Below are 57,405 nucleotides of genomic sequence, written 5' to 3' on the forward strand. Positions count from 1 at the left end.
CCTCGTACTTGGGCGTACTCGGGCTTTCGGCCGGTGCGGCGAGAGGGCGTGCCGGGCGTCGCGACGGGGCGAACGTTGCCTGCCGCGGCACTGGCACCGCGGCGGAGCGCACGGTGCCTGCCGGCACCCCCTAGGACCGTCGCGCGTCCAGCAGTTCGACCACGCCCGTCCCGTCCTCGTCCCCGTGCCCCTGCGCGAGCCTGCGCTCCATGAGCCGCATGTACGGCGTCAGCAGCTCCGGGCTGACCCCCTGTTCCTCGGCCGTGCGCAGCAGGGTGGCGTTGCCCGCGACCTGCATCGCGAGGTTGGAGACGACGTCGCGGGTGTAGTCGCCGCTGTGGAGCCCTTCGGCGCTCTGGTGCGCGGCCGGGGCCATCGCGGTGAGCCAGTCCACGAGCAGCGGTGCGAAGTCCTTCGGCGCGATGTCCTCCGGGCGGATCAGCGCGAAGGCGTGGGCGACGCCCGCGAACATGCCGCTCATCGCGCTCAGCAGCGCCACGTCGTGCAGCGCGGCGAAGCCCGGGTCGGCCCCGACGTAACGGGTGCCGGCCGGGACGGCGAGCGTGTCGCGGTGCTCCTCGAACAACTCGGCCGAGCCGCTGTAGAGGACGTAGCCGCCGGAGCCCGGGGCGCCGATCATCGGGGGGACGGCCATGATCCCGGCGCCCAGGAAGCGGGCGCCGCGCTCCCCGGCCCAGGCGGCGCGCGCCCGGTCCTGGGCCGGGGAGCCGGTGGTGAGGTTCACCAGGTCCCGCCCGGCGAGTGAGGTCCCGTCCAGGGCCTCGCCCACGGAGGCGTCGTCCAGCAGACAGGCGATCACGAGCCGGTTCGCGGCCACGGCCTCGGCGGCGCTCGCGGCGAGGGTGGCGCCCTCGGCGGCGAGTGGCTCGGCACGGGCGGCGGTGCGGTTCCAGACGGTCACCTCGTGCCCGGCGGCCAGCCAGACACGGGCGAGGGCGGTGCCCATGGCACCGGTGCCGAGAAGGGTCAGAGGAGTGCGGGGAGCAACTGCGGTGTCGGTCATGCCGTTTAGGCTCGTCGCAGGGGAAGCACCCGCTCAAGTACGCACTTCATAGTGGGTGGTTACTCCGGGGGAAGGGTGCAGGCAGCGCAAGGGGAGGGGCGGCATGGGGACGACCGGGCGGCGGCCGGGGGCGTACGTGTGCGGGATCGACGCCGCGATGGACGTGATCGGCGGCAAGTGGAAGGTGCTGATTCTCTGGGCGCTGAACGAGCGGCCGTGCCGCTTCGGGGAGCTGCGCCGCGAACTGCCCGGCGTCACCGAGAAGGTGCTCGCCTCGCACCTGCGGGAGATGGAGGCCGACGGTCTGGTGCACCGGGAGGCGTACGACGAGGTGCCGCCGCGGGTGGAGTACTCGCTGACGCCCCGGGGCGTGTCCCTGAACGAGGCGCTGGAACCGCTGGGGGCCTGGGGGCGGGCCCATGTCCTGGGTGTGTCACCGGCTGCCGGTCAGGTGCGCGAAGACGACGACGTTCCCCTGGTACCCGGTGCCGCGTGAGTACCCGCCGCCGCAGGTGATGACCCGCAGTTCGGGGCGGCGGGCGGCGCCGTAGACCTTCTCGTCGGGGAAGTCCTTCGCGGCGTACACCTCGACGGCGTCCACGGTGAACACCGCGACGCCGCCGTCCCGCCGGTCCACCTCGACGGTGCTGCCCCGGGCCAGGGCGCCGAGGTCGTAGAAGACGGCGGGGCCGTCGGCGTTGTCGACGTGCCCGGCGACGATCGCCGTGCCCGGTTCACCGGGGGTGGTGCCGGCCTCGTACCAGCCGGCGAGGTTCTCGTCCGCCGCGGGCGGTACGTCGAGGCTGCCCGTCCTCGTCAGGCCGAGCCCGGTCAGCGGGGCGTCCACCCGGATCGCCGGGATGCGGATCCGGTCGGGCGGCGAGGGCGGCAGCGCGGGTACGGCGGGCCGCTCACCGGCCCGGCCGTCCAGCCCTGCGCCGTCCACCCCGGCCCGGGCCTGCGCGGCGGAGGGCTGCGGCGGCGCGTGTGTCCCGGCGGCGTCGCGCAGCAGCCACACCCCCGAGCACAGGGCGAACACCGTGACGGCCGCCATGGCCGCGTTGGCGGGGCTGCGGACCCCACTGCCGAACCCGGGGAACCTGCGCACACCCACCCCTTTCTGAGCTGCGGCCCCGTACCCCCCTCCGGGCCGCGAGGGGCGTCGGACCCGGAGGGGGAGGGGACATGCGGTACCGGCGACGGACAGCGGAGGGTGTCCGTCAGATCCCGTCGCCTCTCGCCCGGCGATGCAGGAGCCAGGTACCGCCCGCGGCGGCGACGGCGAGGGCCGCCACACCGGCCGCGGTCTGCACGGGATCGGGGCCCAGGGCGCCGCCGACCCCCGTCTTCACACTTCCTCGGGGATGGATCTGCCCGCGCACCGGCGTCAGCGTGACCACCAATTCCCCGGTGATCCGCCGGCCGCTGCCGCCGCAGGTCGCGGTGATCTCGTACGTGCCCGGCTGCGCGCTCGGCGGCACCCTGAACCGCCCGGTCGCGTCCTGCCCGTGCGGGTCCGGGACCAGGCTGAGGGAGCCCGCCCCGACCGCGCTGGCGTCACCCGTCACCGAGCCGCCGTCGCAGGCCGCCGTGCGCACCGTGACCCCGCCCCCGGGCACGGCCGACGCCGGGGACACCTCCAGACCGCCGCCCGACGTGCCGTACGCGGGAGCGGCGGCGAGGGCCGCGGCGGCGACGGTGAGCGCGGTGGCGGTCAGCTGCCGGGCGGTACGTCGCATCGGTGCTCCTTCGAGCGGGTGGGTCGTGCGCCTGCCCTTTTGAGGTAACGGGCAGCGGGTCGACCGCGCCCCCTGAGGGAGCGTCAGAATTGGGGTGAACGGGTGTCAGGGACAGGCGAACCGGGCTGCTCCTCACGGTCGTTTCGCCAGGTCACAGACGTGCGATGGGGTGGGCCGGGGAAATGCGCCGGGGGCGCGTGTGAACGGGTGACCCCGGCGTACGTATCGCCACTTGACCTCAACGATGGTTGAGGTACGAGGCTGTACCGCATGAACCCGACCGCCACCGCATCAGCCGCCGCCGCGACCGACCCGCTCCGTCTGACCCTCGTCGTGGGCAGCAACCGGCACGGCCGCTTCGGCCCCGTCGTCGCCGACTGGCTCCTCACCCGCATCCGGGACCGGGACGACCTGGTCGCCGAGGTCGTGGACGTCGCCGAGGCCGCGCTGCCCATGTCCCTGGAACCCACCCCGGAGGCGACCGCCGCACTGGGCGGCATCACCCCGAAGCTGGCCCGCGCGGACGCCTTCGTGGTCCTCACCCCCGAGTACAACCACTCCTTCCCGGCGGGCCTGAAGAACCTCGTCGACTGGCACTTCACCGAGTGGCAGGCCAAGCCCGTCGGCCTCGTCTCCTACGGCGGCCTGTCCGGCGGTCTGCGCGCCGTGGAACACCTGCGTCAGGTCTTCGCGGAGCTGCACGCCGTGACGGTCCGCGACACCGTCTCCTTCCACAACGCCGGCGCCGCCTTCGACGACCGGGGCGCCCTGCGCGACCCGTCCGGCGCGGACGCGGCGGCGAAGACCATGCTGGACCAACTGGTCTGGTGGGGGAGGGCGTTGCGGGAGGCCCGGGAGAGGCGGCCGTACGGGGGCTGAGCCCGCCGGGGTGCACACCCTTCCTGCGGCGCACCCCCATCCTGCGTCCCGCAGCGCTCCTGCGCCGAAGTCCTCACACCCGCGCCCGCCAGTCCCCGCCCGCGATCGCCCGCCCCCGGGCCCGCAGCCGCGCGGCGACGGCGGGCGCGGCCACGTACACCCACGCGCGCACGGCACCCCCGTCCGCCGCCCGGACGACCTTCCGTTCCACGCGCAGGTACAGACTGCGCGGATCCCCCGGCGCGTACTCCTCCAGCCGGTCCAGCTCCGCGAGCAGCCCCGCGTACGCCCCGGGCAGCGCGGTCACCAGCTCCCCGCTCACCGTGCCGCCGCCCGGCTCCTCGACCGCGTAGGGGTAGCCCGGCCCGTCGTAGAGCACCGCGTCCGCGAGCCCGGCCGGCTCCTCGGAGTGGGTGCGGCCGCGCAGGAAGAGGTCGTGGTTGACCTCCCCCGGACGGAGGGTGCCGTAGACGAAGAAAGGGAGGGTCACAGGAACGATTCTGCACCCTCACACACCTCCACAGCGGGGCTATGGACATGCCAGGTCCGGGCCGAATTTACTCGCGGTCAACATCAACGCCGCCCCCGGTCGACCCCACACGACCGGGTGCGCCCGTATGAGGAGACCGATGAGTCGGATACGTCATGTCCGCGGTTCCCGTCTCGCCCTCGCCGGTGTGGCCGTCACCGGCACCACCGCCCTGCTGGCCGCCGTTCTCTCCCCGTCCGCCGGCGCGGCGGACCTGCCGGCCAGGTCGGGCGCGATCGAGGACGCGGAGGCGGTGCTCGCGGACCGGGCCGCAGCCCTGGGCCTCACCCCGGCCCAGGAGGCCAAGGTCCGGGACGTCGTCGTCGACGAGGACGGCACCCGGCACGTGCGCTACGACCGCACCTACCACCGGCTCCCGGTCCTCGGCGGCGACTTCGTGCTCCACCTGAACCCGGACGGCACCTACCGCGGCACGAGCCGCGCGACGAAGTCCGCGCTCTCCCTGGCGAGCGTCACCCCGAAGGTGTCCGCCCCCAAGGCCGCCGGCCTCGCGGCGAACCTGCTGCGCGCCGCCCACCTCGGCGAGACCCTGAAGAAGCTCACGGCCAAGCCCCGGCTGGTCGTCGACGCCCTGCACGGCGCCCCGAAGCTGGCCTGGCAGACCGACGCGGTGGCCCACGACGAACTCGGCAACCCGGTCGGGCGCACGGTGCTGACCGACGCGACGACCGGTGCCCGCATCGACGCCTGGGACTCCATGGAGTCGGCGTCGGGCGAGGGCAAGTCCCTCTACGGCGGCACGGTCCCGCTGGAGACGACCGCGTCCGGCTCGTCGTACCAGCTGAAGGACGCGACGCGCGGCGGCACCTACACCGGCGACGCCGAGAACAAGACGGACAGGTGCCTGCTCACCGTCTGCCTGACCCGCGCCCCCGCGACGCTCTTCACGGACGCCGACAACCAGTGGGGGACGGGCGCGGCCGCCGACCGGTCCACGGTCGCGGTGGACGCCCAGTACGGCACCGACGTCACCTGGGACTACTACGAGAAGGTGCACGGCCGCGACGGCATCGGCGGCGACGGCAAGGGCTCCTTCAACCGCGTCCACTACGGCAAGGACTACAACAACGCCTTCTGGGACGACAACTGCTTCTGCATGACCTACGGCGACGGCGACGGCAAGCTCATGGGCCCGCTGGTGTCGCTGGACGTCGCCGGGCACGAGATGTCCCACGGCGTGACGTCGAAGACGGCGGCGCTGACCTACTCCGGCGAGTCCGGCGGTCTGAACGAGGCCACCTCGGACATCTTCGGCACGCTGGTGGAGTTCCACGCCGAGAACGCCGAGGACCGGGGCGACTGGCTGATCGGCGAGAAGGTCGTCCGCTCCGGCCTCGGCCGCGAGGCCCTGCGCTTCATGGACAAGCCGTCCAAGGACGGCAAGTCGGCGGACTGCTGGAACGCGAAGCTCGGCGACCTCGACGTGCACTACTCCTCGGGCGTCGGCAACCACTTCGCGTACCTGCTCGCGGAGGGCAGCGGCGCCAAGACCCTCAATGGCGTCGCCTACAACTCCCCGACCTGCGACGGCTCCACGGTGACCGGCGTCGGCCGCGCCAAGCTGGGCAAGATCTGGTACCGCGCGCTGACGGTCTACATGACGTCCTCGACGGACTACGCGGACGCCCGCACGGCGACCCTGAGCGCGGCGAAGGACCTCTACGGCGCCGACAGCATCGAGCAGAAGGCGGTGGCGGCGGCCTGGAAGGCCGTCGCCGTGAGCTGACCGCTACCGCTCGACGGCCTCCAGCCGCACCGCGCACGTCTTGAACTCCGGCATCCGGGAGGTCGGGTCGAGCGCGGGGTTGGTGAGGGTGTTGGCGCGGCCCTCGCCCGGCCAGTGGAAGGGCATGAAGACGGTGTCGGGCCGGATGGCGTGCGTGATTCGCGCGGGCGCCACGGCCCGGCCGCGCCGCGACATGACGGCCACCGGATCGCCCTCGGCCGCACCGATCCGGGCCGCCAGCCTCGGGTGCAGTTCCACGAACGGCCCGGGCGCGGCGGCGTTCAGCTCCGCCACGCGCCGGGTCTGCGCCCCGGACTGGTACTGCGCCACGACCCGCCCCGTGGTCAGCAGCACGGGGTACTCGTCGTCGGGTTCCTCGGCGCTCGCCCGGTGCGAGACGGGGACGAACCGGGCCCTGCCGTCGGGGGTCGCGAAGCGGTCGAGGAAGAGGCGGGGCGTGCCCGGGTGCACGGCCGGTGCCTCCCCGGCCGGTGCCTCCCCACCGGGCAGGGCGTCCCCGCCCTCGCCCGCCTGCTCCACCGGCGCGGGACACGGCCAGAACACCCCGTTCTCCTCGGCCAGCCTCCGGTACGTGATCCCCGAGTAGTCCGCCGCCCCGCCCGCCGACGCCCGGCGCAGTTCCTCGAAGACCTCCTCCGGGTCGGTCGGGAAGCCCTTCTCCACGCCCAGGCGGGCGGCGAGTTCGTGCAGCACCTCCAGATCGCTGCGCACGCCGTCGGGCGGGGTGACCGCCCGGCGCCGCAGCAGCACCCTGCCCTCCAGGTTCGTCGTCGTGCCCGTCTCCTCGGCCCACTGCGTGACCGGCAGGACCACGTCCGCGAGCTCCGCCGTCTCCGACAGCACCACGTCACAGACCGCCAGGAAGTCCAGCGACCGGATGCGCTCCTCGATGTGCGCGGCACGCGGCGCGGACACCACCGGATTGGACGCCATCAGCAGCAGCGACCTGATGTCGGTGCCCAGCGCGTCCAGCAGCTCGTACGCACTGCGCCCCGGGCCGGGCAGACTGTCCGGGTCGACGCCCCACACCCCGGCGACGTGCGCCCGGGCGGCCGGGTCGTCGAGCTTGCGGTAGCCCGGCAACTGGTCGGCCTTCTGCCCGTGTTCGCGCCCGCCCTGCCCGTTGCCCTGGCCGGTCAGGCAGCCGTACCCGGAGTGCGGGCGGCCCGCCCGGCCGGTGGCCAGGCACAGGTTGATCCACGCGCCCACCGTGTCCGTGCCCTTGGACTGCTGCTCGGGCCCCCGGGCGGTGAGCACCATCGCCGACTCCGGCTCGCAGAACAGCCGCACGGTCTCGCGCAGTTGGGGAACGGACACCCCCGTGATCCGCTCCACGTACTCCGGCCAGTGCGCCATCGCGGCGGCCCGGGCGTCCTCCCAGCCGGCCGTGCGTTCCCCGACGTACTCCTCGTCCACCCGGCCCTCGGCGATCACCAGGTGCAGCAGGCCGAGGGCGAGGGCCAGGTCCGTGCCGGGCCGGGGCGCCAGGTGCAGGTCCGCCTGCTCGGCGGTCTTCGTGCGGCGCGGATCGATGACGATCAGCGTGCCGCCGTTCTCCTTCAGCTCGGTGAAGAACCGCAGCGACGGCGGCATGGTCTCCGCGAGGTTCGACCCGACGAGGATCACGCAGCCGGACTTCGGGATGTCCTCCAGCGGGAAGGGCAGCCCCCGGTCCAGCCCGAACGCCTTGATGCCGGCGGCCGCCGCCGAGGACATGCAGAAACGCCCGTTGTAGTCGATCTGCGAGGTGCCGAGCACGACCCGCGCGAACTTCCCGAGCGTGTACGCCTTCTCGTTCGTCAGCCCGCCCCCGCCGAACACCCCGACCGCGTCCGGGCCGTGCTCCGCGCGGGTGCGGCCCAGCCCCGCGGCGATCCTCTCCAGCGCCTCGTCCCAGGAGGCGGGCACCAGCGTGCCGCCCTCGCCGCGCACCAACGGGGAGGTCAGACGCACGTTCCGGGCGAGCACCGACGCGGCCGTGCGCCCCTTGCCGCACAGCGCGCCCCGGTTCACCGGGAAGTCCGCGCGCTCGCTCACCTCGACGGTCCCGTCCGGGGCGGGCGTCAGGTTCATCCCGCACTGCAGGGCGCAGTACGGGCAGTGCGTGGGCGTCGCGGTGTTCTGCATGCCGTCCAGCGTGCGTCGGCCGTGTTACGCCGGGGACGGCTCCCTGTTACGCGGCCGGGACGGCAACCTCCCCGCCGCCGCCCCGCGGGCGTGAGGCAGGAGCCCGCTGCCCGGCGAGACACAGGCCCGCCGCCGGGTGAGGCACACGCCTGCCCACCTTCACGTCGCCGCCGACCGGCCCGGACGTTGCCCATGGGACGGGAAACGCCACATGTGGCTCATTGCGTTCCTTTCTTGGCCGATCCAACCTCGTTGAGAGTTGAAGCAGCCGCACTACGCTCTCGCTACGCGCAGCGCTCGCACGACTCCGCACGGCGTTCGACACCCGGGCATGCCCGCCGCTCACGGCAGCATCCATCCGCGGCCGGACCGCGGGTGGCAATCCGACCTCGAAACAGCCAGGAGGCCACCCGACCATGCCTCTGCGCCACTTGACCCCCTACGACCAGCGGCTCTTCCGCCAGTACGGCTACGGCCCCACCGTCCCCGTCCCCGACCCGCTCCTGCACCACGCCGTCACCCGGCACGCCACGGCCACCCCGCACGCCGTCGCCGCCGAGCACCGGGACGCCCGCATGACCTACGGCGAACTCGACCGCTACGCCGGCGCCCTCGCCGCCCGCCTGGTCCGCGAAGGTGTCCGCCCCGGCGACCACGTCGGCCTGTTCGTCCGCCGCTCGATCCCGATGCTGGTCGGCCTGCTCGGCATCCTCAAGGCCGGCGCCGCCTACGTTCCGCAGGACGTCGGTCTCGCGCCCCCCGCCCAGCTCACCCACGTCATCCGCACCGCCCGCACCCGGATCGTCCTCACCGTCGCCGAACACGCCCACCGCGTGCCCCTGCCGGACGGCCACCTGCTGCTTCCCCTCGACGAGCCACTGCCCTGCGCCCCGGCCCCGCGCGTCCGCGTCACCGGCGGCCACGGCGCCTACGTCCTGTTCACCTCCGGCACCACCGGCCGCCCCAACGGCGTGAAGGTCACCCACCGCAACGTCGCCAACCTCCTGCTCACGAAACCGGGCGGCCTCGGCGTCCGGCCCGGCGACCGCGTCGCACAGCTCCTCAACATCGCCTTCGACATGGCCGCCTGGGAGATCCTCGGCTGCCTCACCCACGGCGGCCCCCTCGTCATCCGCGGCCATGACATCGCCGCCGCGGCCCGCACCGCCGACGTGCTGATCGCGACCCCGACCGTGCTGTCCGGGCTGGACCCGGCGGCCTGCCCCCGGGTGCGCAGGGTCGCCGTCGCGGGGGAGCCCTGTCCGCGCCCGCTGGCCGACCGCTGGGCCCGGCAGGCCGCCTTCTTCAACGGCTGCGGCCCGACCGAGACGACGATCGTCAACACGATGAGCCGCCACGACCCGTCCGCTCCGCTGCTCACCATCGGCCGCCCCACTCCCAACAACACCGTCTACGTCCTCGACGCCGACCGCCGCCCCCTGCCCGTCGGCGAACCCGGCGAGATGTGGGCCGGCGGCGACTGCGTCTCCGCCGGCTGCCTCGGCGACGACGCCCTCAACGCCGAGCGCTACGCCCCCGACCCCTTCCTCAGCGGTGGCCACCGGATGTTCCGCACCCGCGACCTCGGCCGCTGGACCCCCGACGGGGAGCTGGAGCACCTCGGCCGTACCGACGACCAGGTCAAGGTGCGCGGCTTCCGCGTCGAACTCCCGGGCCGGCGACTGGACGGGCTCCTTCATCGACGACCTGCCCGAGCAGGTGTGGGTCAAGGGCATCACCACCGCCGGAGTCGCCAACATAGAGGTCCTGTTCACCAAGGTGGTCTACGTCGCCACCGGCAGCGGCATCGGCCCCTGCCTGCCCCACCTGCTCGCCGCCCAGGTGCCCTCCCTGCTCGTATGGGCGACCCGCGACCCCCGCGCGACCTACGGAGACGCCCTGGTCGACGAGATCCTCGCCGTCCAGCCCGACGCCCGCATCTGGGACACCTCCCGGCACGGCAAGCCCGACATGGTGCGCCTCGCCCACGAGGCCCACCGGGACTTCGGCGCCGAGGCGGTCATCTGCATCTCCAACAAGAAGCTCACCTGGCAGGTGGTGCACGGCCTGGAGCGGCGGGGGATTCCGGCGTACGGCGCGATCTGGGACTCGTAGAAGGGGATGCCGATGAACCACCTCAAGTGGGAGCGGGACGGCCGGGTCGTGACCGTACGTCTGCACCGCCCGCACGTACGCAACGCGCTCAGCTCGGCGCTATTGTCCGAACTCCTCGACGTGCTGCGCCCGCTGGACGCGGACCCCGGGGCCGGATGCTTCGTCGTCACCGGCTCGGACACGGTCTTCGCGGCCGGCGCCGACATCAGGGAGATGGCGGGGAAGTCGGCCGTCGCCATGATGGCCGAGGACTACTTCGCCGCCTGGGAGGAGTTCGCCGACCTCCGCACCCCGAAGATCGCCGCCGTCAACGGGCATGCGCTGGGCGGCGGTTGCGAGCTGGCGATGATGTGCGACCTGGTCGTCGCGGGGGAGTCGGCGGTCTTCGGCCAGCCCGAGATCAAGCTCGGCGTGATACCCGGCATCGGCGGCACCCAGCGGCTGACCCGGCTCGTCGGCCGCGCCAAGGCCCTGGACCTGGTCCTCACCGGCCGCACCATGGACGCACAGGAGGCTGGACGCTGCGGTCTCGTCTCCCGCGTGGTCCCGGACGACCGGGTCCTGCCCGAGGCCCTCGAAGCCGCGACGGCGATCGCCTCCTACCCAAGCGCGGCCGTCCGGGCGGCCCGCGAGTGCGTCGACCACGCCCTCGAAACCGGTCTGCGTGACGGGATCCGCTTCGAACGCCGCGTCTTCCACGCCCTGTTCGCCACCGACGACCAGAAGGAGGGGATGACGGCGTTCCTGGAGAAGCGCCCCCCGCGCTTCCACGGACGCTGAGCCCGGCCCGGTCAACGGAGAGGGTCTCGGGCTGTCGCCAAGGCCCTCTCCACACCCGGCTCCCGCGGCCCGAGGAACCGCGGGTCCGGCCGGAAGGCCGCGTCCAGCGCGGCCTTGCCGGCGGCGAAGACCTCCCGGGTGCCCCCGTAGTACCAGGTCGCGTCGTGCACGGCGTCCACCCCGACCCCGTACGACGCGACCCCCGCCGCCTCGCACAGCGCCACCGCCCGCCGGATGTGGAAGCCCTGGCTGATCAGCACGGCCTCGTCCACCCCGAAGATCTTCTTCGCGCGCACGCAGGAGTCCCAGGTGTCGAACCCCGCGTAGTCGCTGACGATCCGCCCGTCGGGCACCCCGTGCCGCGTCAGATACCCACGCATCGCGTCCGGCTCGTCGTAGTCCGCACGGCTGTTGTCCCCGGTGACGAGCACCACCTCGACGCGCCCCTCCCGGTACAGCTTCGCGGCGGCGTCGAGCCGGTGCGCGAGATACGGCGAGGGCTCGCCGTCCCACAGCCCCGCACCGAACACCACGGCCACCTCGGTACGCGGCACATCCGCCGCCGTACGCAGCCGGTCACCCGCCACGGCGTACATCCATGTCGCCGGGAGCAACGCGAGCACGCACCCGGCCATCACGGCCTGCACCAGCCGCCGCTGTCCCCGCCGGGAACGCGGCAGCCGCGGTCTGCGCAACACCACACGACGCATCGGACGGTCCCTCCCCAGGTCGGTCCCTCGACAGGCAGGGACGTCCTCCCGGGCCGCCCGGTTCATCCGCCGCCGCGTGACCAGCTTCACTGGATTCGCGGAAACCGCAGGTCGCGCCCCCTCACACACCCCCTGCCCCGCATCGTGAACCGCTGGAAAACACCCGTGACGCCCATGCAACGGGAAGGCAACGTGGCGCCGCGACCATCGGTACATGCCCAGTCAGCTCAGCCTCGTCCCGCCGCCCGCCCCGCGCCGCCCGGCCCCGCCCGCCCTCGTGGTCGTGGCTCACGGCAGCCGCGACCCCCGCGCGCTGAGCACCGTCAGGGCGCTCCTCGACCAGGTCCGGGCCCTGCGCCCCGACGTGCCCGTGCACCTGGGCCACATCGAACTCAACGCCCCGCTGCTCCCCGACACGCTCGCCGCCCTCGGGGACTCGGAGGCGGTCCTCGTCCCCCTCCTCCTCAGCCGCGGCTACCACGTCAAGCAGGACATCCCCGAGATGGCGGCGGCCTCCCGGGCCCGCACCCACCTCGCCGCCCCTCTGGGCCCCCACCCCCTGCTGGTCGACGCCCTCCAGGCCCGCCTCAAGGAAGCGGGCTGGGGCGGGACACCCCACCACACCAGCGCGGTGGTCCTCGCCGCGGCGGGCTCCCGCGACCCGGACGCGAAGACGGACACCGCCCGCACGGCCCACCTCCTGGCGGCCCGCCTCGGCGTCCCGGTCGTCCCGGCCTACGCCTCGGCCGCGACCCCGACGGTCGAGACGGCCGTCCGCACCCTCCTGGCGAGGGGCCGCCGCCACATAGCGCTGGCCTCCTACTTCACGGCCCCCGGCCGCTTCGCCACGGAGTGCACCCAGAAGGCCCCCTGGATAGCAGCGGCCCCCCTGGGCACCCACCCGTCGATGGCCGACCTCGTCCTCCACCGCTACGAGGAAGCCCTGACGGCGGCTGCCGAACCGGCACTGGCCTCGGCCTGAAAGACGGGGCGCGAGGGCACGCCCTCAGGGGCGCGGGGAACTGCGCGACAGGCCACACCGAGCCCGCAGACGCCACACCGCCGGACTCGGCACACCCGACGGCGCACAACACACCCGTGCCCGTACTGTCGACACATGGCAGGCACCGCACAGAACCCCCCGGCCTACGACCCGACGTCAGTCGACCGCTGGGCCCCGGAACCCGACAAACGCCCCGGCCGCACCGCCTTCCAGCGCGACCGCGCCCGGATCCTCCACTCCGCCGCCCTGCGGCGCCTCGCCGGCAAGACCCAGGTGGTGACGCCCGGCACCATGGGCCCCGCCTGGGACGCCAGCCCCCGCACCCGCCTCACCCACTCCCTCGAATGCGCCCAGGTCGGCCGCGAACTGGGCGCGGCCCTCGGCTGCGACCCCGACCTCGTGGAAGCCGCCTGCCTCTCCCACGACCTCGGCCACCCGCCCTTCGGCCACAACGGCGAACAGGCCCTCAACGAGTTCGCGTCGGACTGCGGCGGCTTCGAGGGCAACGCGCAGTCCCTGAGGCTCCTCACCCGCATCGAGCCCAAACGGTTCACCCCCGAGGGCTCCGTCGGCCTCAACCTCACCCGCGCCGCCCTCGACGCCGCAACCAAGTACCCCTGGCCCCGCGGCGCCCACCCCACCGACCCGGCCTCGCGCAAGTTCGGCGTCTACGAGGACGACCGCCCCGTCTTCGACTGGCTCCGCAAGGACGCCCCCGGCGCCCGCACCTGCTTCGAGGCGCAGGTCATGGACTGGTCCGACGACGTGGCCTACTCGGTGCACGACGTGGAGGACGGCCTGCACGCCGGCCACATCGACCCGAACTGCCTGCACGCCGACCCCGAACGCCGGGACGTCTTCGAGGTGGCCCGCGGCCGTTACGTCCCCGCCGGCACCGACCCCGCCGAGCTCGCCGCCGCCCTGGACCGGCTCCTCGCCCAGGAGTGGTGGCCGCACGGTTACGACGGCACCGCCGTCGCCCAGGCCCGCCTGAAGGACGCCACCAGCCAGCTCATCGGCCGCTTCTGTCTGGCCGCCGAGACCGCGACCCGCACGGCGTACGGGGCCGGACGGCTCACCCGGTACGCGGCCGAGCTGGTCGTCCCGCGCGAGACGCGGATGGAGTGCGCCGTCCTCAAGGCCGTCGCCGACCTCTACGTCATGCAGCGTGCCGAACAGGAGCGGCTGCGCGCCGACCAGCGGATCGTCGTCGCCGAACTGGCCGAGGCGCTCACCGCCCGCGCCCCGGACGGCCTGGACCCGCAGTTCCGCGCCCTGTTCGACCGGGCGGCGGACGACCGCGCCCGCAAGCGGGTGATCGTCGACCAGATCGCCTCCCTCACCGACGCCTCCGCCCGTTCGCTTCACGCCCGTCTGACGGGGCAGGGATGAGACTGACGCGACGGACGGGACGGGAGCACCCCCGAATGTGACCCTCCGTGGCCTGATCGGGTCACTCCCTCTTCCCGCATCACGCTCCGTGCGGGACGCTCGCAAGTGGCGGCACCCTGACGAGGAGGCAACAAGTGGTCGACGCGGATCAGACATTCGTGATCGTCGGAGGCGGACTGGCCGGCGCCAAGGCGGCCGAGACGCTCCGCGCGGAGGGCTTCACCGGCCGCGTGATACTGATCTGCGACGAACGCGACCACCCCTACGAGCGCCCGCCCCTGTCCAAGGGCTACCTCCTCGGCAAGGAGGAACGCGACAGCGTCTTCGTCCACGAACCCGCCTGGTACGCGGCCAACGACATCGAGCTGCACCTGGGCCAGACCGTCGACGCGATCGACCGCACGGCCAAGACGGTCCGTTTCGGCGAGGATGGCACCGTCGCCCGCTACGACAAGCTGCTCCTGGCCACCGGAGCCGAGCCCCGCCGTCTCGACATCCCGGGCACGGACCTGGCCGGCGTGCACCACCTGCGCCGCCTCGCCCACGCCGAGCGCCTCAAACACGTCCTGACCAACCTCGGCCGGGACAACGGCCACCTCGTCATCGCCGGTGCCGGCTGGATCGGCCTGGAGGTCGCGGCGGCGGCCCGCGAGTACGGCGCGGAGGTCACGGTCGTCGAGCACGGCCCGACCCCGCTGCACGGCGTGCTGGGCCCGGAGCTCGGCGGGCTCTTCGCCGAGCTGCACCGCGAGCACGGGGTGCGGTTCCACTTCGGCAGGCGGCTGACGGAGATCGTCGGCCAGGACGGCATGGTGCTCGCGGTCCGCACCGACGACGGTGAGGAGCACCCGGCGCACGACGTGCTGGCGGCGATCGGCGCGGCCCCGCGCACCCACCTCGCGGAGGCGGCGGGACTGGAGATCGCCGACCGGGCCGACGGCGGCGGCATCGTCGTCGACGAGCGGCTGCGCACCTCCGACCCGGACATCTACGCGGCCGGTGACGTCGTCTCCTTCCCGCACCCCCTGTTCGGCACGCGGGTGCGCGTCGAGCACTGGGCCAACGCCCTGAACGGCGGCCCGGCGGCGGCGCGCTCCATGCTGGGCCACGACGTGACGTACGACCGGGTGCCCTACTTCTTCTCCGACCAGTACGACCTGGGCATGGAGTACTCCGGCTGGGCCCCCGCCGGCAGCTACGACGAGGTGGTGATCCGGGGCGACGCCGGGAAGCGCGAGTTCATCGCGTTCTGGGTGAAGGACGGCCGGGTGCTGGCCGGGATGAACGTGAACGTGTGGGACGTCACGGACAAGATCCAGCGCCTGATCCGCTCCCAGGCCGGGGTGAACACGGAGTCCCTGGCGGACCCGCACGTGCCGCTGGAAAGCCTCGCCTCATAGCCGCCGGGGCTGTCAGGGGTGTCGGTCCGCCACCGTAGACTTCACGCGTGGCAGGACGGATCAACGACGAGGACGTGAAGGCGGTACGGGACGCGGTCCCGATCGACGCCGTGGTGTCCGAGTACCTCCAGCTGCGCAACGCGGGCGGCGGGAACCTCAAGGGTCTCTGCCCGTTCCACGACGAGAAGTCACCGTCCTTCCAGGTCAGCCCGAGCAAGGGGTTCTTCCACTGCTTCGGCTGCCAGGAGGGCGGCGACACCATCACGTTCGTGATGAAGATCGACCACCTCACCTTCTCGGAGGCGGTCGAGCGCCTGGCCGGCCAGGCGGGCATCACCCTGCGCTACGAGGAGGGCGGTTACAACCCCTCCCACCAGCGCGGCGAGCGGATCCGCCTGGTCGAGGCCCACAAGATCGCCGCCGATTGGTACGAGGAACAGCTCGCGACCAGTCCGGAGGCCGACACCGGACGCCAGTTCCTCGCCGAGCGCGGCTTCGACCAGGCCGCCGCCCAGCACTTCTCCGTCGGTTACAGCCCCCAGGGCTGGGACCACCTCACGCGCTACCTGCGCGGCAAGGGCTTCACCGACAAGGAGCTGATCCTCTCCGGCCTCTCCCAAGAGGGCCGCCGCGGCCCCATCGACCGCTTCCGCGGCCGTCTGATGTGGCCCATCCGCGACATCGGCGGCGACGTCGTCGGCTTCGGCGCCCGCAAGCTCTACGAGGCGGACAACGGCCCGAAGTACCTGAACACACCCGAGACGGCGATCTACAAGAAGTCCCAGGTCCTCTACGGCATCGACCTGGCGAAGAAGGACATCGCCAAGGCGTCCCGCGCGGTCGTCGTCGAGGGCTACACGGACGTCATGGCCTGCCACCTCGCCGGTGTGACGACCGCCATCGCCACCTGCGGCACGGCCTTCGGCGGCGAGCACATCAAGATCCTCCGCCGGCTGCTCATGGACAACGGCTCGGCCCGCGTCATCTTCACCTTCGACGGCGACGCCGCCGGCCAGAAGGCCGCTCTGCGGGCCTTCGAGGACGACCAGAAGTTCGCCGCCGAGACGTACATCGCCATCGCCCCCGACGGCATGGACCCCTGCGACCTGCGGCTCGCCAAGGGCGACGAGGCCGTCGCCGACCTGGTCGAACCCCGCACCCCGCTGTTCGAGTTCGCCCTGCGCCAGATCGTGAGCCGCTACGACCTCGACACCCCGGCCGGCCGCGCCGCCGCCCTGGACGAGGCCGCGCCGATCGTCGCCCGCATCAAGAACAGCGGCGCCCAGCACGAGGTCGCCGTCGAGCTCGCCGGCATGCTCGGCATCCTCGACACCCAGTTCGTGGTCAAGCGCGTCGCCCAGCTGGCCCGCTGGGCCCGCGACCGCGGCGGCAAGGGCCCGGCCCCCGAGCGGCACCATCAGGCACAGCAGTACGCCGGCCCGCCCCGGCCCGCCGCCTCCCGCGGCCCGGCCCTGAACCTCCGCAACCCGGTCTTCGCCACCGAACGCGAGCTGCTCAAACTGGCCCTGCAACGGCCCGAGTTGGTGTCCCCGGCCTTCGACGCATACGGGGTGGACGAGTTCACCGCCCCGCCCTACGCCGCCGTCCGCCAGGCCATCCAGGACGCCGGCGGCGCCGAACTGGGCGTCGCCGACCCCCAGGACTACCTGGTCAAGGTCCGCGAAGCCGCCCCGGACGACGCGGTCCGCGCGACGGTGACGGAGCTCGCCGTCGAGGCGATCCTGCTGCACAAGGGCGTGAAGGGCGCCGACGAGGTGTACGCGGGCGCCCAGCTCGTCACGGTCCGCCGCCGCGCCGTGGAGCGCCGCATCCGCGACATCACAAGCCAGCTCACCCGTCTCGGCACCCACGGCGACCCGGCCCAGCTGGCCGCCGTCCAGAACGAACTGTGGGTCCTCCAGCAGTACGACCAAAGCCTCAGGGAGCACGGCGCCGCCGCGCTCTGAGGTCACCACGCGGTCACGGACCGGAAGCAAAAAGTCATCGCACGCCCCTCGTGGCGACGATGTGTCTTACCCCACACTGGGTTCCGGTGCCTGAGTCCTCGGAGCGCGGCCGATCCGTCACCCACGGGTCCCAGACCCCCGCGGTTCCGCTCATCGCGTACGGGACGGAAAGCGGCGAGGCCGTCGACTCCGCCCCCGAAGTACCGCTGCCGTACCCCCTGGCAGCGATCATCCTGGAGGTCGCCCCCGTGCAGACCCAGACCCTCGCCCAGACCGACGCCGGTGCCCCCGCCGACGCCGACGGTGCCGCGCCGGACGCGGAGGCCGACGCCCTGTCAGGGGTCCCGGCGCAGAGCCGCGCCGCGCACCACCCCGAGTCGGGGCCGGAGCCGGAGGAGCCGCCCGCCGAGGCCGTCGAGGCGGCCGAGCCCCCCGAGGTCGTCGTACCGACCCCTACCCGTACCGAGTCCGGCAGCCCCTCCTCGGACCTGTTCCGCCAGTACCTGAGAGAGATCGGCCGCATCCCCCTGCTCACCGCCGCCGAGGAGGTCGAACTCGCCCGCCGCGTCGAGGCCGGCCTGTTCGCGGAGGAGAAGCTGCGGCTCACCCCCGACCTGGACAGCCAGCTCGCCCTCGACCTGGACCGCCTCGTCGTCATGGGCCGCATGGCCAAGCGCCGTCTGATCGAGGCCAATCTGCGCCTGGTCGTCTCGGTCGCCAAGCGCTACGTCGGCCGCGGCCTGACCATGCTCGACCTCGTCCAGGAGGGCAACCTCGGCCTGATCAGGGCGGTCGAGAAGTTCGACTACGCCCGCGGCTACAAGTTCTCCACGTACGCGACCTGGTGGATCCGCCAGGCCATGTCCCGCGCCCTGGCCGACCAGGCCCGCACGATAAGGGTCCCGGTCCACGTCGTGGAGCTCATCAACCGGGTCGTCCGCGTCCAGCGCCGCATGCTCCAGGAGCGGGGCTACGAGCCGACCCCCGAGGAGGTCGCGGCCCACCTGGACCTGCCGCCGGAGCGGGTCAGCGAGGTCCTGCGGCTGGCCCAGGAGCCGGTGTCGCTGCACGCGCCCGTCGGCGAGGAGGACGACGTCGCGCTCGGCGACCTCATCGAGGACGGCGACGCGGCCTCCCCGGTGGAGTCGGCGGCGTTCCTGCTGCTCAGGGAGCACCTGGAGGCGGTCCTGTCGACCCTGGGGGAGCGGGAGCGGAAGGTCGTCCAACTCCGCTACGGGCTGGCGGACGGCCGCCCCCGCACGCTGGAGGAGATAGGCCGCATCTTCGGCGTGACGCGGGAACGGATACGGCAGATCGAGTCCAAGACCCTGAACAAGCTGAGGGACCACGCCTTTGCGGACCAGCTGAGGGGCTATCTGGACTGAGGCCGTCGCGGGCCCGGTGGGGGCTGGCCGCGCAGTTCCCCGCGCCCCTTGGATACGTGCGGCTGACGCCCCTTCAGGGGCGCGGGGAACTGCGCGATCCGCCCCCACCGGACCCGCAGCCGCCCCACGACCCACCCGGCACCGGACGGGGCTCAGTCCACTTCCGCCACCGCCTGCGCGAACTGCGCCTTGTACAGCCGCGCGTAGGCACCGTCGGCCGCCAGCAGCTCCTCGTGGGCGCCCTGCTCCACGATCGACCCGTTCTCCATCACCAGGATCGTGTCCGCGTCCCGGATCGTCGACAACCGGTGGGCGATGACGAACGACGTACGCCCGTGCGCCAGTTTGGCCATCGCCTTCTGGATCAGCACCTCCGTCCGCGTGTCGACCGAGCTCGTCGCCTCGTCCAGCACCAGGATCACCGGGTCGGACAGGAACGCCCGGGCGATGGTGATGAGCTGCTTCTCGCCCGCGCTCACCCCCGTGCCCTCGTCGTCGATCACCGTGTCGTACCCGTCCGGCAGCGTCCGGACGAACCGGTCCGCGTGCGCCGCCCGGGCCGCCTCCTCGATCTCCCCGCGGGTGACCTCCCGGGACGCGCCGTACGCGATGTTCTCCGCGATCGTGCCGCCGAACAGCCACGTGTCCTGCAGCACCATGCCGATCCCGGCCCGCAGTTCGTCCCGGGACATCCGCGCGATGTCGACCCCGTCGAGCGTGATGCGCCCGCCGGTGACGTCGTAGAACCGCATCAGCAGATTCACCAGCGTCGTCTTGCCGGCGCCCGTCGGGCCGACGATGGCGACCGTGTGCCCCGGCTCGACCTTCAGCGACAGATCCTCGATGAGCGGCTTGTCGGGGTCGTAGCGGAACGACACGTGCTCCAGCGCCACCCGCCCGCGCAGCTCCTCGGGGCGCACGCCCGGCACCGGATCCGCCTCCTGCTCCTCCGCGTCGAGCAGTTCGAAGACCCGCTCCGCCGAGGCGACACCCGACTGCACCAGGTTCGCCATCGAGGCGACCTGCGTCAGCGGCATGGAGAACTGCCGCGAGTACTGGATGAAGGCCTGCACATCACCGATGGACAGCGAGCCCGAGGCGACCCGCAGTCCGCCCACGACCGCCACCAGCACGTAGTTCAGGTTCGACACGAACATCATCAGCGGCTGCATGACACCGCTGTTGAACTGCGCCTTGAACCCCGCCTCGTACAGCGCGTCGTTCTGCTCGGCGAACTGCCGTGCCGACTCCTCCTGGCGTCCGAACACCTTCACCAGGGCGTGCCCGGTGTACATCTCCTCGATGTGCGCGTTCAGCTTGCCCGTCGAGCGCCACTGCTGCACGAAGTGCGGCTGCGACCGCTTGCCCACCCGCGTGGCCACGACGAACGACAGCGGCACGGTCACCAGCGCGACCAGCGCCAGGATCCAGGAGACCCAGAACATCATCGCGAGCACGCCGATGATGGTCAGCACCGAGTTGATGAGCTGCCCCATCGACTGCTGGAGCGTCTGCCCGATGTTGTCGATGTCGTTCGTCGCCCGGGACAGCACTTCACCGCGCTGCCGTCGGTCGAAGTACGACAGCGGCAGCCGCGACAGCTTCGTCTGGACGTCCTCGCGCATCCGGAACATGGTCCGGTTCACGGCCCGGTTCACCAGCCGCGTCGCGACCGCCATCAGCAGCCCGGCCACCGTGAACACGCCCAGTGCGAGCAGCAGCACGTGCCCGACGGCCGTGAAGTCGATGCCCTCGCCCGGGGTGAAGTCGGTGCTGCGCAGCATGTCGGCGACGTCACCGTCCCCGCGCTGCCGCATCTGCTCCAGGACCTGCTCCTTGGACGCCCCCTCCGGCATGCCCCGCCCGACGATGCCCGCGAAGACCAGGTCGGTCGCCTTGCCGAGGATCTTCGGCCCGACGACGCTCAGGCCGACGCTGAGCACCACGCACAGCAGCAGCACGTAGATGGTGACCCGCTCCGGCCCGAACCGTGCGACGAGCCGTTTGCCCGACCCCTTGAAGTCGAGCGAGCGCTGGTCGGGGCCGCCCCCGGCCATCATCCGCCCCATGGGCCCCGCCATCAGGCAGCCTCCGCTTCCGTGAGCTGGGAGAGCACGATCTCCCGGTAGGTCTCGTTGTCCGCCATCAGCTCGTGGTGGCGGCCGGTCCCGACGACCCGGCCCTCGTCGAGGACCACGATCCGGTCGGCGTCCCGGATGGTCGCCACCCGCTGCGCGACGATCACCACGGTCGCCTCGGCGGTCTCCTCGGTGAGCGCGGCCCGCAGGGCGGCGTCCGTGGCGTAGTCGAGCGCGGAGAAGGAGTCGTCGAAGAGGTAGATCTCGGGCCGCTGCACCAGCGTCCGGGCGATCGCGAGCCGCTGGCGCTGACCACCGGAGACGTTCGTCCCGCCCTGCGAGATCGGCGAGTCGAGACCCCCTTCGAGCCGCTCCACGAAGTCCTTGGCCTGCGCCACCTCCAGCGCGTGCCACAGCTCCTCGTCCGTGGCGTCCGGATTGCCGTAGCGCAGGTTGGTCGCCACGGTCCCCGCGAACAGGTACGGCTTCTGCGGCACCATCCCGACGGTCTTCGCGAGCAGCTTCGGGTCGATGTCCGCCACTTCGACACCGTCGACGAGCACCTGCCCCTCGGTCGTGTCGAACAGCCGCGGCACCAGCCCGAGGAGCGTGGACTTGCCGCTGCCGGTCGAGCCGATGACGGCGGTCGTCTCACCCGGGCGGGCCACCAGGTCCACGGCCCGCAGCACCGGCTCCTCGGCACCCGGATAGCGGAATCCCGCCCCGCGGATCTCCAGATGCCCGTGCCGGCGCAGCTCCCGCACCGGCGCCGACGGCGGGACGACGCTGGAGGAGGTGTCCAGCACCTCCTGGATGCGTTCGGCGCACACCTCCGCGCGCGGCACCATCATGAACATGAAGGTGGCCATCATCACGGACATGACGATCTGCATCAGATAGGCCAGGAACGCCGTCAGGTCGCCGATCTGCATGCCGCCGCTGTCGATCCGGTGCGCGCCGAACCACACCACGGCGATCGACGACAGGTTCACCACCGTCATGACGATCGGGAACATCAGCGCGAGCAGGTTGCCGGTGCCCAGCGCGAAGTCGGTGAGGTCGGTGTTGGCCTTCCGGAAGCGCTGCTGCTCGTACTCGTCCCGGACGAAGGCCCGGATCACACGGTTGCCGGTGATCTGCTCGCGCAGCACCTGGTTCACCGAGTCCAGCCGCTCCTGCATCGCCCGGAACAGCGGCCGCAGCCGCCGCACGATCAGCGTCACGCAGATGCCCAGCACCGGTACGACCGCCACCAGCACCCCGGACAACGGCACGTCCAGCCCGAGCGCCAGCACGATGCCGCCCACGCACATGATCGGCGCCGACACCAGCAGCGTGAACGTCATCAGCGCCAGCATCTGCACCTGCTGGACGTCGTTCGTCGTCCGGGTGATGAGCGACGGCGCCCCGAAGTGACCGACCTCACGCGCGGAGAACGACTGCACCCGGTCGAACACGGACGCCCGCAGATCGCGTCCAACCGCCGACGCCGTGCGGGCGCCGTAGTACACGGCACCGATGTTGCACCCGACCTGGACCAGCGAGATGCCGATCATCAGGCCGCCGTAGCCCAGGATGTAGCCGGTGTCGCCGTTCACGACACCCTGGTCGATGATGTCCGCGTTCAGCGTGGGCAGGTAGAGCGTGGCGCAGGTCTGCAGGAACTGCAGCAGCACCAGCAGGGCGATGGGTCTCTTGTAGGGCCTGAGATAGGTCCGCAGGAGTCGTATGAGCACGCTGCTTCTCTCGGAGTGGACGACGGGGCCGAAGGTTGCCCCTGGCCCCTATCGTCGAACACTCCACCCGCGTTACCTCAACCGAATTAACCCAAGAGGCGGTCGAACCCGTCAGAGTGCCCCGGGGTGCGTCTGCTCCCGCACCGCCACGAACTGCTGCCGCACCGCCTGCCCCACGGCCAGCTCGTCCCCGGGCTCCAGCACCTGCGCCACCGCGCCCTGCCAGGCCGGCGGGTTCCGCACGTCGAGCGTGCCCTGCGAGGCCCCCAGCGCCCAGGCCGCCTGGCGGGCGGCGCCGATCGCCGCGTAGTCCGCGGGCTGCGGCACCACGACCTGGGTCCCGAACAGCATGGGCGCCGCGGCCTGCACGGCGGGCAGTTCGGCGGCCGGCCCGAGCAGGAACACCCGCCGCACCTCCACACCCCGGCCGCGCAGCACGTCCAGCGCGTCCGCGAGCCCGCACAGCATCCCCTCGAACGCGGCCCGTGCCAGGTGCTCCGCCTTCATCGACTCGCGCCGGAGCCCGGCCAGGGTCCCGGCGGTGTGCGGCAGGTTCGGCGTCCGCTCGCCCTCCAGATAGGGCAGCAGCACCAGCCCGTGCGACCCGGGCGTCGACTTCATCGCGAGGTCGGACAGGCTCTCCAGGTCGGGCAGCCCGAGCAGCTCGGCTGCCCCGCGCAGTGTCCGTACGGCGTTCAGCGTGGTGACGACGGGCAGGTGCATGCCGGTCGCGTCCGCGAGCGCGGTGATCATTCCGGACCCGTCGACCAGGGCCTCGGGGTGCACGGCCATCACCGACCCGGACGCGCCCAGCGACACCACCGCGTCACCGAGGCCGATGCCGAGACCGAACGCCGCCGCCATGGTCTCGCCGGTCCCCACGGAGATCAGCAGTCCCTCCGGCGTCGTACCGGCCGCGTCCGCCGGGCCGATCACCTCCGGCAGCATCACCTGGTGCCCGAGCGCCAGCTCCACGAGGTCGGTCCGGTAGCCGCCGGTCGCCGCCGACCAGTAGCCGGTGCCGGACGCCCCGCCCCGGTCGGTCGTCCGGCGCACCGGCCGGCCCAGCAACTGCCACACCAGCCAGTCGTGGGCCTGGAGCAGGATCGCCGTGCGCTGCGCGTTCTCGGGTTCGGTCCGGGCCAGCCAGCGCAGCTTCGTCACCGGCTGCGCGGCCTGCGGCACACAGCCCACCGCCTGCGCCCACGCCTCGCGCCCCCCGAGCGCGTCGATCAGATCGGCCGCGGCGACCTGCGTCCGCTTGTCACCGCCGACCATCGCGGGCCGCACGGTGTTGCCCTGCGCGTCCAGCGGCACGACGGCGTTCTGCTGCGCCGAGACGCCGATCGCCTGCACGCCCTCCAGCAGCCCGCCGCCCGCGGCCTCGCCCAGGGAGAGCAGCCAGGCCTGCGGGTCGACGTCGGACGGCCGGCCGCCGCTCTCGGGGCTCTCCACCGGATGCGGTGCATATCCCTGCCTGAGCACGGCTCCGGAGTCCGTGTCACAGACGACGATACGAGTGAAATCGGGTGAACTGTCCAACCCGGCGACTATCCCCATGGCCAAAATTCTGCCGTACCGCTGCGCCGGCCGGAGCCGTGGGCGCCGCGGGGGGTGTCGCCGGGTTTCCGGTGCGGGCTCGTCGCGGCTGGTCGCGCCCGCGCGGCGGAGCCGCACATCGATGCAGCCCCGCGCCCCTTTTCAGGGGCGCGGGGCTGCTCGGCACCAGAGGATCACGTGTTGGTCGTGCCCCAGTCGTCCTCGCCGCCGTTGTGGGTGGCGCGGTCGCGGAGGTGGCGGACGCGTTCCGTCACCGAGTCGGGGACACGGTCACCGACCTTGTCGCTCACCACGTGGTACGCCTTGCCCGCGAACTCGCGGCCCTGGTGGGCCGCCGTCTCCGCGGTGTTGCGCACGGCGGGGTTCTGCGCGAACTGCCGGGCTGACTTCTTCAACTGTTCGTAGCGCTCGCGTCCGGCCCTCGTGCCCAGCACGTAACCCAGGACGACTCCGGCGACGAACGTGAGCCGGTAACGCATGGCGGCCACCCTTCCCTTGCGTAGGTCTCCGGTGCGGCGTCGGTGCCGGGGAGTACCGATTGGCGGAGCACCCCCCTGCTTGCGCTAATGTATGTGTCGCAGCGAACGCGCGCCCCCTGGCGGATACCCAGGTAGGTACGTTCGATGCAAACGAGACCTTCCTCGGTAGCTCAATTGGCAGAGCAGCCGGCTGTTAACCGGCAGGTTACTGGTTCGAGTCCAGTCCGGGGAGCTCGGTCCTCCGTAGCTCAATTGGCAGAGCAGCCGGCTGTTAACCGGCAGGTTACTGGTTCGAGTCCAGTCGGGGGAGCAGGTGGGAAAAGGACCCCTCTGAGGGGTCCTTTTTCATGCCCCCTCCGCTGCTCCGGGAACCGCGTGACGCCCGGCGCAGTCCTCATGGTCACGTAGGTCGTGCGAAGCCGCCCAGCCGAAGCAGGAGATCGTATGAGCGGCTATGCTGCGGCAGACGGCGCGCACACATGTACGCGACACGCCGCTATGGGGCGGTAGCTCAGCCGGTTAGAGCAGCGGACTCATAATCCGTCGGCCGTGGGTTCGAGTCCCACCCGCCCCACTGCGCAGGTCTTCGGCCTGCGGAAACGTCTCCGCCTGGTGTGTGCGATGTCTCAACGCAGCAGGAGCTGGGCGATCGCGACGACGCCGACGGCGACGATGACGGCGCGCAGCGCCGCGGGCGGGAGCCGTCTGCCGACCTTGGCGCCGATCTGACCGCCGAGGGCGGAGCCTACGGCGATCAGCAGGACCGCCGTCCAGTCGAACTCCGCGACGAAGAGGAAGAAGCAGGCGGCGACGCCGTTGACGACGGCGCCGAGGATGTTCTTGACGGCGTTGACGCGTTGCAGATCCTCGTCGAGGAACAGGCCCATGAGGGAGAGGTACAGCACTCCCTGGGCGGCGCCGAAGTAGCCGCCGTACACACTCGCCAGGAGCAGTCCGGCCAGGAGCACGGGTCCGCCGTGCGGGCGGCCGGCGGTGCCGTTGTCCTCGCGGCGACGCCGTACGACGTCGGCGAGGCGGGGCTGGAGCAGGACGAGGACCAGCGCGAGGGCGATCAGCACCGGGACGAACGTGTCGAACGCCTCGGAGGGCAGCGCGATCAGCAGGACTGCGCCGCCGAGTCCGCCGACGAGGGCGGTGAGACCGAGGACGAGCGCGCGGCGGCCCTGCCCCCGCAGTTCGGCGCGATAGCCGATGGCTCCGCTGACGGAGCCGGGGACGAGGCCGAGGGCGTTGGAGACGTTCGCGGTGACCGGCGGCAGCCCGATGGCCAGCAGCACCGGGAAGGTGATCAGGGTGCCCGAGCCCACGATGGTGTTGATCGTGCCGGCTGCTGTGCCGGCCGCGAAGACCGCCAGTGCTTCCCAGATGGACAACGCCATCTCCTCACAACGCTCGGTGTATCGCCTCCCCGCTGCGCTGAACGCGGTCGAGGGGCTCGCACCGATCATGCACGAGCGGGCTGACGGGCCGGCCCGCGCGCTCAGTATGTGGGCTCCGTCGGGCGAGGGCACGGTGTCCCGCCGGGGCCGCACACCCCGTTCAGTCGCCCGGGCCCGCGTCAGGTGCCGTCACACAGTGGGCCGCTGACGGTCCGTCGGCCCCGGCGGGCTCGCCCGCCGGGGCCGGAGTCGCGCCGTGATGGCGCTGGCGGCGGGTGTAGGCGGTGACCGCCTGCCAGAGGTCGCGGCGGTCGGCGTCCGGCCAGAGACCGGGGGTGAAGTGCAGTTCTGCGTAGGCCGACTGCCAGGGCAGGAAGTTGGAGATCCGCTGTTCGCCGCCGGTGCGCCAGAGCAGGTCCACGTCGGGCATGTCCGGGTGGGGCAGGTGCCGGGCGAAGTCGTCCTCCTCGATCAGTCCGGGTTCCAGACGGCCGGCCCGGGCCCGGGCCGCCAGGGCGGCGGCGGTGCGGGTGAGCTCGTCCCGGCCGCCGTAGTCGATGCACATCGTCAGCGTCAGGCCGGTGCGGGCGCGGGTGGTGCGCTCGCGCAGGTGGAGCAGGTCGACGAGGTCGGGGGGCAGGCGGCCGGCGCGGCCGTGCCAGCGCAGCCGGACGTCGAGGTCGCGGAAGGGGTTCTCGGCGAGTTCGCCGCGCAGCAGGTCGAGGATCGCGTCGACCTCCTCCGGGTCGCGGCGCCAGTTCTCGGTGGAGAAGGTGTACAGCGTCAGATGGCGCAGGCCGATGTCCAGGGCGCCGTGGACCACCTCGCGCACGGCCGTGGCACCGGCGTGGTGGCCGGCGTGCCGGGGCAGGCCGCGCTGCTGGGCCCAGCGGCCGTTGCCGTCCATGATCACGGCGACGTGGGCGGGCAGCAGGCCGGGCGGGATCTCCGGGGGCCGCTCACCGCTCGGGTGGGGCTGCGGCCGACGGAAAGTACCGGTGGGGGCCCGCCCTGCGGGTGCCGGCGGCCTGGGGGCGGCGGGGCGTCGCGGCGGCGGCACCGTCAGCGGGCTCAGGCTCCAGGCCAGGGCCGCGCGGGCCCGGGCGGGGGCGAGGATGCGGGCCCGGGTGCGCAGCGCGGGCCGGGGAGGGGAGCGCAGCAGGGCCGGGCCGGCCGCGTCGACGGCGTCGAGCTGGGCGTGCAGCAGGGCGGCCATCGTCTGCAGCACGGTGGCGGGGCCGGGGTGCATGCCGCGGGTGAGGGCCGCTTGGGACACCCACTGGCGGGCCAGGCCGGTCAGGTGCGTGATCAGCGCGGCGACGGCGGGGCTCCAGCGGCACCGCGTGAGGTCGGTGGCCGACCCCGGGTACAGGTCGAGGGCCTCGGCGGGCAGGAGCAGGTCGCCCTGGGCGAGGTCGGCGGACAGGTCGGTGAGGATGTCGGTGAGCCGGACGCCGTCGAGGAACTCCTCGTAGGCCTCCCGGGTGTCCAGTCGCAGTGCCACGGGGACTCCGGCCCGGTCGAAGACCGTGCGGACCTGGCCGAACCAGGGCAGGAGGTTGTCCCGGCCCCAGGTGCGCCACTGCGCCCAGTCGGTGAAGTCCCTGCCCCGGGTGTCGTCCTGGACCTGGGCCATGGCGTCCCGCAGCTCGGACAAGTCGAGGCGCCAGCGATTCGCGGTGTCCACCAGGGCGTGCCGGACCGGGTCCGGGCTTGCTCCGGTGGGCAGTTCGCGATGCAGGGCGGTGATCCAGGCCTCGACGCGGGCGGCCCGCTCGGCGGCGGGCGCCGTGCGGTCGTCGCCGAGGTCGTCGAGGGCGTTGGCGGCCGCCCACAACGCGTGCAGGGGCGGCCGCAGGGCCGCGGGCACCAACCGGATCAGCGCGTACTCCGCCGGGTCCTGTTCCTTCGTCCGGCGCCGGCACAGGCGGTAGGCCGCCCGCAGGGCGACGTCGCCGGTCACCGGATGTTCGGCCGGCTTCGGGGAGGCGGCCGGCTCCGGGAGTTCGGCTTGTTCCGGGAGTTCGGCTTGTTCCGGCGATGCGGAGGCCGCCTCTCGGTCCGCCGGTGCTGTCATCGCGGGGGGCACATCGCTCACACCGAGGACGATACGTCCTGGTTCAGGGCGGTGATCACAGGGCGGCGCGCGCGTCAGCGGCGTACGTCACGGGCCCGGTCCCGGGTCCGGCCGCACGGCCTCGGTGATGCCGGCCCGGGCCGCCTCCAGCTGGGCGGCGAAGGCGATGCCGAGGAACAGGGCCACACCCGTCAGGTTGGCCCACAGCAGCAGGGCGACGAACGCCGTCAGCGGCCCGTAGACGGCGCCGAACGAGCCGCTCTCGGCGACGTAGAGTGCCAGCAGCCAGGTGGCCGTGATCCACAGCACCAGGTGGACCGCGGAGCCGAACGCGAGCCATGTGTAGCCCGGTTGGTCCCGGCGGGGCGCCCAGCGGAAGATCACCGCGGAGGCGACCCACGCGAGCAGCACACCCAGCGGCACGTCCAGGGCGCCCCACAAGTCGAGCCAGGTGCGGGACCAGCCGAGGGTCTGCACCACCGCGCCGCCGACGGCGTCACCCGCCACGAGCACGAGGAACCCCAGGACCATGGGCATGCCCGCCGCGAGGGCGAGCAGCAGGGAACGGCCGTACTTGGCCACGAACGGTCGGTCGCGCTCGATGCCGTAGATGCGATTGGCGCCACGCTCGACCTGGGCCATCGCCGAGGCGAGGTTGAGCACGGCGAACGCCAGGCCCAGCCACATGGCGACGGCGCCCCAGACGCCGGAACCGGCGCTGCGCTCGGTGCCGTGCAGGGCGTCCTCGACCAGGCGGGTGCTGGCGCCGGGCACGATCCGGCCGAGGGTGAGTTGGATGATCCGGCCCACACTCTCCGTGTGCACGGTGGTGGCCACGCCGACCAGGGCGATGGTGAACGGCACCATGCCCAGGACCACCTGGAAGGCGAGGGAGCGGGAGTTGCTGAAGCCGTCGGCGTAGCGGAAGCGGGTGAACGCGTCGACCAGCAGCCTACGGCTTCCGTAGCGCCGCAGCGCGGTGAACGCCTCGTCCCCGGAGAGTTCCTCCCCGATCATGTCCCGCGTCTGCGGGACGTGCACTGCGGTGCCCATCGAGAAAGGTCTCCTTCTGCCTGCCGTGCGTACCGGACCAGCATGCCGGGCGGCCGGCCGCGCGGTGGGTCAGAAGGGCATGCGGCCGCGGGTACGTCGGCCGGCCGAGCCGCTGCGGCTCACCGCGCGGGAACTCGAGTGGAAGGGCTTGGAGAAGAGCCTGCCCAGGACACCGGGGGCCTTGCTGCCGGCCCGGGCGCCCGCGCCGAGCGAACGCTGGGTGCCGCGCTCGGGATGGCGCGAGAGACGGGGGACGAGGAAGGCGAGCACGGCCAGCAGCACACACCCGGCGATGACGACGGCGACGATCACGAGCAACTCCCTTGACTGGTGTGGGAGATACGGGTGCCCCGCGGGGCCGTCTCCATGTGGCCCCCTCCGATGTACGAGCCGTTCCTGGCGTTCGCGTCGTCGCGGACCCCCTCGGCCTGGGAGGGGGTGGGACGCGGGGTCGTGTCCCGCTCGTCGCCGCGGTCGCCCTCGGCCTGGGAAGGGGTGTGGTCGCTCCTGGTGTACCTCCTGCGGCAGCAGTCGGCTGCCGGGTGCCCCGGTGGGGCGGGGCGCACCGGCCCCGCGCGTGTCCCCCGCCCCGGCCCCCAGGTGTACGCTCCCCCGGCTCCCGCCCCCTGAGCCGCACGGCCCCCGGCACCTCAGCCCCGGCGGCGCCTCACCACGGCCCGGCGCAGTGCTGTGCGCAGCTCGGCCGGCGGCGGTGGGCCGTCCGCCTCCGCGCTCGCCGTCACCGCCGCCGCGACGTCCCGCAGCTTCGTGTTCGACAGCTGGGACGTCTCCCGCAGGATGTGCCACGCCTCATCGGACGTGCAGCCGTGGGTGGCCATGAGGATGCCCCGTGCCTGGTCGATGACGGGGCGGGAGGCGATGGCATGGCGCAGCTGCTCCACCTCCTCCTGGAGGACGTGCAGGCGCTCCGCGCGTTCCAGGGCGACCGCCGAGACGGTGGGGGCGGCCGGTGGCGCGGCGGGGACCGGGCCGGTGGTCTCCAGGCCGCTCAGCGGGTCGGTCGTGTCCAGGCCCGCCAGCTCCAGGATCCGGCGCGGCTGGCCGTTCCAGTTCGCCGCCGTCACCGCCAGCGCCCGCCGCCGGCCGTGGTCGGCCAGCACGTCCAGGAACTGCAGACCCGCCGTGTCCATGAAGTGCACGCCCGCCATGTCGAGGTCGACCCGGGTGACGGTGGCCGGCAGGCCGGCCAGGGTTCTCGCCAGGATTTCCGCGCAACCGTGGACGAGCTCACCCCGTGGGGTGAGCTCGGCGCGGTCCGCGTCCACGCGGCCGGGGATGACCAGGGTGTCCAGCCCTCCTGTGAGATGTGGTGATGCCGCTGAGGTCATGTCACCGCCTTGTCTGTCCTCATCGGTCGTGTGCGTCTCGCCGGACTGCACGACGTCTCTCGCCCCCGTGGACGTCGGTGTGACGGTGCGCCTGCCCGCCGTACGGCTTACTACACCCGCCTTGGGGGAATGAGCTCTTGCCATACGGGTACGAGCGCTGTGGTCCGGAAACGTGGGGAGAGGGCCTTGATGACTCGGCAGCAACTCTCGGCGACCGGCCCCGTGCCCGGCCTGGCGGTGTTTCCGCTGGCCGGCCGGCAGGGCGTCCGGGCGGCCGGGGAGGTCGGCCTGACGACGCGTGCCATCTGGGAAGGTGTGCTGGAAGAAGCTGTCCGTGAAGGTGAGGACGTGTACTACCTGGAGCTGTCCGACGTGACGTTCGTCGACGTCGCGGGCGCCGGTGCCCTCGCGGCCGCCGCCGGGCAGCTCCGGGACGGCCGGCGGTTCGTGGTGCGCCGGCCGCCGCCCGCCCTGCGGCGCACGCTGGACCTGCTGTGGCCCGGCCAGAGCGGAATCGAGGTGTCGACGTCATGACCGCCGCCGTGACCGAGCCCTTCGGTCCTCTGGCCCCCTTCGCCCACCCGGCCCTCCTCTACCGGGACGAGGAGGAGTACCTCGGCGGCACCCTGCCCTTCGTGCACGACGGCCTGGAGGCCGGCGAACCGGTCGCCGTCGCGGTGCCCGGCAAGAACCTCGCCCTGATCAGGGACGCACTGGGGGACGCCGCCGCGTCCGTGCGCCTGCTGGACATGCGCGAGGCCGGACGCAACCCAGGGCGGATCATCCCCGGTGTGCTGCTGGCCTTCGCCGACGCCCAGCCCGCCGGCCGCCGGGTGCGGATCATCGGCGAGCCGATCTGGGCCGGCCGCTCCGCCACCGAGTACCCGGCCTGCGCCCAGCACGAGGCGCTCATCAACGCCGCGTTCCGGGGACGCGCCGCGACGATCATGTGCCCGTACGACGTCGCGCAGCTGCCCGAGCACGTGATCGCCGACGCGTACGCCACCCACCCCGCCGTCATCCACCCCGGGTCCCGGGCGGAGCAGGACAGCGCGGCGTACGCCCCCGAGGACGTGGTCGTGCGCTACAACGAGGCGCTGCCGCCGGTGCCGGAGGCGCTGACGTTCGCCTTCGAGTCCGACTCCCTCCCGCACGCCCGGCACGTGGCCGTCGGGGAGGGGGCCCGGCTGGGCCTGGCCGGTGTGAAGCTCGACGACCTGGCCCTTGCCACAGCCGAGCTCACCACCAACAGCGTTGTCCACGGCGGCGGTTCGGGCGTGCTGCGGGTGTGGTCCGAGGACGGGTACGTGGTGTGCGAGGTCCGCGACGAAGGGCGCCTCGGGGACGCCCTGGCCGGGCGCCGGCCGGTGCCGCGCGACCAGCGCGGCGGGCGCGGGATCCTGCTGGTCAACCTGATCGCGGACCTGGTGCGGGTGCACCGGGGCGACGACGGGACGACCGTGCGCTGCTGGTTCGCCCGCTGACCCGGCGGCGGGCGCTCGGCCTCCCGGCGTCGCCGACGCTCAGGTGCCCAGGGGGTCCAGTGCCAGCGGCGCGATCCTGCCCTCCAGCATCGCGCCGAGCCCCTGCACCGCGCATACGTCCGGACGCTCGGCGATGTGCACCGGCATGCCCGTGGCCTGCCGCAGCATCTGGTCCAGCCCCGGCAGCAGCGCACTGCCGCCGACCATCATGATCCCCCGGTCGGCGAGGTCGGCGACCAGGTCGGGCGGGCAGCCCCGCAGCACCTTGCCGATGCCGTCGAGGACCGCGGTCAGCGGCGTCTGGATGGCGTCCCGCACGGCCGCGGTGTCGACCTGGACGGAGCGGGCCAGGCCCGTGGCGACGTCCCGGCCGTGGATCTCCGTGGAGGCCGGGCCCTGCGCGGTGAGGCCGTTGCCGGACAGGGCCAGCTGCAACGGCCGTACCGACTGGCTCGGCAGCATCAGCTCGTGCTCGTGACGCAGGTGCTGCACGATCGCGTGGTCGACGGCCTCGCCGCCCACCGGGACCCGCTCGGCCGTCACGATCGAGCCGAGGGACAGCACCGCCACCTGCGTGGCCGCCGCCCCGCACACCATGATCATCGTGGCCTCGGGCTGTTCCACGGGCAGCCCGCAGCCGACGGCCGCGGCGATGAGCGTGTCGACCAGTTCCACCCGGCGCGCCCCCAGCCCCACGAGCGTCTCGATCGCGGCGCGCTGGGCCAGCGGGTCGGCGTCGTGCGGGGTGCAGGCCGCGGCCCGCAGGATCGGCTTGCGGCGCAGCGCGCGGCGCATCTTGTCGCCGAGCAGGTGGCGCAGCATGCGCTGCGCCATCTCGATGTCGACGACGGTGCCGCCGGAGACCGGCCGGACCACCCGGATGTAGTGCGGGGTGCGGCCCTTCATCTTCTCCGCGAGCTCGCCCACGGCGATCAGCGCACCGGTGCGGGTGTTCACGGCGGCGGCGGACGGCTGGTCGACGACGAGCCCGGCACCCTTCACGTAGACGCGTGTGCGGGCCGCTCCCAGGTCGACGGCGAAATGGCAGCGGCGCAACTGCTCCAGACTGGCGGTCATGGCAGGTCCTCCCGAGAGCACAGACCGTGGGGGGCCGCCAGGTGGCGGGCCTCGCAGACGTGGGTCCGCCGGGTGGCGGGCCTCCTTCGCATCGTGCGCGGGAGGGGGCCGGGCCGCCTTTCGTAGGGGGCCGGGCGGGGCGCCGCCGAACGGGCGGTTCGGGCCGTGCTACAGGGAGCGGGCGGCCTCCAGGACCGGCGCCAGGGAGGTGACGGTCGTCTCGCAGCCCGCCTCTTCGAGCAGCCGGCCGGCGGTGGTGTTCCGGGCCAGGCCGACGAAACGCAGGCCCGCCTGCTGGGCTGCGGTCAGTTCGGCCACCGTGGAGCCGATCAGGACGCCCGTCGCGGCGCCGCCGCCCAAGGAGTCCACGGCGCGCAGCAGACAGTCGGGGTGCGGGGTGAGCAGGGAGAGGTCGGTGCCGCGGGCGTGGATGCCGGCCAGGGGCAGGCCGTACGGAGCGAGGTAGCGCCGGACGGCCGGGACGCTGACGTCCGAGACCACGCTGACGCGGCGGCCGGAGTCGTGCAGGGCACGCACCAGCGGCACGGAGTTGTGCGTGGTCGGCGCGTCCGGGACCGCGCGCAGTTCGAGTGCGTCGAGACGCTCGCGCAGGAGCGGGCCCAGCGGGTCCCGGGCGAAGGCCCGCAGCACGTCGAGCGGATGGGCGAACGTCTCCCGCACCGCGGTCGGCGGAACGTTCCGGGGGTCGCGGTGCTCGGCGACCAGGGCGAGCAGGTCGAGCACCGCCTCGCCCGCCGCGTGCGCCGAGAACAGCCGGGCCAGAGGTCCGTCGAAGCCGAGCAGCACGCAGTCGGCCTCGGCGAGGAGGTCCGACAGCGGGCGCTGCGCCGGGACCGTGCCCTGCGGCCCGGGCAGGGCCCTGCCCTCCGGGGCCAGCTGCACCGACACCGACACCGACAGACCCGGCACCGGCCAGCGGCGCAGGCCCGCGTTGACCGCCCGCTGGGCCGCGCCGGCCCGGCGCAGCGGATGCCGGCGGGTGATCCGGGCCGCCTCCTCCAGCAGATGGCCGAGCAGCGGCTCGGAGACCCGGCTGACCTCGGCGCGGACGAAGGCGACCGGGTCCTCCACGTGCCAGGACAGCTCCACCGCGGCCGCGAAGGCGCCCTTGCCTGAGCTCGGCAGGGAAACCCGGTGGTGGGACTGGTGGGTGGTGAGGTCGACCTTGTAGTACGTCACGGACCGCGACGGCCGGTCGCCGTGCGGCCGGGCCGGGTCGAAGAGGGTGAGCGGGCCGTCGGGCCGGGTGTGGACGAGGGCCGTGCGGCCGGGTGCCGGTATCCCCAGCCGGCGCAGGTCGTGCGTGATGAAGGGACCCTCAACCAGGTCGCGGGTCCCGGGTTCGGGCGCCACGGCGGGGGTGAGCGGGCAGTACCAGGCGACGGGCGGGGTGTCGGTGGCACCGTCCTGGTAGAGGGGCTGGAGACGCCGGGGGCCCTGGGCGGCGGAGCTGGCGGCGAACTGTTCGTACACGGCCGGGGAGACGATCACCTGGATGCCGGCCGGTACGGGCGGTGCCGCCGGCGGCGGGGCGGGCCGGTCCCAGAAGGTGACGGTCAGCGGCGGGGGGTCCACGAGCCCGGTGAGGACCTCGGGCAGGCCGCGCAGGACGGCGACCAGGACGGGCAGGACGAAGGTGCCGGGTTCGGTGTGCACGACGTAGCCGTCGGGACGCACCCGCACCTCGAACCGGTGGGGGGCCAGGGCGCCGCGGGAGAGCATCTCGTGCACCGCGTACTCGAGGGTGATGCGGGCCTCGGGGCGGCCGGTGAGGTCGTCGGCCTCGAACATGATGACGGGGGCGGCTTCGCGGGCCTCGTCCAGTTCGGCGTGCAGGGCCCGGAGCCTCGACTTCAGGACCCGCAGACGGTCCCGGGCCGCGGCCGCCGCGGGGCCGGGAACGCCGTCCAGGGCCGGGCCGTACCAGAGGTCGAGCGCCCGTCCGGCTTCGGCGTGGCCGCACGCCGGGTCGTCGAGCAGTTCCTCGCAGTGGAACGCGTCGACGCGCACCTCCGGCACATGCAGGGCGTAGGCGTTCGGGAGGCTGACCAGGGCACCGGGGGGCAGGACCCGGCGCAGCTCGGGGACGAGGTCCTCGATGCGGGCCGCGGCCCGGCGCTCGTCCGGCGGCTCCTCCCACAGGCCCCGGGCCAGCTCGGCGTGCGTCATGCGACGCCCGTGGGAGAGGAGCAGCATGCACAGCAGCGCCTGGGCCTCCGGGGCGGGAGGCTCCACGGGCCGGGTGCCGCGGCTGATGCGCAGGGGGCCGAGCAGGGTGACGTCGAGCGGAGGCGGCCACGGGGCCGTCGCGGCCAGATCGGCGGCGTACCGGGCGGCCGCGGGCAGCCTGCGCCCGTCGATCAGGTCGAGCAGCTCGCGGTGCTCGTCGGGCACCGGCACACTCGTCGCCAACTGCTTGAGCAGCCACCGGAACTCGCCCAGGTCCCCCTCGGGGTCCTTGTCCCGCGACTCCTCGCCGAGCGCCACCCGGCTCAGCAGCACGGTCCCGTCGGGACGCAGCAGCAGACCGGTGGGCCCGCGCTCCCCGCGTACCAGGCCGCGGTCGTGCAGGGCCTCGAGGCCGGCCAGCCCCTGGGCCACCAGACGGGCGAACGTCCGGAAGGAGAGCCCGGAGAGCACCTCCGCGAGGGTCAGCCCGTCCACGAACTCGGTGACCAGGTACGGGCTGCCGTCCGCCACGCCGAAGTCCAGGACCCGTACGACATGGGGGTGCTCCAACCCGGCCAGGGTGCGGGCCTCCCTCAGGAACCGCTCCTGCGGCGCGGGCTGGTCGCGGTACGGGCGCACGACCACCCGCCGGCCGGTGTGGACGTCCACTGCCTCCCACACGGTCGGGTGCGTCGCGCGTTCGCCGGTCAGCCGGTACCTGCCGGCGAACAACCGCTCCAGCGGCCCCTGCCCGCCCAGCCGCCGCACGGTCTCCTCGCTGACCGTGGCGAACGCCGGGCCCGAGCCGCCCTGGCCGCCGTCGGTCTGTGCCCGGAACTCCCCGGCCGCCAGCCCCGCCCGCTCGTCGATCAGGCCGCCGATCTCCGCGAGGAACTCCCGGGTCCGGCCGCGGGCCGTGCGGGGCAGGGAACGCAGCAGCAACTCCCGTACGCCGGGCCGGAACGCGTAGGAGCCGGGCGGGCCGGGGACGGTGGTGAGCATGCCGCTGAGGATCACCTCGGCGAGGTGCTGGGGGCGGGGGTCCCGGTCCACGGCGCGCTGGACGAGGCGCATCACCGGGACGGAGGGGACGGCCAGGGCGAGGTGCCCGGCCAGCCGGAAGGCCTCCGGGGACGCCGTCGCGCGAAAGCGCAGCACCAGGTCCTCGGGGGAGGCGCCGGCGATGTCCGGGGTCGGCTCCACGGGCGGCGCGGGAGCGGGCGGCAGCCAGGCCGCCGCGCCCGGGGTGCGGGCGCCGCCCGGGTCGGCGACCAGGGCCGCCCAGTGGGCGAGCCAGGGCGCGCCCGGCTCCAGCACCGGCAGGGGCAGGGCGCGCTCCGGGGCAGGGGCGGCGGGGTCGTACGGGGTGAAGGCCAGGGCCGCCGACGGTGCCGCCGTGGCCGGGGACGTCAGCAGGCCCGGCTCGGCGGGCAGCGCGGTCGAGGACCACAGGTGCTCGGGCAGGGGCTGCACGACGGCCAGGGGCGTGCGGTGCGCCCAGTGGCGCAGGGTGCGGTACCAGCGGTCGCCGGCCTCGCCCGGGCGCCACTGCGGGCCCATGCAGTCGCTGACGACGAGAGTGACGGTCCGTCCGTCGTCCGGGTCGGGCACCCGGTGGGCCCGGCCGTCGGGTGTGGCCGGGTGCAGGGTGACCGTGCGGAAGATGCCCGACTGGGCGAGGACCGTGTGCAGTTCACTCACCAGGGGGCGCCAGACCGGCATGGTCGGGCCCGTGTCGTGCACGAGGTTCAGGCGCAGCCAGCGGTCGGGGGCCGCGCGCAGCACCGGGAACCACACGTCGGGGTGGGCGCCGAGCCGCGCGATCCGGTCGGCCGTCGCCCGCTCGTCCAGCACCCGCGCGTGCGGGGAGGGCACCGTGCGTTTCAGCGGGCGCAGGGCGCGTTGCAGCGCGAGGGGGTGGGGAAGCATCGGGGGCGCGGGGGCGAGCACGGGGGTTCCGCCGCCGCCCCGGGGACGGTCCGGGGACCGCGGGGCGGGCAGGGTCAGCGGCACGCGCCCGGCCGGCTCCTGCCGCGGGGGGAGGGGCGTGCCCTCGGGGGGTGCGGGCGGGGCAGGTGCGTTCCGAGGCTCGGTTCCAGGCGCCGGTGTCTCGGCCGGAGCTTTCTGTTCCGGCGCCGCGCCCTGCCGCCCCTCGGCGTCCAACTGGCCTGCCAGCCACACCAGTTCGGCGATCTCCCGCGGCGTCGGCTCGGCCCCCGCCGCGACCAGGACGGCGTCGAGCCGGGCGATGGGGGAGGGACCGGTCACGGTGGTGCGCCGCGGGGTCGGGTTGCCGGCCGGCGCCGGTGGGATCGAGGGCGGTCCCGGCTCGGCGGTGTGCCGCGGCCGCGGGGACGGTGGGGCGGGGTCAGAAGCCATCGCCGTCCGCCGTCGCGCTGAGGTAGGGCATCAGCTGTTCGGCCAGATGGTCGCGGGAGTCGGCGTCCAGGCCGGCCACGCCGGTGAGGTACAGGGCGTTCAGCAACTGATCGGTGGCCAGCTCGCCGCCGGAGGCCCGTTCCAGGAAGCGGGTGATCAGCCGGTCCGCGTCGCCGTCGGGGGTGTCGAGGTGGGCGCGGACGATGTCGGTCAGCTGGTCGCGGTCGGGGCGGCGCAGCTTCAGCCGGACACAGCGCCGCAGGAAGGCCGGCGGGAACTCGCGTTCGCCGTTGCTGGTCAGGACGACGAACGGGAACGCCCGGCAGCGGACCCGGCCGCGCCGGACGGTGACGGGCGAGTCCGTGCCGTCGGCGAGGACCTCGGCCGCCCCGCCGCCCGAGTGGCGTGCGGCGCGCACCAGTTCGGGGATCTCGTACTGGCCCTCCTCCAGGACGTTCAGCAGGTCGTTCGGCAGGTCCAGGTCGCTCTTGTCGATCTCGTCGACGAGCAGCGCGCGCGGCCGGTCGTAGGGGAGCAGGGCCGTGCCGAGCGGCCCGAGGCGCAGATGGTCCTCGACACCACCGGGCCGGTCGAGCCCCTCCCGGGCCGCGTACAGCCGGGACAGCGGGTCGTACTGGTAGAGGCCGTCGGCGAGGGTGCTGCGGCTGGTGATGTTCCAGCGCAGCACCGGACCGAGCCGCAGCTCGCGGGCGACCGCGTAGGCCAGCGAGGACTTGCCGGTGCCCGGCGGGCCGGTGACCAGCAGCGGCCGGCGCAGCACGAGCGCGGCGTTGACGAGCCGGACGGTCTCCGGGGTGGCGACGTACGACTTCGCCCGGTGCACCCGGTCCGGGGAGACGGCCGAGACGTCGTCGCCGTCGTGCGGCGGCGGCAGCGCGGGCCCACCGTCGAAGGCCCGCCAGGGCGGTGGGGCCGGAAGGTCGTCGATGCCGTCGTGCGGCTCGTGGTCGCCGGTGTAGACGGACCAGTGCGGCATGGGGGTTGCTCTCCGCTCTCCGTTTCGTGCAGCTGTTCCGGGACGTGTCGGGCCGCTGTCCGGCGGCCCCGGGCGGGTCAGGCCACCGGCGACCCCGCGTGCGCGGCGGCGACGGCGTGCGGGTCGGTAAAGACCCGCGGGTCGTCCCACAGCAGCTGGATGCCGCGCGCCCAGTGGTCCCCCTCCGCGTGCGCCTCCTCGCGCAACGCCAGGATGTGACGCGGGAGTTCGCCCGGCGGTACGGCCGCCACACACGCGTCGAGCGCGTCCAGGAAGGCCTTGCCCGTGCAGCCGTCCGCCCCGGCGCACTCCTCCTGCCCGGAGCCGCAGCCTCCGCGCGACCAGACGATCACCGGGGCCGGGGCGGTGAGCGAGACGTCGAAGTGCGGCCGGGTGCGGGAGGCGGCCGGGGCGGCGCCGAACCCGGCGAGGCAGGCGTCGGGCATCCGCAGCCGCATCCGCAGCCGCCCGGGCTCCTCCGGGCCGCCGCACTCCACGCGGTGCAGCCGCACACCCGGGAAGGCGTCGAGCCGCTTCCAGGCCCGGGTCAGCACATGCCGGGTGCTGGCCTTGCGCCGGGCGTGGTCGGTGACGACCAGCGGGTAGAGGCAGCCGAGCGGGGTGGTGTCGTCCGGGGCGCTCTCCCAGCGGTCGACGGGCCAGTCCAGCCAGTCCCGGGGCAGCGCGAACGCCACCAGTTCGTCGGCGCCGGGCGTCAGATACCGGAACGCCGCCTCGATGCGGTCGCGCACGTACGCGGACAGCCCGTGCTGCTCGACCGTGCCGGAGTCGACCGGGTGGCGCCGTCCCTCGCTGTACGCGGACACCTCGACACGGACCAGGCCGTCGCCGGCCCCGCTGTGGCCGAGTTCGACGAGGATCGGCGACCAGTCGGGCGCCGCGGGCGTCACGGCCGGGGTGTGCAGCAGCGCTTCGAGCCGGTCGGCGAACCGGGCGACGGTCCGTGCGGCGCCCGGGCCGTCGAGCTCGCACAGCACGAACAGGGCCGCCGACCACAGGGAGTCGAACCCCTCCTCGGGCGGCGGCGGATCGAACGGGTCGGCCGACGCGCGGTACAGCCGCACCGGGTCGCAGTCGACGCCCCCGCGGGCCGCCTTCTCCACCAGGGCGCGCAGCCGGGCCCGGTCGGCGGTGGTGTGGTCGGAGGTGGGGACCAGGCCGCGCAGGGCGGGCCAGTAGCGGGCGATGACCTGGAGGGGCATCATCCGGCCGGTGCGCACGTCCCGGGCGTCGGCCGCCGATGTGACCATGCCGATGACCTCGCCGGTGTCGGCCAGGGTGACCGCGGCTCCGCTGAAGCCGGGGGCCAGCGGCTGCCCGCCGGCGTGCCAGGCCTCCAGCTGGAGCCACTCCCGTCTGATCAACTGCGATGCGGTGACGCGGTATTCGGCGAGGGTGCCCTCGTCGAAGCCGGCCGGGTAGCCGTAGACGACGAGTTTGCGCGGGGGCGTGCCGTGGGCGGCGTCGACCGGGGCGAGGGCGGCCGGGGCGATCGGCATCTCCCGGTCCAGTTCCAGCACGGCGAGGTCGCCGGGGCCGGCGGCGCCGCCGCTCCAGCCACCGTGGGCGACGACCCGGGCGGGCACGGGCGGCGTGCCCGGCAGCTCGGTGAAGCTCACCGCCGGTTCCCCGTCGTCGCCCACCACATGGGCGCACGTCAGCACCGTACGGGGCGTGACGAGGAAGCCCGCTCCGGCCACCCGGCCCCGTAACTCGATCCGCGCGTGCCACTCGGCGCTGTTCATGAGGCCGGGCTTGCCTCCGTGCCGCCCGGGGACCAGGTCAGTCTGACCACCAGGTGGCCCTCGGCGGTGCCCCTGGCGATGAACGCACCCGTCTCGGCGGCCAGTTTGACCCCGAACTCGATCTCCACGCCGTCCGGTTTCAGCGACCCGTCGCGGAACACCCGCAGCGCGGACTCGGCGGCCGCGCGCACCCCGTCCAGGGCACCCTCGAACGTGCGGGTCGCCCGGACCGTGCCGTCGCCCCGGGAGACCAGGCGGGAGCCGGAGCGCTCCTCGGCCGCCTCGACCGTGACCACCGCACCGTCACCGGTTCTGAACTCCACCAACCCGTCCACGGCACCCCCGTCGTCCTTGCGCCCGGCATTCCCATTGTGACGGACGGTACTTGATGACGTGGGAGGCAGCCACCGGTACCTCAGGGTCCCACGGTTCCCCGGATCACCCCGAGCTCCACCAGGTCCTGCGGCCGGATGCGGAGCTGGTCCGCCGTCGTCTCCACTTCGCGTGGGGGGCGTTTGAGGATGGCCGCCGCGAGTTCCGGCGCGATCACGGAGAAGTAGCTGTCGGGCGTGGCCCAGGTGTTGCCGGGGGCGGCCAGGGCCAGGGCGCCGCCGGAGCCGCCCTCGCCGATCACCAGCGTGGTCACCGGGGTGCGGGCGCCCGCGACCGCGGCGAACAGGTCGGCGATCGCCGGGCCCGCGCCCTGCCGTTCCGCCTCCGCGTCGTTGGCCGCGCCCGGGGTGTCCACGAGGGTCAGCACCGGGATGCCGAGCCGGTCCGCGAGGCGGATCAGCCGGGCGGCGGTGCGGTAGCCGGCGGGGCGGGTCGCGGTCCCGGTCTGCGCGGCGTAGGCGACCGTGCGGCCCTCGTGCGTGCCGAAGCCGCACAGCATGCCGTCCGGGTCGGTGCCGCCGCAGCGGTCGCCGCTGATCGCGACCCGGTCGGTGAAGTAGGCGTTCAGGTAGGCGGCGGCGCGTGGCCGCCGCGGGGACCGGGCGCGGCGGACGGCGTCCCAGCCCGTGGCGGGCAGGACCGCGGACTCGCCGAGCGGCTCGGGCGGCGGGGCGGGCGTGGTGGACGGGCGCGTCAGCAGGCGCAGCCACCGCCCCAGCGTCTCGCGCAGTTCCTCGGGCCGTACGACCGCGTCGGCCGCGCCCGCCGCGACCTGCGCCTCCGCCGTGTACGCCGCCGGGTCGGCGCCGGCCGGCCGTACCCGGGAGCCGGCGAAGCCCACCTGGGCGCCGGGCAGAGCGAGCGTCACGTCGGCGCCCGCGCCCAGGGTGGCCCAGCCGCCCCCGGTCGTCGGGTCGCGCAGGACCGCGACCTGCGCCAGACCGGCCTCCCGGGTGAGCGCCGACTGGCGTGCCACCCGCTGGAGCTGGGACAGCGCGAGCATGCCCTCCTGCATGCGGCTGCCGCCCGTGGCCACCAGCGGCACCAGCGGGAAGCGGCGTTCGCGGGCGTAGGTGTACGCCGCCTCCAGCCGGTCGCCGGTGCGCTCGCCCAGGGAGCCGCCGAGGAAGCCGAACTCGAACGCGATCAGCACGGCCCGGGTGCCGCCGACCCGGGCGGTGCCGCACACCACGGACTCCTGCTCGCCGGTGCGTTCGACAGCACGGGCGCGGGAGGCGTCGTAGCCGGGCCAGCCGAGCGGGCCGTCGGGCCTTGAGTTCCTTGCCGGGGCGGGGAGTTCGGCGAAGGTGGCGTCGTCGGCGAGGGCGGTGACGACCGCGCGGGCGGACAAGGGCTCAGCCATGGGCCAGCGCCCGCTTCATGATCTTCCCCATGTCGTTGCGGGGCAGGGCGTCGAGGTGGTGGACGACCCGGGGCCGCTTGTGCGGGGCGAGGCGCTCGGCCACGTGGCCGGCCAACTCGTCCAGTGTGGGCGGCGCCTGCGGATCGTCCGGCACGATCCACGCCACGATCCGCTCGCCCAGGTCGGCGTCCGGCTCCCCGGTGACGGCAGCCTCCCGCACCCCCGGGTGTTCGAGGAGCGCGTTCTCGATCTCACCGGCCCCGATCTTGTAACCGCCGCTCTTGATCAGGTCGGTGGCCTTGCGGCCGACGATCCGGACGTAGCCGTCGGGGTCGCGCACCGCCATGTCGCCGGTGCGGAAGAAACCGTCGGCGGTGAAGGTGGCGGCGGTGGCGTCGGGGCGGTTGAGGTACTCGGTGAACAGGTTCGGCCCGCGTACCTGGATCTCACCCACCGACTCCCCGTCGTACGCGGTGATCTCCGAGCCGTCCTCCTCGGCCAGCCGCAGCTCCACCCCCGGCAGGGGCACACCGACCGTGCCTGGGCGGGCCTCGCCGTCGGCGCGGACGGCGGTGTTCATCAGCGTCTCCGTCATGCCGTACCGCTCGATCACCCGCCGTCCGGTCGCGGTCGCGATCCGGCCGTGGTCGTGCACCGGCAGCGCGGCGGAACCGGAGACCAGCAGCCGCGCCCCGGTCAGCGCCTTCACCAGTTCCGGGTCGCTCGTCACGGCCTCCGCGATGCGGTGGTACATCGTCGGCACGCCGAACAGCATGGTCGCCCCGGCGTTCAGCTCGCGGGCGACGCCCTGGGTGCTGAAGCGGCCCAGGTGCCGCACCGAGCCGCCGCGCCGCAGCGGGCCGAGGGTGCCCAGGACCAGACCGTGCACGTGGAACAGTGGCAGTCCGTGGACGAGGACGTCGTCGCCGGTCCACTGCCAGGCGTCGGCCAGCGCGTCCAGGGTGCTCGCGACGGCCCGGCGCGGGATGACGGCTCCCTTGGGCGGGCCGGTGGTGCCGGAGGTGTAGACGATCAGGGCCGGGTCCTCGTCCGCGCCGCGGTCCTCGGGGGCCGGGCCGGTGGCGTGTACGTCGACGTCCACGCGGGCGAGGTCCCCCAGGGGGGCGGGGAGCAGGTCGTCGGGAGCGGTGAGCACGAGCTCGGGGGCGCTGTCGGACAGGATGTGCCCGAGTTCCTTCTCGCCGGACCTGGGGTTGAGCGGCACGGCCGGGACTCCGGCCAGGAGCGCGGCGACCACGGCGACGGCCGTCTCCATCGTGGGCGTCGCCCAGACGGCGACCCGTGTGGCTGCGCCGATGCGGCCCGTGAGTGCTCCGGCCGCGGCGGCGAGCTGCGCGTAGGTGAGGGAGCGCTCGCCGAACCGGAGGGCCGGACGGCCGGCCGGGCTGTCGGTCAGGGCCGGGAAGAGAGGGGGCACGCGTCACATCTCCTTGACTGTTGCCTGCTGTTGCCTGCTGATGCCGGTGGTGGCGGTGGGCCCGGCCGGGCGTGGCCACCCCCAGCCGGGGAGGACCATCACCGGCCGGGCCGCCGCCGGTACGCCCGCCACCACAATCTCTCCGTACACCATCGGCCGCCGGAAGAAACGCTCGCGGTCCACGTCCGGGGCGGCGGCCGGGACGAGCACGCCGTCGGCCGAGAACGGGCTGACGCCGACGACCGGCGCCGAGACAGCGAGTGCCGGGCTCGCCGGCCGGCTGCTACCGGGCGTCCGTTCCGTCACCGATGCTGGGGCTTCACCGAAGGTGAAGGTCAAACGGGGTGTCGCGGTTCCCGGCGGGGTTGTTAGCCTGCGGCGGACATCCCGTCGATCGTCCGTACGAAGAGGGAGTGGCCGTGGCCGGCGCCCCGCGCATCGCCGTCGTCACCTACGACCCCCGCGGTGAGGAGCACAAGGACCGCGACCTGCCGGTGCTGGTGGACGCGCTGCGGGAGACCGGGGCCGATGCCCTCGCCGTCGCCTGGGACGACCCGGACGTGGACTGGGCCGGGTTCGATCTCGCTCTCCTCCGCTCCACCTGGGACTACAGCTGGCGCGCCGGGGAGTTCACGGCGTGGGCCGGGCGGTGCGCGAAGGCCACACGGCTCGCCAATCCGCTCTCGGTCGTGCGGTGGAACGCCGACAAGCGCTACCTCGGGCAGCTCGCGGAGGCCGGAGTGCCCACCGTGCCCACCCGGTACTTCGCGCCCGGCGACCCCGTCGAGCTGCCCGCCGACGGCGAGTACGTGGTGAAGCCCGCCTCCGGTGCCGGAGCCCGGTACGCCGCCCGCTACCCGGCCGGGGAGCGGGACGCCGCCCTGCGGCAGGCCGAGCGCATGCACGCCGAGGGGTTCACCGTCATGGTGCAGCCCTACCTGAGCAGCATCGACACCCACGGCGAGCGGGCCGTGCAGTTCTTCGGCGGGCGCCTGCTGCACGCCGGCGTCAAGGGCGCCGTACTCGCACAGGGCACGCCGTACGACGCCGACAAGGTCGCCCACCCCGGCATCCGCCCGTGGCAGCCGACCGCCGCCGAACTGGACGTCGCCGAGCGGGCGCTGGCCGCCGTGCCCGGGGACGCGGAGCTGCTGTACGCGCGCGTGGACCTGGTCACCGGGCCGGACGGTGAGCCGTGCGTGATGGAGCTGGAGCTGATCGAGCCGAACCTGTTCCTCGATCTGCACCCGGGCTCGGTGCCCAGAGTGGTGGAGGCGGTGCTGGCCGCCGCCGGCTGAGCGCGGCACGCGGGGCATACCTCCTCCGATGGGGCTTTTGGTGTACTGCTGGGGCCATGCCCTCCGAGCGACGGTCCTGGGCACCGCTGCTGGCGGTGTGCGCCCGCCTGGCCACCCACATCAGCACCTCCTCGCAGGCAGTGCGGAGCCGAGGCCTTCCGTGAGACCGAGGAGCGGGTCCTGCACCTCAAGGCCGCCTTTTACGACCAGTTCCTTCCCACCCTCGAACGGGTCGGCGCGCCTCAGGCCTGAGCGCCGCTCACGGCCACCCGCTGCAGCAGCCCCCAGGTGAACTCCGCGACCGTCTCCCGCCGGACGCCCGCGGCGTCGGGCGCGGTGAACGCCAGTCCCCACCGGGTCGGTGCCGTGCCCTCCAGAGGGCGGGCCGGGGCGAAGGCGCGGGCCACCTCGTCGACCGTGCAGGACCAGGGGGTCAGGTCGTCCAGCGTGCGCAGCTCGGGGCCCTTCGCGCCCGGCGCGCGGACCAGCCACTCGTTCCACACCGCGCGGTTCGGGGCGGTCAGCACCTCGAAGCGCAAGGCGGGCCACAGGGGCACGGGCCAGAGCCAGGCCTCGCAGTCGAGGTCGCCGATCCGGCGCGGCGTCCGGGACTCCGGCTCGCCCAGCACCTGGCGGTAGCGCGACAGGGGCGCGCGCGAGCGCGGGGAGCGGACCATCGCCTGCCAGCGCTTGTTCGCCTCGCGCATGCCGGCGATCGACACCCCCAGCTCATGGCGGGCGTCCTCCACCAGGCCGGGGTTGTGGTCGGCCATACGGCGCAGCAGCACCAGCTGGAAGTCGAGCGGGGTGAAGGGGCTAGCGGGGGGCTTTCCGGAAGGCATGGGACCCATCGTCGCCCACCGGGGTCCTGCCCGGGCGGCGGCCGTCGGGCAGGAACAGGACGGAGTTGACGTAGCGCGGGCCCCGCAGGTGCGGCGAGGGCAGGACCCGGCGGAGCAGGCCGTGGGAGACGACGTAGGACGCGCGGGCCTGGTGGTCCTCCAGTGGGAACTTCGCCAGCGGCACCCAGGTGTCGCCGGGCAGCACCCAGCCGTCGTAGCCGAGCAGGGCCAGGTACGTCACCACCGGCGCGATCGGCTGGATGCGGGACTCCAGCTCCACGAACAGGGCCGGCCGGTCACGGGCCAGCAGGCCCGTCGCCCCGCGCAGCACCGCGGGCTCGTTGCCGTCCACGTCGATCTTGATGAAGCCGACGTCGCGCAGCCCCAGCTCGTCCAGCGTGACGCACGGGACGTCCAGCGCGCGGCCGTGGATGTCGCGCCGGACCAGCGACGACACGCCCCGGTCGCCGGAGTCGTCCGGCGGCAGCCACAGGCGGGCGATGCCCGGCCGGTCCGAGGCCGCCGCACGGACCACGCGGACGTTGGACGGCGCGGCGGCGGTCAGCAGCCGGGCCAGATGGGGCACCGGCTCGACCGTCACGACCTGCTCGGCGAGGCCCGACAGGCGGTGCGTCCAGGGCCCGTACCAGCCGCCGACGTCCACCGCCGTGCGGCAGCGGGGCGGGCACAGCTCGGCGAGCCGGGCCAGCTCCGGTTCGAACCGCGGGTACAGCGCCCGGGCCGTCGCGGCCACCAGGCGGGCGGGCAGGAGGGGGGCGACGCGGGCCGCCAGGCTGGTCACCGGGCCATCCTCTTGAGGAGTTCCTCGTGTTCGTCGTCCGGCACCTGCTCGCCCGAGGACGGCAGCAGCTGCGGAATGCCGTCGGTGATCGGGTAGCGGCGGTGCAGACGCGGGTTGTACAGCGCCTCCTCCCGCCCGGCCTCCTCGGCCAGCAGGTGCAGCGGGCCCTTGTCGATCGGGCAGGCCAGGATCTTCAGCAGCGGGTCGTCGGGCTTCACGGTGAGGTCAGCTCCTTGGCGGGTGGGGAGGGTCGGGGAGAAGCGTCGTGCTTCGGCATGGTCAGCAGCACGGCCACCGCCAGGGCCGTGCCCGCCACCCGCAGCGCGAGCCGTAGCGGCTCGTCCGGCAGGGCCTCGCCGAACGACAGCGTGCCGAGCACCGCCGTGAACAGGGACGTCACGGTCGTGCACACCGGCACGATCAGCGAGGCCCGGCAGCGCTGCAGCGCCGCCTGCGACATCACCAGGCCGAACGCACCGGTGAACAGGAGGAGATACGGATACGGGGAGGCCAGCAGGCCCAGCACCGCGCCGCCGATCCCGTCGGTCGTCAGACGGCTCGAGACGCCCTTGATGGCCAGCGAGCTGACCCCGTACAGCAGGCCCACCGCCACGCCGTACTCGACGCCGGTCGTCGGGCGCCGGTGCCGGTTGCGGGCCCGCCGCTCGGCGGAGCCGTACAGCCACACCCCGGCGGCCAGCGACGGCACGCACACCAGCAGGATCAGCTGGTAGGGCGCGTCCTGGCTGACGGTGTCCGTGCCCTCGCGCAGCGACAGCACCACCATCAGCAGCGCCAGCAGGATCGCGCCCAGTGCGTACCGCTCCCGGCCGGACGTCTCCTCCCCGAGCAGCCGCGCCGACAGCAGCACCAGCAGCACCAGGCCGGAGACGAAGATGCCCTGCGCGGCGGCGATCGGCAGGGTGCGGTAGACGACGAGCTGTGCGGCGAAACCGGCCGCGAGGGCGAGGGACCCGCCGATCCACAGGGGGCTGCCGAGGACGAGGCGCAGCAGCCGGGCCGGCCGGCGGATCGTCACCTCGGGCAGGGCGGTGAGCGCCCGTTTCTCCAGGACGAAGCCCAGGCTGTACAGGGTGTTCGCCAGCAGCGCGGCGGCCACTCCCCACCACATGGGCTACGTCCTCCTGGCGTGCAGCAGCAGGATCGACGCGAGCTGCGGCCGGGCGCAGGCCAGCCGGTCCAGCGGCCGCAGTGGGCGCGGCACGCCGTGGAAGGGGGCCCCTTCGAGCCGTACGACGGTGAACCCGGACGCGGCGACGAACTCCTTCAGTGCGCGCGCGGTGTAGAGCCGCAGGTGCCCCACGACCTCCTTGCCCGGGCGGCCGTGGATGCCGCGCAGGCTGACCTCCGAGAACACCGGCTGCACACCGGCCAGCAGCAGGCCGCGGTTGTACCAGGCGGCGAGGTTCGGCGTGGACAGCATCAGATGCCCGCCGGGGCGCAGGATCCGCCGGATCTCGTCGAGGGCCGCGTCCGGGTCGACGAGATGCTCGACGACCTCGCTGAACAGCACCGCGTCGGCCGACCCGGACGCGAACGGCAGCCCGCCGCCGGTGAGTTCGCCGCGCACCGCGTACGGGATGCGGGTGCGGGCACGGCGCAGGGCGTCCTGGGACCAGTCGACGCCTATGACGCGGTGGCCGGGCAGGAGCGGGGCGGCGGTGGCGGCGGCGGTGCCGTCCCCGCAGCCGATGTCGAGGATCGTCCGCGGGCGCGCGCTCGCCGGGCTGTTCAGGGCGCGGGCCAGCATCCTGGCCTGGCGGACGCTGCGCGGGGTGCCGGAGGCGACCGGCACGGCGGGGTTCTCGTAGAAGTCGCGCAGGTCGCGGGGTGGGGGGCCGGTCGTGGTCGGTGTCGTCACTCGGTCACCTCCGTGGTGTGCAGGTAGTGCTCGAAGAGATCGCGGAGGTGGGCGCCGTCACCGCTGCTGAGCAGGGCTTTCGACCAGCGCAGGGCCAGGTGGAGGCGGCCGGCCGTGGAGGCGGTGGTCACGGTCAGACCGCGCGGCATCCGGGCCGGGGCGGAGAACCAGACCGCGTGCGCGCGGCCCGCCTCGTCGCCGAAATCCAGTGGGTAGGGGATGCGGCCGATGTTGCTGAGCAGGGTCGTCGATGTCCAGGGCGCGGCGGCCCGGCGCAGGGTGCGGGTGAGGGCGGCGCGGGCAGCGACGGGCGCCCAGGGCGCGGTCAGGAGGGCGGCGCCGTGGCCGAGTTGGGGACGGGGGAGGGACTTGAGGGCCCGGGTGCGCTCCGCGGTGCGGCGCAGCAGGGCGGGCATGTCGGTGACGTCCAGTTCCCCCGGTGCGTACGGGACCTCGACCAGGCGGGTGCCGTTGCCGATGGGCATCGTGGTGTCGCGGGGCCGGTCGTCCACGGGCATGGTGATGCGCAGGGGGCGGGGGCGGGCGCCGTGCTCCCTGTTCCAGTGGGCGATGGTCAGGGCCGTGGTCACCATGAGCTGGTCGTTGACGGTGTACGGGGAGCCCTTGGGGCGGTGCGGGAGGGGCAGCTCGGTCACCAGCAGGCCGTTGCCGGGGGAGGGTTCGGGCGTGCCGTGCGCCACCCGTGCGGGGGGCGACCAGCCGGCCGGGGTGTCCGGGACCTCCCGCCTGGGTTCGGCGGGGCGGGTCGGGGGCGCCGCCGGGGCGTTGTCCCGGCCCCCGTACAGCTCGGCGGCCGTGGCCAGGACGCGCAGGCACGCCGGGCCGTCCAGGGCGGTGTGGTTGATGGTGAGCAGCAGGACCGGGTCCACCACCTCGAGCCGGATCGGCGGGGACGTGGACAGCGGCGGGGCGTGGGTGAGGGCCCGGGCCCTGGCGTCCCGCAGGGCTCGCGGGCCGGGCGCGGCGAAGGACACCACCTCCACGTCGGGCCCCGGTGTCAGCTCCCACTCGTACCGCCGCCGGTACCAGGGCCCCCGCGCCTCCCGCATCAGGATCCGCGGATGCCGGTGCAGGGCCTCCAGGAACGCCTTGCGCAGCCGCGCGTGGTCGAGGGGGCCCGGGAGGTGGACCTCGATGTGGACCGTCTCGGGTTCCGCCTCCTGGAGGCAGTGCCGGGACACCTCGTCCACCACCGGGAACGGGATGCGCACCGGTGCCGTCATACGGTCTTGCCCTCCCCGGCGTCCGTCGTCGGCAGCTGTTGCGTCGGCGCCTCCGACGGCGGCCCCTCACGCAGACTCACCAAGCCCGCGAACAGGCCGGCCAGCGCCAGCAGTTGGGCCAGGTGCCCGAACGCCCCCTCGCCCGCGCCCACCGGCTCCCCGGCGCCGAGGGCCGCGACGATCCCCGCCCCGGCCAGGGCGGCGAAGGCGATCGGCACCAGCAGGGCGTGCCGGCGCGCGGCGAGCAGCGCCAGCGCCGGGACCAGCAGCGCGAACCAGCCCGCGATCACCACCCCGACCAGGGTCAGCGCGACCGTGCCGAGCCACAGCCCGGGCAGCGGCGGGGCCGGCTGGGGTGCGTCGGGGTTGGGGGCGCGGCGGCGCCACAGCGCCAGGCCGGTCAGGACCGCGATGCCGACGCCGCTGCCGATCAGGGCGGCGTCGTAGGCCGTGGCCGGCTCGTACGACAGGGTGACCTCGCCGCCCGCCCCGGCCGGGACCCGCCAGCCCTGCTGCCAGCCGTCCAGCCGCACCGGGGTCAGCTCCTTGCCGTTCAGCGTGGCCCGCCAGCCGTCGTTGACGTTCTCGTACGTCGTCAGGTACGAGGCCGCGCCGGAGCCGACCGTCACCTTGCGCCGGTCGCCCAGCCAGTCCCGGATCCGCAGGTCACGCCCGGCCGCGGCGGCCTCGGGGACCGTGCCGCGGGTCAGGGTCACGTCCGTGAGCGCGAGCGGGCCCGCGTCACCGCCCTCCAGGCGGTGCTCGCCGGCGTCCAGCCGCACCTCGGTGTCGCTGCGGCCCTCCTGGCAGAGCGTCACCTCCACTCCCCGCCGCTCCACCAGGTCCCGCACGGTCCCCTTGGCGCCCGTCTCGTACAGCTCGCCGTCCAGCGCCACCACCGGGCCCTTGCCGCAGGGGACGGAGAACTTCCGGGTGCCGTCCGGCTGGGGGGTGCGGTACTGGTCGAGGGACGGGACGTACGCCTCCGTGAGGCCCACGGGGAGGCGCAGGTCCTCGTCCGCGACCGGGTTGTGCAGGGTCAGCGGGGCCGTCCCGGTGATGGTGATGTCGAGCCGGTCCGTGGTGATCGGCGGGAAGCGGACCCAGCCGTTGTCGTCGGCGCCGGCGATGGCCGCGCCGTCCGGGGAGCTGATGTGCACCTCGGACGCGCGGGCCGACAGGCCGCCCGCGGGGGCCAGGACCAGTTCGCCGACCGGCTGCTTGCCCTCCCAGCGCAGGTGGATCGTCGGCCGGTCGCCCGCGATCCACGCCGTCGTCAGGTCTCCGTCGGTGAGGTTGCGTGCCGCGAGGCCCGCGCCGAGGCTCGCCGTGGAGTCGGCGGTGGCGACGATCCGGGACCGCTGCTCGGGCGCGACCTCGTAGAGCAACTCGTCGAGTTCCGTGCCCGGCACGGGCACCGCGCTCGCCTTGACCCGGTACGTCCCGGCGGCCGGCGTCGTGAAGCGGCGGTGCAGGCCCGCCTCGGTGCCGGTCGCGGACAGGCCCGTGGGGTCGGAGGCGCGGTGCAGGGAGACGACGGTCGCGGCCGACGCGGCGTCCCCGGCGTCCGCCGGGAGCCGCAGCAGCCGCGTCACCTGCACGTCCGGCAGGCCGATCTCGGAGAAGCCCGCGCCGGTCAGCCCGGCCCTGCGCGCCACGGAGTCCACGATCGTCAGCTTCATCCAGCCCGTCGCGCCCTCGGGGGCCTTGATCCGCTGGGTCCTGCCGTTGGGCTGGAGGAAGCTCGTCCGCTCGCCCTTCTCGGTCTCCACCCGCACCTTCGTCGCCGCCGCCCGCACGCTCTCCTGCGGCAGCGGAGTCACCTTGAAGGAGGACGGCATGGCGTAGCGGCCGGTGAAGCCGATGCGCAGCCACTGCCCGTCCGGAGTGTCCGGCGCGCCCTCCGCCCACGCGGTGCCCGGGTTGCCGTCGAAGGCGTTCACCGGGTCGTACTGCGGAAGATGGAACAGCCAGTTGCCGTACGAGGACGCCGACACCGAGCGGGCACCGCGCAGTTCGGCCACCGTCTGGTGATCGGTGCCCTCGGTGGGCAGGATCTGCCGCGGCTTCTCACCCGGGTCCTGAAGCGCGTCCGGCGCGTTCCGCTCGTCGCGCGTGTACGTGTACGACGTACCGGCGTTGACCAGGCCGAACCGGGTGTCCGCCCGCCGCAGCCCGTCACCCAGCACCTGCACGGCCGGGGTGCCCAGCCCGGGGTGGTTGTCGCCGGTCAGGACCGTCGCGCGCCCGCGCAGCCGCTCCGCCAGCGGCAGCAGCGTCTCCGGTCCGCCGGACACCACGGCCGTGTCGGCGACCGGGGCGAGCCCGGCCTGCCCGGGCCGGACCACGTCCTCACCGGCCGGCCGGTAGATCTCCACGGCCCGCTGCCGCGGGTACAGCCCCTCGACCTGGAGCGGCGCGTCCTGCGCGATCCGGCCGCCGGTCATCACCGGCCCGAGTCCCGTCACCCGCTCGTACCCCGACTGTTCGAGGGTGCGCTTGACGGTCGTGGTGGGCACGTAGCCGATCTGGTCGGGGTCGAGGTCGTTGCGTACGACGACGTAGTACAGCCCGGCCCGGCTCAAGTAGTCGGCCAGTCCCGGGACTTCGGCCCCGGACGTCAGCGCCTGCTCGACGGCGTCCATCGCGCGCCGGTTGCCGGGCGTGCCGAACGGCACGTAGTCGCGCTGCGCCCACCGCGACTCGGCGAGCACGTCGAGCGGCTGGTCGATGGGGGAGCCCCAGGTGTACAGGCCGTGCGCGGTCGCCGGGACGACGAGGGCCCGCGAGTCGGGCGAGTACTTCTCCAGCCAGTCGGCCGTGGCCTGCCAGTAGGTGGGGAGCTTCTGGAACGAACCCGGGTTGAGGATCGAGCCGTTGAGGTAGGGCCACAGCAGTCCGGGCAGGATCAGCACGGCCGCGACCAGCGGGGCGAAGCGCCGGCCGCGCACCTGCCGTGCCCCGCGCGCCTCGGTGGCCACCCCCGCCAGATGCGCCAGACCGAGAACGAGCGCCAGCGCCACGCCGGCCTGGAACTTGTAGATGTTCCGGAACGGCGACAGCCACCCGTCCAGCCAGTCCTGCACCACCCCGTGGAACGGCGCCCCGAACGCCCCGCCGTACCCGGCGAGCAGCACCAGCACGGCCACGAGCACCGTCAGCACCAGCCACCGCCGCTCGGGCATGTCCCGCCGGGCGAGTCCGGCGAGGCCCAGTCCGGCGGCGAGCGCCGAGCACACGATCACGACGACGGAGGAGGCCACGGCCCAGCCGGCCGGCAGCCACGCCTCACCGAGGTGCAGATAGGCGACCCAGTTCCCCGCCCCGCGCAGCGCCTCGGTCGCCGACATGGTGTCCGTCGTCGTCCGCGCGGTCTCTATATAGGGGAGGAAGTTCTCGCCGTAGACGCCGAGCAGCAGCAGCGGCACCCACCACCAGGCGGTCACCACGATCACGGCCGGGGCCCACCAGACGATCAGCTTGCGCTGCCGGGGCCCGGGCGGCCGGGACAGCAGATACAGCCCGGCCGGCAGCAGGGAGGCCAGGGTCGCCGACGCGTTCACCCCGCCCATGAACGGCACGAGCAGCGCCGACCGCAGGGCCGCGACCCGGGCGGCGTAGCGCTCGTTCGTCAGCGGCAGCAGCACCCACGGCAGGAACGCCCCCGGCAGCGCCGCGGCCGACGTCGACCCGATGACGGTGGTGAACACCGGCCACAGCGCGTACGCCACCGCGCCCAGCAGCCGGGACGTCCCGCTCCCCACCCGCAGCCGCTCCGCCAGCCGCAACGCCCCCCAGAAGGCGACGGAAACGATCAGCGACAGCCACAGCCGCTCCGCCAGCCACACCGGCAGCCGCACGAGGTCGCACAGCCAGTGGAACGGCAGCATCGGCCACAGATAGCCGACGTACTGGTCCTGGATCCCGCCGAACCCGGCCCGGTCGTGCCACAACTGGCCCAGGTCGGCGAGGAACTGCCCCGGATCGACCGTGACCCCGAGCTTGGTGTCGAAGGTCTGCCGCCCCGGCCGCACCGCGAGGAACAACACGAACACCACGGCCCAGAAACCCAGCAGCCAGCGCCGCGACCGCGGCCCGTCGGGCGGGCCCGCGGTGGTCGCGGTGGTGGGGACGGCTGCCGGGGGAGGAGCCTGGACCGTCGTTGTCATGTAGGACACCGCCGCAGAATGAGGAGGAGGTTCCAGGTGGCGAACTCGCGGATGCCGGGCGCCTTGACGACGGCCTCCGCGAGGAACGGCCAGTAGCGGGAGCGCGCCGAGACGACCGTGACGTCGTCCCGGGCACGCACCTGCCGCAGGGTGGAGCCGATGTGCACCGCGAACAGGTTCTCGCCGAGGGTGTGCTTGGCCGGCCGGCCCGTCCGCCGCAGGTAGCGGGCCCGGGCCCGCTCGGCGCCGAACCAGTGCCACGGGGCCCACTCGTGCCCGCCCCAGGGCGACAGCCAGTTGGTGAACGACACGTAGATCAGCCCGCCCGGCCGCGTCACCCGGGCCAGCTCACTGAGGAACGTCTCCGGATCGGCCACGTGCTCCAGCACGTTGGAGGAGAAGGTGACGTCCGCGACGCCGTCCCGCAGCGGCAGCAGGTACCCGTCGGCGACGACCGCCGCGGCGGGGGGTGTCCCGCCGAGCTCGGCCGGGTCGGGCTCGAAGAGGAACGCGTGTGCCCCGCGCCGCCGGAACTCCTCGGTGAAGTACCCGCTGCCGCCACCGACGTCGAGGACGGTACGCCCGGCCACGGGCCCGTCGTAGGCCTCGACCTGATCGGCGGCGTCGCGGGCCAGCAGGGAGTAGCAGGCCTCGGGGTCGTCCTGCTCGCGGCGGAACGCGCGGAACAGGGCGAGGGAGCGCCGGAAGGACGGATCCCTCCAGCCGGGGCGCCGGGAGGTGCCTTCCGGGCGGGGGGCGGTGACGTGTGCGGCTGCGCCGCGCGGGCGCGTGGGCGGTGTCACGGGGCCCAGCCCTTCACCGCCTCCGTGGCGACGGCCCTGAACTGCCGTACGGTCCGGTCCCACCGGAACTGCGCCGCACGCTCCCGGGCCGCCTTGCCCATCAGCTCCCGCTGCCGCCCGGACAGGGCCAGCGCACACCACGCCGCGGCGAACGACGACTCACCGCGCGCGAGGATCCCGGTCTCGCCGTCCACCACGGAGTCCTTGAGCCCGGGCACGTCGAAGGCCACACTCGGCGTCTCCCGGGCCGCGGCCTCCGTCACGACCAGACCCCACCCCTCCACCGCGGACGGATGCAGCAACAGCCAGGCCGCGCACAGCAGCCGGTGCTTCTCGGCCTCCGTCACGTACCCGGTGAACTCCACATCCGGACCGGCGAGCCGCTCCAGGCGTTCCCGCTCCGGCCCGTCACCGACGATCACCAGCCGGCCGCCGGTCACCGGCCGCACCCGCTCCCAGAGCCTCAGCAGCAGGTCGACCCGCTTGTACTCGACCAGCCGCCCGACGGCGACGAACAGCGGCTCGGCCGAGCGGTCGGCCCTCGGGCCCGGCTCCTCGACCCCGTTGTGCACCACCCTGATCCGGTCCCGCTCGACCCCGATCGCCCGCAGCGCGTGGGCGGTCGAGGATGACACGGCGACGAGCAGGTTCCGCTGCTGCGCCCCGGTCAGCGCCCAGTGCTCGAGTCTTCGGCCGATCCGTGCCGCCGGAGCCAGCGGCCCGCCGAAGCGCATCCTCCACAGATCCGTGTGGACGTGGTTGACCAGACACAGGGTGGGCCCCCGGTGCCACAACGGGGCCAGGTACGGCATGCCGTTGCACACCTCGACCAGCAGATCGCAGTCGCCGACCCGGCGCGCGAAGGCCGATCTGGCGCGCAGGTAGTGCCCGTACGGGCCGCCCGCCGACACGACCCGGTAGTCGCGCAGGGCCACAGGCCCCCCGCACAGCAGGGTCACCTGGTGGCCCAGGCGGGTCAGGCCGTCGGCGAGTCTGTCGACCAGAAGCTCGGAGCCGCCGGCTGAGGCGTTGCCCAGATCACGGTGGGCGAGGAAGACGATCCGGCGCGGATGTGGGGGGAGCGCCGGAGGGTGCTGCGCGCTGGGGGACGCGGCGCGGTGGGGGACCCCCCGCTCGAGCGCAGCCGAGAGTGGGGGGGTGGACGGTACGTGCTGGGGCATGGGTGCTCCAACTCGTCTCGGGGTGCGGAACTCAGCGTGGGGAAAACGTGGGGGTGTGTTCGTCACGGAGGGGTCGGCTCGTGGGGAGCCCGAGCCTCTCCTGGGAGGGGAGTGCGGACGGGGTGTGCTCGGGTGGGGTTGGACAGTTTTCGCCCGGACGTTCGCCACGGCTACTCACCGGCGTGACAATTTCGGGCTTTGTTGGAGCTGACGGCACATCACTTCGTGAGAGTCGGCTGGGGTGTTCCGGATGTATCGGACGGAACGGGGTTCTCCGGCTCCTTCCGCCCACGCGCCACGAGAGCGCCACCCACCACCGCGAGCACGAAGCCGACCGCCGCGGCCCCGATCGGCAGCGTCGTGCCCACCAGCCGCAGTCGCCCGCTGCCCTGCTTCGCCTGCCGTACCGCTTCCTTCTGCGTCCCGGTCGTGAACGCCACCTTCCGGCTGTCCAGCAGCACCACCGCGTCCTTCTTCCCGCCCGGCGCCCGCAGGGTCCGCCGGGGGCCGGTCCGCGCGTAGATCACGCGGCCCGTCGCCTGGTCCACGACCAGCTCGAAGCCGTGGTTGGAGTACCACTCCTCGGCCAGCACCTGCGGCCGGTTCGGCTGGTCGACGAGGCTGCCGGGCACCATGCGCGTGCCGTTCCGCGTCGGCGGCACCGAACCGGTGAACCGGTAGCCGGTGTACCCCTGGATCTTCGCGGTGCCCCGGTAGCGCAGCACGACCGTGTCGCCGAGGGTGTTGTCCCACCACTGGTAGGAGCGTTTTTGCACGTCGAAGGGGAACTTCAGGTACGCCTCGCCCTCGATGTACGGCTTCTCCCCGCAGCAGTGCACCGGCCGCGTGGTCCTCCGGTCCATCACCCAGCGGTGCGGCACGAAGTCCAGCGCGTCGTGCGGATCGGCGGCCGGCAGCGACTTGTCGGTGTCGACCGTGGTCGTCACGTCCCAGACGGTGCTTCCGCTGCGTTCGCTGTCCTCGACGTTGCCCCGCACCCGCTGGGTCACGGTGATCTTCCGGTCGGGCACCGTCTCGATCCGGTCGGTGTCGAAGACGCTGCCCCGGCCGGTGTAGACGGCGGTCGTGTCGATGTCGATCGGGTTGACCGCGGCACGCGGCTCCACGTACCAGGCGAGCAGGGGCGCCAGCACCAGCAGGAACGTGCCGAGACCCAGCAGGACCAGGGAAAAGGGAGAGGTTGTACGGCGCATCCGGGCACTCCAGTGGCTTGGGACGGCTCGACGTACGAGAGGGCCGGCACGGCGGCGAGATGCGCGCGTGCGGCTGGGCCGGGAACCGTAGGCCGCTCTTGACGGGGTGTCAATGCTTGTCGAGACTGGGCGCGACAGGCAGGGACGGGGTGCCGAGGTGGGGCAACCTCCGGACGACCTCCGGACGAATCCGGACAGAGAGGCTGACCCTGCGATGTCCAGACTGCTCGCTGCCGCGCTGACCGTCGCGCTCGCCGCCGCCCTCGCCGTGGGCGCCGCGCTGGGCGTGGTCGCGCTGCTCGAAGCCACACCCGACCAGCCCAACACCCCCCT

The 57,405-nt window shown here is 73.7% G+C and carries 45 protein-coding genes, 3 tRNA genes and 3 pseudogenes (1 of these 51 only partly in view); 18 read left to right on the top strand and 33 right to left on the bottom strand.

Annotation, left to right across the window (positions count from 1 at the left end; genetic code table 11):
* Positions 1-130: 130 nt before the first annotated feature.
* Complete coding sequence (locus tag AB0937_RS28565) at positions 131-1,024, bottom strand: NAD(P)-binding domain-containing protein (RefSeq protein ID WP_366715482.1); 894 nt, start codon at positions 1,022-1,024, stop codon at positions 131-133.
* A 103-nt stretch (positions 1,025-1,127) separates the two neighbouring features.
* On the opposite strand from AB0937_RS28565, the gene AB0937_RS28570 reads away from it, so the two are divergent.
* Entirely contained in the window at positions 1,128-1,520 is a 393-nt protein-coding gene (locus tag AB0937_RS28570) for a helix-turn-helix domain-containing protein (protein ID WP_189589031.1), read from the top strand.
* Here the strand turns inward: AB0937_RS28570 and AB0937_RS28575 are convergent.
* Together AB0937_RS28575 and AB0937_RS28580 are read right to left on the bottom strand one after the other, a co-directional pair.
* Positions 1,458-2,078, bottom strand: a complete 621-nt coding sequence (locus tag AB0937_RS28575) for a class F sortase (RefSeq protein WP_366715704.1) — start codon at positions 2,076-2,078, stop codon at positions 1,458-1,460. The genes AB0937_RS28570 and AB0937_RS28575 overlap by 63 nt on opposite strands.
* 166 nt (positions 2,079-2,244) lie before the next feature.
* Positions 2,245-2,763, bottom strand: a complete 519-nt coding sequence (locus tag AB0937_RS28580) for a hypothetical protein (RefSeq protein ID WP_366715485.1) — start codon at positions 2,761-2,763, stop codon at positions 2,245-2,247.
* Positions 2,764-3,033: 270 nt separating this feature from the next.
* Between AB0937_RS28580 and AB0937_RS28585 the strand changes: the two genes are divergently transcribed.
* Positions 3,034-3,642 carry an NAD(P)H-dependent oxidoreductase gene (locus AB0937_RS28585; RefSeq protein ID WP_366715487.1) on the top strand — a complete coding sequence of 203 codons (609 nt, stop codon included), beginning with the start codon at positions 3,034-3,036 and terminating at the stop codon, positions 3,640-3,642.
* A gap of 73 nt (positions 3,643-3,715) precedes the next feature.
* Here AB0937_RS28585 and AB0937_RS28590 read toward each other — a convergent pair whose 3' ends face one another.
* Positions 3,716-4,132 (bottom strand): gamma-glutamylcyclotransferase family protein, encoded by a 417-nt coding sequence (locus tag AB0937_RS28590; RefSeq protein WP_366715489.1) that lies wholly within the window; start codon positions 4,130-4,132, stop codon positions 3,716-3,718.
* 139 nt (positions 4,133-4,271) lie between these two features.
* Here AB0937_RS28590 and AB0937_RS28595 point away from each other — a divergent pair, with 139 nt between their 5' ends.
* Positions 4,272-5,918: a M4 family metallopeptidase gene (locus AB0937_RS28595; protein WP_366715491.1), complete on the top strand. Its 1,647-nt coding sequence runs from the start codon at positions 4,272-4,274 to the stop codon at positions 5,916-5,918.
* A gap of 3 nt (positions 5,919-5,921) precedes the next feature.
* Here AB0937_RS28595 and AB0937_RS28600 read toward each other — a convergent pair whose 3' ends face one another.
* Positions 5,922-8,066: a molybdopterin oxidoreductase family protein gene (locus tag AB0937_RS28600; RefSeq protein ID WP_366715493.1), complete on the bottom strand. Its 2,145-nt coding sequence runs from the start codon at positions 8,064-8,066 to the stop codon at positions 5,922-5,924.
* A gap of 416 nt (positions 8,067-8,482) precedes the next feature.
* Between AB0937_RS28600 and AB0937_RS28605 the strand changes: the two are divergent.
* From AB0937_RS28605 to AB0937_RS28615, 3 genes and pseudogenes are all read left to right on the top strand, one after another.
* Positions 8,483-9,736, top strand: a pseudogene (locus AB0937_RS28605) (amino acid adenylation domain-containing protein); the annotation flags it as partial.
* Positions 9,735-10,181 (top strand): annotated as a pseudogene (locus AB0937_RS28610) (hypothetical protein); the annotation flags it as partial. The pseudogenes AB0937_RS28605 and AB0937_RS28610, both read left to right, overlap by 2 nt.
* A 12-nt stretch (positions 10,182-10,193) precedes the next feature.
* Positions 10,194-10,961 (top strand): enoyl-CoA hydratase-related protein, encoded by a 768-nt coding sequence (locus AB0937_RS28615; protein ID WP_366715495.1) that lies wholly within the window; start codon positions 10,194-10,196, stop codon positions 10,959-10,961.
* Positions 10,962-10,972: 11 nt separating this feature from the next.
* On the opposite strand, the gene AB0937_RS28620 is transcribed toward AB0937_RS28615, so the two are convergent.
* Positions 10,973-11,671: an ElyC/SanA/YdcF family protein gene (locus AB0937_RS28620; protein ID WP_366715497.1), complete on the bottom strand. Its 699-nt coding sequence runs from the start codon at positions 11,669-11,671 to the stop codon at positions 10,973-10,975.
* 214 nt (positions 11,672-11,885) lie between these two features.
* Between AB0937_RS28620 and AB0937_RS28625 the strand changes: the two genes are divergently transcribed.
* The 5 genes from AB0937_RS28625 (at position 11,886) to AB0937_RS28645 (ending at position 18,818) form a co-directional block, all read left to right on the top strand.
* Positions 11,886-12,653, top strand: coding sequence for a sirohydrochlorin chelatase (locus AB0937_RS28625; RefSeq protein ID WP_366715499.1), 768 nt, complete (start codon positions 11,886-11,888; stop codon positions 12,651-12,653).
* Positions 12,654-12,788: 135 nt separating this feature from the next.
* The gene (locus AB0937_RS28630) at positions 12,789-14,066 is read left to right on the top strand and encodes a deoxyguanosinetriphosphate triphosphohydrolase (RefSeq protein ID WP_366715501.1); all 1,278 of its coding nucleotides are present in this window, start codon (positions 12,789-12,791) and stop codon (positions 14,064-14,066) included.
* A gap of 134 nt (positions 14,067-14,200) precedes the next feature.
* Positions 14,201-15,466 carry an FAD-dependent oxidoreductase gene (locus AB0937_RS28635; protein ID WP_366715503.1) on the top strand — a complete coding sequence of 422 codons (1,266 nt, stop codon included), beginning with the start codon at positions 14,201-14,203 and terminating at the stop codon, positions 15,464-15,466.
* A gap of 47 nt (positions 15,467-15,513) precedes the next feature.
* Positions 15,514-17,433: a DNA primase gene (dnaG, locus tag AB0937_RS28640; RefSeq protein ID WP_366715505.1), complete on the top strand. Its 1,920-nt coding sequence runs from the start codon at positions 15,514-15,516 to the stop codon at positions 17,431-17,433.
* Positions 17,434-17,519: 86 nt separating this feature from the next.
* Positions 17,520-18,818 carry an RNA polymerase sigma factor gene (locus AB0937_RS28645; protein WP_366715507.1) on the top strand — a complete coding sequence of 433 codons (1,299 nt, stop codon included), beginning with the start codon at positions 17,520-17,522 and terminating at the stop codon, positions 18,816-18,818.
* Between the two features lie 152 nt (positions 18,819-18,970).
* On the opposite strand, the gene AB0937_RS28650 is transcribed toward AB0937_RS28645, so the two are convergent.
* The 4 genes from AB0937_RS28650 to AB0937_RS28665 form a co-directional block, all read right to left on the bottom strand.
* Positions 18,971-20,899 carry an ABC transporter ATP-binding protein gene (locus AB0937_RS28650; RefSeq protein WP_366715509.1) on the bottom strand — a complete coding sequence of 643 codons (1,929 nt, stop codon included), beginning with the start codon at positions 20,897-20,899 and terminating at the stop codon, positions 18,971-18,973.
* Positions 20,899-22,632, bottom strand: coding sequence for an ABC transporter ATP-binding protein (locus AB0937_RS28655; RefSeq protein WP_366715511.1), 1,734 nt, complete (start codon positions 22,630-22,632; stop codon positions 20,899-20,901). Before AB0937_RS28655 ends, AB0937_RS28650 begins: the two co-directional genes overlap by 1 nt.
* Positions 22,633-22,743: 111 nt before the next feature.
* Entirely contained in the window at positions 22,744-24,192 is a 1,449-nt protein-coding gene (locus tag AB0937_RS28660) for an FGGY family carbohydrate kinase (RefSeq protein WP_366715513.1), read from the bottom strand.
* A gap of 173 nt (positions 24,193-24,365) precedes the next feature.
* Positions 24,366-24,671: a YtxH domain-containing protein gene (locus tag AB0937_RS28665; protein ID WP_366715514.1), complete on the bottom strand. Its 306-nt coding sequence runs from the start codon at positions 24,669-24,671 to the stop codon at positions 24,366-24,368.
* 159 nt (positions 24,672-24,830) lie between these two features.
* On the opposite strand from AB0937_RS28665, the gene AB0937_RS28670 reads away from it, so the two are divergent.
* The 3 genes from AB0937_RS28670 (at position 24,831) to AB0937_RS28680 (ending at position 25,245) form a co-directional block, all read left to right on the top strand.
* Positions 24,831-24,903 (top strand) — tRNA-Asn (locus tag AB0937_RS28670).
* Positions 24,904-24,908: 5 nt separating this feature from the next.
* Positions 24,909-24,981, top strand: a tRNA-Asn gene (locus AB0937_RS28675).
* A gap of 190 nt (positions 24,982-25,171) precedes the next feature.
* A tRNA-Ile gene (locus AB0937_RS28680) sits at positions 25,172-25,245 on the top strand.
* 52 nt (positions 25,246-25,297) lie between these two features.
* Here the strand turns inward: AB0937_RS28680 and AB0937_RS28685 are convergent.
* The 5 genes from AB0937_RS28685 to AB0937_RS28705 all read right to left on the bottom strand — a co-directional run bounded on the left by AB0937_RS28685 (position 25,298) and on the right by AB0937_RS28705 (position 30,550).
* Complete coding sequence (locus tag AB0937_RS28685; RefSeq protein ID WP_366715516.1) at positions 25,298-26,071, bottom strand: sulfite exporter TauE/SafE family protein; 774 nt, start codon at positions 26,069-26,071, stop codon at positions 25,298-25,300.
* A gap of 160 nt (positions 26,072-26,231) precedes the next feature.
* Positions 26,232-28,169 (bottom strand): polyprenyl diphosphate synthase, encoded by a 1,938-nt coding sequence (uppS, locus tag AB0937_RS28690; RefSeq protein ID WP_366715518.1) that lies wholly within the window; start codon positions 28,167-28,169, stop codon positions 26,232-26,234.
* A gap of 66 nt (positions 28,170-28,235) precedes the next feature.
* On the bottom strand, positions 28,236-29,201 hold the full coding sequence (locus AB0937_RS28695) for a YihY/virulence factor BrkB family protein (RefSeq protein WP_366715520.1): 966 nt from the start codon (positions 29,199-29,201) through the stop codon (positions 28,236-28,238).
* 69 nt (positions 29,202-29,270) lie between these two features.
* Positions 29,271-29,513 carry a DUF6411 family protein gene (locus AB0937_RS28700; RefSeq protein ID WP_366715522.1) on the bottom strand — a complete coding sequence of 81 codons (243 nt, stop codon included), beginning with the start codon at positions 29,511-29,513 and terminating at the stop codon, positions 29,271-29,273.
* 338 nt (positions 29,514-29,851) lie between these two features.
* On the bottom strand, positions 29,852-30,550 hold the full coding sequence (locus AB0937_RS28705) for an ANTAR domain-containing protein (RefSeq protein ID WP_366715524.1): 699 nt from the start codon (positions 30,548-30,550) through the stop codon (positions 29,852-29,854).
* A 189-nt stretch (positions 30,551-30,739) separates the two neighbouring features.
* On the opposite strand from AB0937_RS28705, the gene AB0937_RS28710 reads away from it, so the two are divergent.
* Both AB0937_RS28710 and AB0937_RS28715 read left to right on the top strand, forming a co-directional pair.
* Positions 30,740-31,084, top strand: coding sequence for an STAS domain-containing protein (locus AB0937_RS28710; RefSeq protein ID WP_366715526.1), 345 nt, complete (start codon positions 30,740-30,742; stop codon positions 31,082-31,084).
* Entirely contained in the window at positions 31,081-32,034 is a 954-nt protein-coding gene (locus AB0937_RS28715) for a sensor histidine kinase (protein ID WP_366715528.1), read from the top strand. Before AB0937_RS28710 ends, AB0937_RS28715 begins: the two co-directional genes overlap by 4 nt.
* A gap of 39 nt (positions 32,035-32,073) precedes the next feature.
* On the opposite strand, the gene AB0937_RS28720 is transcribed toward AB0937_RS28715, so the two are convergent.
* The 8 genes and pseudogenes from AB0937_RS28720 to AB0937_RS28755 form a co-directional block, all read right to left on the bottom strand.
* Positions 32,074-33,111 carry a rod shape-determining protein gene (locus AB0937_RS28720; RefSeq protein ID WP_366715530.1) on the bottom strand — a complete coding sequence of 346 codons (1,038 nt, stop codon included), beginning with the start codon at positions 33,109-33,111 and terminating at the stop codon, positions 32,074-32,076.
* Between the two features lie 168 nt (positions 33,112-33,279).
* Positions 33,280-37,569, bottom strand: coding sequence for an SAV_2336 N-terminal domain-related protein (locus tag AB0937_RS28725; RefSeq protein ID WP_366715532.1), 4,290 nt, complete (start codon positions 37,567-37,569; stop codon positions 33,280-33,282).
* 100 nt (positions 37,570-37,669) lie between these two features.
* Entirely contained in the window at positions 37,670-38,677 is a 1,008-nt protein-coding gene (locus AB0937_RS28730) for a MoxR family ATPase (protein WP_366715534.1), read from the bottom strand.
* A gap of 77 nt (positions 38,678-38,754) precedes the next feature.
* A complete protein-coding gene (locus AB0937_RS28735; RefSeq protein ID WP_366715536.1) occupies positions 38,755-40,443 on the bottom strand; it encodes a trypsin-like peptidase domain-containing protein in 1,689 nt (562 codons plus the stop codon).
* The gene (locus tag AB0937_RS28740) at positions 40,440-40,778 is read right to left on the bottom strand and encodes a CU044_2847 family protein (RefSeq protein WP_366715538.1); all 339 of its coding nucleotides are present in this window, start codon (positions 40,776-40,778) and stop codon (positions 40,440-40,442) included. Before AB0937_RS28740 ends, AB0937_RS28735 begins: the two co-directional genes overlap by 4 nt.
* Before the next feature lie 80 nt (positions 40,779-40,858).
* Positions 40,859-42,199, bottom strand: coding sequence for a carboxyl transferase domain-containing protein (locus AB0937_RS28745; RefSeq protein ID WP_366715540.1), 1,341 nt, complete (start codon positions 42,197-42,199; stop codon positions 40,859-40,861).
* Positions 42,192-43,637, bottom strand: a complete 1,446-nt coding sequence (locus AB0937_RS28750) for an acyl-CoA synthetase (RefSeq protein WP_366715542.1) — start codon at positions 43,635-43,637, stop codon at positions 42,192-42,194. Before AB0937_RS28750 ends, AB0937_RS28745 begins: the two co-directional genes overlap by 8 nt.
* Before the next feature lie 78 nt (positions 43,638-43,715).
* Positions 43,716-43,901 (bottom strand): annotated as a pseudogene (locus AB0937_RS28755) (hypothetical protein); the annotation flags it as partial.
* Between the two features lie 155 nt (positions 43,902-44,056).
* Between AB0937_RS28755 and AB0937_RS28760 the strand changes: the two are divergent.
* A complete protein-coding gene (locus tag AB0937_RS28760) occupies positions 44,057-44,935 on the top strand; it encodes a hypothetical protein (protein ID WP_366715544.1) in 879 nt (292 codons plus the stop codon).
* A 242-nt stretch (positions 44,936-45,177) separates the two neighbouring features.
* Here the strand turns inward: AB0937_RS28760 and AB0937_RS28765 are convergent, their stop codons facing one another.
* The 10 genes from AB0937_RS28765 to AB0937_RS28810 all read right to left on the bottom strand — a co-directional run bounded on the left by AB0937_RS28765 (position 45,178) and on the right by AB0937_RS28810 (position 57,072).
* Entirely contained in the window at positions 45,178-45,786 is a 609-nt protein-coding gene (locus tag AB0937_RS28765; RefSeq protein ID WP_366715546.1) for a hypothetical protein, read from the bottom strand.
* Positions 45,752-46,579: an FkbM family methyltransferase gene (locus AB0937_RS28770; protein ID WP_366715548.1), complete on the bottom strand. Its 828-nt coding sequence runs from the start codon at positions 46,577-46,579 to the stop codon at positions 45,752-45,754. The genes AB0937_RS28765 and AB0937_RS28770 overlap by 35 nt, the downstream gene beginning before the upstream one ends.
* Positions 46,576-46,797, bottom strand: coding sequence for a Trm112 family protein (locus AB0937_RS28775; protein WP_104780743.1), 222 nt, complete (start codon positions 46,795-46,797; stop codon positions 46,576-46,578). Before AB0937_RS28775 ends, AB0937_RS28770 begins: the two co-directional genes overlap by 4 nt.
* Complete coding sequence (locus tag AB0937_RS28780) at positions 46,794-47,699, bottom strand: hypothetical protein (protein ID WP_366715705.1); 906 nt, start codon at positions 47,697-47,699, stop codon at positions 46,794-46,796. The genes AB0937_RS28775 and AB0937_RS28780 overlap by 4 nt, the downstream gene beginning before the upstream one ends.
* Positions 47,700-47,714: 15 nt before the next feature.
* Positions 47,715-48,461, bottom strand: coding sequence for a class I SAM-dependent methyltransferase (locus AB0937_RS28785; RefSeq protein WP_366715551.1), 747 nt, complete (start codon positions 48,459-48,461; stop codon positions 47,715-47,717).
* Positions 48,458-49,705: a condensation protein gene (locus tag AB0937_RS28790; RefSeq protein WP_366715552.1), complete on the bottom strand. Its 1,248-nt coding sequence runs from the start codon at positions 49,703-49,705 to the stop codon at positions 48,458-48,460. Before AB0937_RS28790 ends, AB0937_RS28785 begins: the two co-directional genes overlap by 4 nt.
* A complete protein-coding gene (locus AB0937_RS28795; protein ID WP_366715554.1) occupies positions 49,702-53,874 on the bottom strand; it encodes a DUF3367 domain-containing protein in 4,173 nt (1,390 codons plus the stop codon). The genes AB0937_RS28790 and AB0937_RS28795 overlap by 4 nt, the downstream gene beginning before the upstream one ends.
* Positions 53,871-54,563 carry a class I SAM-dependent methyltransferase gene (locus AB0937_RS28800; protein WP_366715706.1) on the bottom strand — a complete coding sequence of 231 codons (693 nt, stop codon included), beginning with the start codon at positions 54,561-54,563 and terminating at the stop codon, positions 53,871-53,873. Before AB0937_RS28800 ends, AB0937_RS28795 begins: the two co-directional genes overlap by 4 nt.
* A gap of 110 nt (positions 54,564-54,673) precedes the next feature.
* Complete coding sequence (locus AB0937_RS28805; protein WP_366715557.1) at positions 54,674-55,858, bottom strand: glycosyltransferase family 4 protein; 1,185 nt, start codon at positions 55,856-55,858, stop codon at positions 54,674-54,676.
* A 218-nt stretch (positions 55,859-56,076) separates the two neighbouring features.
* The gene (locus AB0937_RS28810; protein WP_366715559.1) at positions 56,077-57,072 is read right to left on the bottom strand and encodes a DUF3068 domain-containing protein; all 996 of its coding nucleotides are present in this window, start codon (positions 57,070-57,072) and stop codon (positions 56,077-56,079) included.
* Between the two features lie 214 nt (positions 57,073-57,286).
* Between AB0937_RS28810 and AB0937_RS28815 the strand changes: the two genes are divergently transcribed.
* Positions 57,287-57,405: the 5' portion of a hypothetical protein gene (locus AB0937_RS28815; RefSeq protein WP_234848896.1), read on the top strand. 34 nt of this gene lie beyond the right edge of the window; 119 of the gene's 153 nt are visible here — the first part of the coding sequence; the start codon lies at positions 57,287-57,289; its stop codon lies off the right edge, out of view.

Source organism: Streptomyces sp. NPDC047880, assembly GCF_040706515.1.
Classification (GTDB): domain Bacteria; phylum Actinomycetota; class Actinomycetes; order Streptomycetales; family Streptomycetaceae; genus Streptomyces.

What these genes read in the sequence shown, in the direction of transcription:
- AB0937_RS28565 (WP_366715482.1), bottom strand. Translation starts at nt 1,024, where the DNA reads ATGACCGACACCGCAGTTGCTCCCCGCACTCCTCTGACCCTTCTCGGC.
- AB0937_RS28570 (WP_189589031.1), top strand. Translation starts at nt 1,128, where the DNA reads ATGGGGACGACCGGGCGGCGGCCGGGGGCGTACGTGTGCGGGATCGAC.
- AB0937_RS28575 (WP_366715704.1), bottom strand. Translation starts at nt 2,078, where the DNA reads ATGGCGGCCGTCACGGTGTTCGCCCTGTGCTCGGGGGTGTGGCTGCTG.
- AB0937_RS28580 (WP_366715485.1), bottom strand. Translation starts at nt 2,763, where the DNA reads ATGCGACGTACCGCCCGGCAGCTGACCGCCACCGCGCTCACCGTCGCC.
- AB0937_RS28585 (WP_366715487.1), top strand. Translation starts at nt 3,034, where the DNA reads ATGAACCCGACCGCCACCGCATCAGCCGCCGCCGCGACCGACCCGCTC.
- AB0937_RS28595 (WP_366715491.1), top strand. Translation starts at nt 4,272, where the DNA reads ATGAGTCGGATACGTCATGTCCGCGGTTCCCGTCTCGCCCTCGCCGGT.
- AB0937_RS28600 (WP_366715493.1), bottom strand. Translation starts at nt 8,066, where the DNA reads ATGCAGAACACCGCGACGCCCACGCACTGCCCGTACTGCGCCCTGCAG.
- AB0937_RS28615 (WP_366715495.1), top strand. Translation starts at nt 10,194, where the DNA reads ATGAACCACCTCAAGTGGGAGCGGGACGGCCGGGTCGTGACCGTACGT.
- AB0937_RS28620 (WP_366715497.1), bottom strand. Translation starts at nt 11,671, where the DNA reads ATGCGTCGTGTGGTGTTGCGCAGACCGCGGCTGCCGCGTTCCCGGCGG.
- AB0937_RS28625 (WP_366715499.1), top strand. Translation starts at nt 11,886, where the DNA reads ATGCCCAGTCAGCTCAGCCTCGTCCCGCCGCCCGCCCCGCGCCGCCCG.
- AB0937_RS28630 (WP_366715501.1), top strand. Translation starts at nt 12,789, where the DNA reads ATGGCAGGCACCGCACAGAACCCCCCGGCCTACGACCCGACGTCAGTC.
- AB0937_RS28650 (WP_366715509.1), bottom strand. Translation starts at nt 20,899, where the DNA reads ATGGCGGGGCCCATGGGGCGGATGATGGCCGGGGGCGGCCCCGACCAG.
- AB0937_RS28660 (WP_366715513.1), bottom strand. Translation starts at nt 24,192, where the DNA reads ATGGGGATAGTCGCCGGGTTGGACAGTTCACCCGATTTCACTCGTATC.
- AB0937_RS28665 (WP_366715514.1), bottom strand. Translation starts at nt 24,671, where the DNA reads ATGCGTTACCGGCTCACGTTCGTCGCCGGAGTCGTCCTGGGTTACGTG.
- AB0937_RS28685 (WP_366715516.1), bottom strand. Translation starts at nt 26,071, where the DNA reads ATGGCGTTGTCCATCTGGGAAGCACTGGCGGTCTTCGCGGCCGGCACA.
- AB0937_RS28695 (WP_366715520.1), bottom strand. Translation starts at nt 29,201, where the DNA reads ATGGGCACCGCAGTGCACGTCCCGCAGACGCGGGACATGATCGGGGAG.
- AB0937_RS28705 (WP_366715524.1), bottom strand. Translation starts at nt 30,550, where the DNA reads ATGACCTCAGCGGCATCACCACATCTCACAGGAGGGCTGGACACCCTG.
- AB0937_RS28710 (WP_366715526.1), top strand. Translation starts at nt 30,740, where the DNA reads ATGACTCGGCAGCAACTCTCGGCGACCGGCCCCGTGCCCGGCCTGGCG.
- AB0937_RS28715 (WP_366715528.1), top strand. Translation starts at nt 31,081, where the DNA reads ATGACCGCCGCCGTGACCGAGCCCTTCGGTCCTCTGGCCCCCTTCGCC.
- AB0937_RS28720 (WP_366715530.1), bottom strand. Translation starts at nt 33,111, where the DNA reads ATGACCGCCAGTCTGGAGCAGTTGCGCCGCTGCCATTTCGCCGTCGAC.
- AB0937_RS28730 (WP_366715534.1), bottom strand. Translation starts at nt 38,677, where the DNA reads ATGCCGCACTGGTCCGTCTACACCGGCGACCACGAGCCGCACGACGGC.
- AB0937_RS28735 (WP_366715536.1), bottom strand. Translation starts at nt 40,443, where the DNA reads ATGAACAGCGCCGAGTGGCACGCGCGGATCGAGTTACGGGGCCGGGTG.
- AB0937_RS28745 (WP_366715540.1), bottom strand. Translation starts at nt 42,199, where the DNA reads ATGGCTGAGCCCTTGTCCGCCCGCGCGGTCGTCACCGCCCTCGCCGAC.
- AB0937_RS28765 (WP_366715546.1), bottom strand. Translation starts at nt 45,786, where the DNA reads ATGGGTCCCATGCCTTCCGGAAAGCCCCCCGCTAGCCCCTTCACCCCG.
- AB0937_RS28790 (WP_366715552.1), bottom strand. Translation starts at nt 49,705, where the DNA reads ATGACGGCACCGGTGCGCATCCCGTTCCCGGTGGTGGACGAGGTGTCC.
- AB0937_RS28795 (WP_366715554.1), bottom strand. Translation starts at nt 53,874, where the DNA reads ATGACAACGACGGTCCAGGCTCCTCCCCCGGCAGCCGTCCCCACCACC.
- AB0937_RS28805 (WP_366715557.1), bottom strand. Translation starts at nt 55,858, where the DNA reads ATGCCCCAGCACGTACCGTCCACCCCCCCACTCTCGGCTGCGCTCGAG.
- AB0937_RS28810 (WP_366715559.1), bottom strand. Translation starts at nt 57,072, where the DNA reads ATGCGCCGTACAACCTCTCCCTTTTCCCTGGTCCTGCTGGGTCTCGGC.